Origin of the sequence: Shouchella lonarensis, assembly GCF_900096965.1 — a bacterium.
Lineage (GTDB): Bacteria > Bacillota > Bacilli > Bacillales > Bacillaceae_D > Shouchella > Shouchella lonarensis.
The window spans coordinates 192,876-250,546 of record NZ_FMYM01000003.1; the positions used below are offsets into that span (position 1 = coordinate 192,876).

At 44.6% G+C, this 57,671-nt stretch carries 44 protein-coding genes and 1 riboswitch (2 of these 45 cut by a window edge); of the genes, 14 read left to right on the forward strand and 30 right to left on the reverse strand.

Annotation, left to right across the window (positions count from 1 at the left end):
* From BLT29_RS04035 to BLT29_RS04055, 5 genes are all read right to left on the reverse strand, one after another.
* Positions 1–301 carry the 5' portion of a hypothetical protein gene (locus BLT29_RS04035; protein ID WP_090775033.1) on the reverse strand. Its footprint begins 107 nt before the window's first position, so only the first 301 of its 408 coding nucleotides appear in the window; it begins with the start codon at positions 299–301; its stop codon lies off the left edge, out of view.
* Positions 302–357: 56 nt separating this feature from the next.
* Positions 358–1,374 carry a hypothetical protein gene (locus tag BLT29_RS04040; protein ID WP_090775034.1) on the reverse strand — a complete coding sequence of 339 codons (1,017 nt, stop codon included), beginning with the start codon at positions 1,372–1,374 and terminating at the stop codon, positions 358–360.
* Positions 1,375–1,456: 82 nt separating this feature from the next.
* The gene (locus BLT29_RS04045) at positions 1,457–2,440 is read right to left on the reverse strand and encodes a F510_1955 family glycosylhydrolase (protein WP_090775035.1); all 984 of its coding nucleotides are present in this window, start codon (positions 2,438–2,440) and stop codon (positions 1,457–1,459) included.
* Positions 2,441–2,575: 135 nt separating this feature from the next.
* Positions 2,576–16,393 carry a non-ribosomal peptide synthetase gene (locus BLT29_RS04050; protein ID WP_090775036.1) on the reverse strand — a complete coding sequence of 4,606 codons (13,818 nt, stop codon included), beginning with the start codon at positions 16,391–16,393 and terminating at the stop codon, positions 2,576–2,578.
* Positions 16,386–18,989, reverse strand: coding sequence for a non-ribosomal peptide synthetase (locus BLT29_RS04055; RefSeq protein ID WP_090775037.1), 2,604 nt, complete (start codon positions 18,987–18,989; stop codon positions 16,386–16,388). The genes BLT29_RS04050 and BLT29_RS04055 overlap by 8 nt, the downstream gene beginning before the upstream one ends.
* A 330-nt stretch (positions 18,990–19,319) precedes the next feature.
* On the opposite strand from BLT29_RS04055, the gene ytvI reads away from it, so the two are divergent.
* From ytvI to kynA, 4 genes are read left to right on the forward strand one after another with little or no spacing between them, the layout of a single operon-like run.
* Entirely contained in the window at positions 19,320–20,447 is a 1,128-nt protein-coding gene (ytvI, locus tag BLT29_RS04060; protein WP_090775038.1) for a sporulation integral membrane protein YtvI, read from the forward strand.
* A gap of 13 nt (positions 20,448–20,460) precedes the next feature.
* Positions 20,461–21,747: a kynureninase gene (gene kynU / locus BLT29_RS04065; RefSeq protein ID WP_090775039.1), complete on the forward strand. Its 1,287-nt coding sequence runs from the start codon at positions 20,461–20,463 to the stop codon at positions 21,745–21,747.
* Positions 21,747–22,379: an arylformamidase gene (gene kynB / locus BLT29_RS04070; RefSeq protein ID WP_090775040.1), complete on the forward strand. Its 633-nt coding sequence runs from the start codon at positions 21,747–21,749 to the stop codon at positions 22,377–22,379. Before kynU ends, kynB begins: the two co-directional genes overlap by 1 nt.
* A gap of 5 nt (positions 22,380–22,384) precedes the next feature.
* Positions 22,385–23,200 carry a tryptophan 2,3-dioxygenase gene (gene kynA, locus BLT29_RS04075; RefSeq protein ID WP_090775041.1) on the forward strand — a complete coding sequence of 272 codons (816 nt, stop codon included), beginning with the start codon at positions 22,385–22,387 and terminating at the stop codon, positions 23,198–23,200.
* Between the two features lie 425 nt (positions 23,201–23,625).
* On the opposite strand, the gene BLT29_RS04080 is transcribed toward kynA, so the two are convergent.
* From BLT29_RS04080 to BLT29_RS04090, 3 genes are read right to left on the reverse strand one after another with little or no spacing between them, the layout of a single operon-like run.
* Positions 23,626–24,429 carry an energy-coupling factor transporter transmembrane component T family protein gene (locus tag BLT29_RS04080; RefSeq protein ID WP_090775042.1) on the reverse strand — a complete coding sequence of 268 codons (804 nt, stop codon included), beginning with the start codon at positions 24,427–24,429 and terminating at the stop codon, positions 23,626–23,628.
* Complete coding sequence (locus tag BLT29_RS04085; RefSeq protein ID WP_090775043.1) at positions 24,422–25,876, reverse strand: ABC transporter ATP-binding protein; 1,455 nt, start codon at positions 25,874–25,876, stop codon at positions 24,422–24,424. Before BLT29_RS04085 ends, BLT29_RS04080 begins: the two co-directional genes overlap by 8 nt.
* Entirely contained in the window at positions 25,873–26,472 is a 600-nt protein-coding gene (locus tag BLT29_RS04090) for an ECF transporter S component (RefSeq protein WP_090775044.1), read from the reverse strand. Before BLT29_RS04090 ends, BLT29_RS04085 begins: the two co-directional genes overlap by 4 nt.
* A gap of 127 nt (positions 26,473–26,599) precedes the next feature.
* Positions 26,600–26,705: riboswitch (TPP riboswitch) on the reverse strand.
* Between the two features lie 238 nt (positions 26,706–26,943).
* On the opposite strand from BLT29_RS04090, the gene BLT29_RS04095 reads away from it, so the two are divergent.
* Together BLT29_RS04095 and BLT29_RS13830 are read left to right on the forward strand one after the other, a co-directional pair.
* Positions 26,944–27,819, forward strand: a complete 876-nt coding sequence (locus BLT29_RS04095) for a cation diffusion facilitator family transporter (RefSeq protein WP_090775045.1) — start codon at positions 26,944–26,946, stop codon at positions 27,817–27,819.
* A gap of 161 nt (positions 27,820–27,980) precedes the next feature.
* Positions 27,981–29,975 (forward strand): alpha-helical endospore appendage domain-containing protein, encoded by a 1,995-nt coding sequence (locus BLT29_RS13830; RefSeq protein ID WP_090775046.1) that lies wholly within the window; start codon positions 27,981–27,983, stop codon positions 29,973–29,975.
* A 99-nt stretch (positions 29,976–30,074) separates the two neighbouring features.
* On the opposite strand, the gene BLT29_RS13835 is transcribed toward BLT29_RS13830, so the two are convergent.
* The 7 genes from BLT29_RS13835 to BLT29_RS04135 all read right to left on the reverse strand — a co-directional run bounded on the left by BLT29_RS13835 (position 30,075) and on the right by BLT29_RS04135 (position 38,957).
* Positions 30,075–31,028: a peptidoglycan-binding protein gene (locus tag BLT29_RS13835; RefSeq protein ID WP_090775047.1), complete on the reverse strand. Its 954-nt coding sequence runs from the start codon at positions 31,026–31,028 to the stop codon at positions 30,075–30,077.
* 289 nt (positions 31,029–31,317) lie between these two features.
* On the reverse strand, positions 31,318–32,082 hold the full coding sequence (locus tag BLT29_RS04110) for an ABC transporter permease (protein ID WP_090775048.1): 765 nt from the start codon (positions 32,080–32,082) through the stop codon (positions 31,318–31,320).
* Entirely contained in the window at positions 32,079–33,008 is a 930-nt protein-coding gene (locus BLT29_RS04115) for an ABC transporter ATP-binding protein (RefSeq protein ID WP_090775049.1), read from the reverse strand. Before BLT29_RS04115 ends, BLT29_RS04110 begins: the two co-directional genes overlap by 4 nt.
* Before the next feature lie 74 nt (positions 33,009–33,082).
* The gene (gene parC / locus BLT29_RS04120) at positions 33,083–35,515 is read right to left on the reverse strand and encodes a DNA topoisomerase IV subunit A (RefSeq protein ID WP_090775050.1); all 2,433 of its coding nucleotides are present in this window, start codon (positions 35,513–35,515) and stop codon (positions 33,083–33,085) included.
* Positions 35,516–37,486 carry a DNA topoisomerase IV subunit B gene (parE, locus tag BLT29_RS04125; RefSeq protein WP_090775051.1) on the reverse strand — a complete coding sequence of 657 codons (1,971 nt, stop codon included), beginning with the start codon at positions 37,484–37,486 and terminating at the stop codon, positions 35,516–35,518.
* A gap of 110 nt (positions 37,487–37,596) precedes the next feature.
* Positions 37,597–38,010: a CoA-binding protein gene (locus tag BLT29_RS04130; protein ID WP_090775052.1), complete on the reverse strand. Its 414-nt coding sequence runs from the start codon at positions 38,008–38,010 to the stop codon at positions 37,597–37,599.
* Positions 38,011–38,213: 203 nt separating this feature from the next.
* A complete protein-coding gene (locus tag BLT29_RS04135) occupies positions 38,214–38,957 on the reverse strand; it encodes a polysaccharide deacetylase family protein (protein WP_176763792.1) in 744 nt (247 codons plus the stop codon).
* A gap of 277 nt (positions 38,958–39,234) precedes the next feature.
* On the opposite strand from BLT29_RS04135, the gene BLT29_RS04140 reads away from it, so the two are divergent.
* The 4 genes from BLT29_RS04140 (at position 39,235) to BLT29_RS04155 (ending at position 41,834) form a co-directional block, all read left to right on the forward strand.
* Entirely contained in the window at positions 39,235–39,561 is a 327-nt protein-coding gene (locus tag BLT29_RS04140) for a PadR family transcriptional regulator (protein ID WP_090775054.1), read from the forward strand.
* Entirely contained in the window at positions 39,554–40,120 is a 567-nt protein-coding gene (locus BLT29_RS04145; protein ID WP_090775055.1) for a DUF1700 domain-containing protein, read from the forward strand. Before BLT29_RS04140 ends, BLT29_RS04145 begins: the two co-directional genes overlap by 8 nt.
* Positions 40,107–40,901 (forward strand): DUF4097 family beta strand repeat-containing protein, encoded by a 795-nt coding sequence (locus BLT29_RS04150; protein ID WP_090775056.1) that lies wholly within the window; start codon positions 40,107–40,109, stop codon positions 40,899–40,901. Before BLT29_RS04145 ends, BLT29_RS04150 begins: the two co-directional genes overlap by 14 nt.
* Before the next feature lie 183 nt (positions 40,902–41,084).
* Positions 41,085–41,834 (forward strand): polysaccharide deacetylase family protein, encoded by a 750-nt coding sequence (locus BLT29_RS04155; protein WP_090775057.1) that lies wholly within the window; start codon positions 41,085–41,087, stop codon positions 41,832–41,834.
* Between the two features lie 178 nt (positions 41,835–42,012).
* Here BLT29_RS04155 and BLT29_RS04160 read toward each other — a convergent pair whose 3' ends face one another.
* From BLT29_RS04160 to BLT29_RS04205, 12 genes are all read right to left on the reverse strand, one after another.
* On the reverse strand, positions 42,013–42,474 hold the full coding sequence (locus BLT29_RS04160; protein WP_176763793.1) for a cysteine dioxygenase: 462 nt from the start codon (positions 42,472–42,474) through the stop codon (positions 42,013–42,015).
* 14 nt (positions 42,475–42,488) lie between these two features.
* On the reverse strand, positions 42,489–42,689 hold the full coding sequence (locus BLT29_RS13055) for a hypothetical protein (protein ID WP_141769842.1): 201 nt from the start codon (positions 42,687–42,689) through the stop codon (positions 42,489–42,491).
* 59 nt (positions 42,690–42,748) lie between these two features.
* Positions 42,749–44,701 (reverse strand): FtsX-like permease family protein, encoded by a 1,953-nt coding sequence (locus BLT29_RS04165; RefSeq protein ID WP_090775059.1) that lies wholly within the window; start codon positions 44,699–44,701, stop codon positions 42,749–42,751.
* Positions 44,691–45,452 (reverse strand): ABC transporter ATP-binding protein, encoded by a 762-nt coding sequence (locus tag BLT29_RS04170; RefSeq protein ID WP_090775060.1) that lies wholly within the window; start codon positions 45,450–45,452, stop codon positions 44,691–44,693. Before BLT29_RS04170 ends, BLT29_RS04165 begins: the two co-directional genes overlap by 11 nt.
* 102 nt (positions 45,453–45,554) lie before the next feature.
* The gene (locus tag BLT29_RS04175; protein WP_090775061.1) at positions 45,555–46,559 is read right to left on the reverse strand and encodes a sensor histidine kinase; all 1,005 of its coding nucleotides are present in this window, start codon (positions 46,557–46,559) and stop codon (positions 45,555–45,557) included.
* A complete protein-coding gene (locus tag BLT29_RS04180) occupies positions 46,552–47,247 on the reverse strand; it encodes a response regulator transcription factor (RefSeq protein WP_090775062.1) in 696 nt (231 codons plus the stop codon). Before BLT29_RS04180 ends, BLT29_RS04175 begins: the two co-directional genes overlap by 8 nt.
* A gap of 17 nt (positions 47,248–47,264) precedes the next feature.
* Entirely contained in the window at positions 47,265–48,743 is a 1,479-nt protein-coding gene (locus tag BLT29_RS04185) for a protein adenylyltransferase SelO (protein WP_090775063.1), read from the reverse strand.
* 302 nt (positions 48,744–49,045) lie between these two features.
* Positions 49,046–49,132 carry a putative holin-like toxin gene (locus BLT29_RS14005; RefSeq protein ID WP_367576279.1) on the reverse strand — a complete coding sequence of 29 codons (87 nt, stop codon included), beginning with the start codon at positions 49,130–49,132 and terminating at the stop codon, positions 49,046–49,048.
* A gap of 139 nt (positions 49,133–49,271) precedes the next feature.
* On the reverse strand, positions 49,272–49,889 hold the full coding sequence (locus tag BLT29_RS04190) for an NUDIX domain-containing protein (protein WP_090775064.1): 618 nt from the start codon (positions 49,887–49,889) through the stop codon (positions 49,272–49,274).
* A 24-nt stretch (positions 49,890–49,913) separates the two neighbouring features.
* Positions 49,914–50,426 carry a GNAT family N-acetyltransferase gene (locus BLT29_RS04195; RefSeq protein ID WP_090775132.1) on the reverse strand — a complete coding sequence of 171 codons (513 nt, stop codon included), beginning with the start codon at positions 50,424–50,426 and terminating at the stop codon, positions 49,914–49,916.
* Positions 50,427–50,450: 24 nt separating this feature from the next.
* The gene (locus BLT29_RS04200; RefSeq protein ID WP_090775065.1) at positions 50,451–50,978 is read right to left on the reverse strand and encodes a GNAT family N-acetyltransferase; all 528 of its coding nucleotides are present in this window, start codon (positions 50,976–50,978) and stop codon (positions 50,451–50,453) included.
* Positions 50,979–51,043: 65 nt separating this feature from the next.
* Positions 51,044–51,394, reverse strand: a complete 351-nt coding sequence (locus BLT29_RS04205) for a hypothetical protein (RefSeq protein ID WP_090775066.1) — start codon at positions 51,392–51,394, stop codon at positions 51,044–51,046.
* Positions 51,395–51,535: 141 nt separating this feature from the next.
* On the opposite strand from BLT29_RS04205, the gene BLT29_RS04210 reads away from it, so the two are divergent.
* Positions 51,536–52,387 carry a polysaccharide deacetylase family protein gene (locus BLT29_RS04210; RefSeq protein WP_090775067.1) on the forward strand — a complete coding sequence of 284 codons (852 nt, stop codon included), beginning with the start codon at positions 51,536–51,538 and terminating at the stop codon, positions 52,385–52,387.
* 91 nt (positions 52,388–52,478) lie between these two features.
* Positions 52,479–53,297, forward strand: coding sequence for an MBL fold metallo-hydrolase (locus tag BLT29_RS04215; RefSeq protein WP_367576278.1), 819 nt, complete (start codon positions 52,479–52,481; stop codon positions 53,295–53,297).
* Between the two features lie 40 nt (positions 53,298–53,337).
* On the opposite strand, the gene BLT29_RS04220 is transcribed toward BLT29_RS04215, so the two are convergent.
* Together BLT29_RS04220 and fadH are read right to left on the reverse strand one after the other, a co-directional pair.
* A complete protein-coding gene (locus BLT29_RS04220) occupies positions 53,338–53,922 on the reverse strand; it encodes a hypothetical protein (RefSeq protein WP_090775068.1) in 585 nt (194 codons plus the stop codon).
* Between the two features lie 217 nt (positions 53,923–54,139).
* On the reverse strand, positions 54,140–54,931 hold the full coding sequence (gene fadH, locus BLT29_RS04225; RefSeq protein WP_090775069.1) for a 2,4-dienoyl-CoA reductase: 792 nt from the start codon (positions 54,929–54,931) through the stop codon (positions 54,140–54,142).
* Positions 54,932–55,214: 283 nt separating this feature from the next.
* On the opposite strand from fadH, the gene BLT29_RS04230 reads away from it, so the two are divergent.
* Together BLT29_RS04230 and BLT29_RS04235 are read left to right on the forward strand one after the other, a co-directional pair.
* The gene (locus BLT29_RS04230) at positions 55,215–55,862 is read left to right on the forward strand and encodes a MarC family protein (protein WP_176763794.1); all 648 of its coding nucleotides are present in this window, start codon (positions 55,215–55,217) and stop codon (positions 55,860–55,862) included.
* A gap of 120 nt (positions 55,863–55,982) precedes the next feature.
* Positions 55,983–57,329 carry a TrkH family potassium uptake protein gene (locus BLT29_RS04235; RefSeq protein ID WP_090775071.1) on the forward strand — a complete coding sequence of 449 codons (1,347 nt, stop codon included), beginning with the start codon at positions 55,983–55,985 and terminating at the stop codon, positions 57,327–57,329.
* Positions 57,330–57,450: 121 nt separating this feature from the next.
* Here BLT29_RS04235 and BLT29_RS04240 read toward each other — a convergent pair whose 3' ends face one another.
* On the reverse strand, positions 57,451–57,671 hold the end of the coding sequence (locus BLT29_RS04240; protein WP_090775072.1) for a THUMP domain-containing class I SAM-dependent RNA methyltransferase. The gene runs 913 nt beyond the window's last position; 221 of the gene's 1,134 nt are visible here — the last part of the coding sequence; the start codon falls outside the window, past its right edge; the stop codon is at positions 57,451–57,453.

Sequence of the window (57,671 nt, forward strand, 5' to 3'; positions counted from 1 at the left end):
GGGAAAAGTTATTCCAAATATATTCGCCAGTAAAAATCATTCCCACTATACGAACTAGCCATAGGACTACAGCACCAAGAAATAAAAACATGAGTGCTTTCAAAAAGGAAAAGTTTTTGTTTGGCAAGAGATGATAAATTAACTCTCCGATTAATGTACCGATCAAGCAAATAGGAATACTGGCTATGGCATATGAAATCAGAAATACTTCGGGAGATTGAAAGTTAAACAAGAATGCTATGAATAAAATTGTAGCAAATGATACTAAAATTGTTCCAACTGAACTAAGAAACCATTTCATTGCTTTCCCTCCTGCAACTTCTCACTTTGTCTAAATTCCCCAGCTCATACACACCCTCACTCTTCCTCTTCTTCTCCCTCATCCTCATCCAACCCCTCCAATTGCTCAAACAACCATGACGTTACAAACGATGTCCCTGCAAAACAGAAGGCAATGAGTGTTGCGCCGAGTACGGTGGCTTGTAGTTTTTCAGAAAACCACACAAATAGATTCATATAGACTGCTAATACAAGGATACACATCATATATTCCGCTGACGTGTTTGGTAGTAACGCTCTCAGACTATCAACTTCTTTACGTTTACTAAAGATGACGATGCCTTCTGCAAGGGCGAGGACGAGGCAGCCCAATAAGGTAAAGCCGCTAAAATACAAGACATTACCCCAGAAATCTGGCCCATAGTCCATCGTCACAAGGGATGTTTTGGCCCATAAATGGATGGTTATCCAGGAGACTGCAACAGGTACAGCCGAAAAAAGGAGAAACGCAACTACGGCGAGTGTGATCGCACACGTCATGCCAAAGATGTCACTCGGATCGAAGCGGTTAAAGGCGAGATTGCTTTTGTCATCATCTATATCGTCGTCTTCCTGTTCCTCTCTGTTCGCAAGAATCACCAAGCCGATCACTACACCGACAATGATGACAAAGACACATACCGCAAAAATCGTTCCACCAACGATGGTTGTTTGTAAACGATCGGATAGCAAGTGGAATATATGGATATATGCAGTGAATCCGATAAAGACACTCACCCATTCTCGCCATGTTTTCGGGCATAGCGCTGAGATGTGCACAATGTCGCGGTTGTGCAGTCGTGTATGTAAAACAACAATTGCCAACGCAACTCCGATTGTTAATCCAAAGAAGCCCGTGAAATAGAGCAGATTCAACCCTATACTTGTGAAGAACTGAAAATGAAAGAATGGCAGTAGATGGAGTCCATACATCACACCCCATAGCATCATACCTGGAACGGAAAATAACAATAACACGCAAAGGATCGACCCAATAACGGCATTAAATATTCGTAAACAATCAATTCCGTGTCGGACGATGCGACCTATATACATGTGGGATCACCTCTCAAAATAAAAATAAGCACGTATACAATGTGAATAGTATACGTGCAAACAGTCATGAATTCAACGATATTTACTTCGAATCTATGTTTCCTTCTGTGAACAGCTTCTCCCACGTCTTGCCACCATCTGTGCTGCGGTAACCGTCAAGTTCCATGGTCGTGATGACGATGGTGTTTGGATCTTTCGGGTTCACCGCAATGTAGCTAATTGCATCGTCTGATTCGATGGAAGGCAACGTTAGTTCATGTTGCGCGCCGTCGGCAGTGAGATGTACCAGTTTTGCGACTTGGTCATACGTCGCAACGTAAAGGTCGTCCTCTTGATAAGTAAGGGCGGTGACTTGTGGCGTGATGTCCGCTTGTGTAAATGTGTCGCCTGCATCCTCTGACAAGAATAAACCTTCCGCCGTTCCGACAGCGAGTATCGCTTCATCACGTGGATGGACAGCAATTGCACCCATGACGTGACCTTGCTCATTTTCTAAGCTCGGCAAGCCTTTTGACGCTGCCTTTGTCCATGTGTTTGCATCGTCATTTGTCATGTAAAGCCCTGTTTCTGACAGGCGATCAGTCGGGGCCGGGTTGTAGGCGTAAACGGTGTTTGTGTAATAGCCAACACCCTTCACATGAAAATCAGTGACCCCGAGCAAGTCGAGTGATTCTAGTGTTTTCCCGCCATCCGTACTTTTCACAAGTCCAATTGGATCGACTTCAAAAGATGATTCCATACCAGGGTGTCCACTTGTGTAAAAACCGCTTTCGACCGCATTAAACCCCATATAGTCATTGCGTTCTTTTGCGGTTTCATACCAATCGTCTTCAACTAATATTGCAACGCCGTTATGTGTCGCAAAATAGACCGCGTCGTCATTCCCAGCATATCCTAACCCGTGGATATGCGTCATGACAAGGGAATCTGTTTTAAGGTAAAAATCGTCTCCAGCAAACGGTCCGCTTTCTGAAACTTCACCGCTTTCTTCCGTCTTATTCCCACAACCAACGATAACCACACTTGCTAGTGCACCGATCATAAATAGTGATACTTTCTTCTTCATACCCTCTACCCCCTGTACGTATATAACCCCATTTTAGCGGTTGGGCCTACGGGAAGCAATTGAAGAAAGTGTGACAGAATGTGGGCAAAAAAGGACACCCGACTGCAATCGCACGCGCAGTCGGGTGTATCCTCGTTACATCGTCGTTGTTTTTGCTTTGAGTATGCCTGTTTTGTAGAAATGGGCAATCGTTTTTGCGACCATATCAGCGGTGAGGATTGGGAAATCAACGCCATATTGGTCGAGTTTGACGACCGTTTTGTCATTCGAAAAAGCGGTGCGCGCTTCCGAGAAGCCGCCTTCTTTCAACAAATGAATGAGCGGGGCCATTGCATTTGTTTCATGCTGGCGCGCATCTTGTTCAAGCGCTGCTAACCACGCCTCGGTTGACACTTCCGCAAACGTTTCGTGAAATGCTTTCATCGCTTCGACGATCGTGGCAAATTTGATTTTGTGTCGGTTAAATAGATGGTACGTCCCACCGACAGTCTCTTTTTGCGACAAGCAGACGATGGCTTGACTCATTTTATCGACCGGGGTCATTTCAATTTTTTCGTCCATCCGTGGTGCCATGCCTAACTCTAGACAACCACGGACGAGGCGCCATAAAAAGTCACTTTCATTGACAATCCCAGTGACACTATCGCCTGACACCCTACCTGGGCGGTAAATAGAAATCGGTACTCCTTGTGCACGGGCATGCGCGACGACATGTTCAGCGACCCATTTGCTTTGCGTGTAGCCGATGTGCAAGCCATCAGGTGAGCCGAGGTCACTCGTTTCGGTGAAAAGCGTCTCATCGTTACTTGGCTCAGAGAAGACAGACAACGTTGACACATAATGAAGTGGTTTCACTTTGTTACTGACGGCAAGGCGAATGATCTCCTTTGTCCCATATACATTCGGGTAACGCGATTGCTCGTAAGGCATCATGAAGTTCACATCAGCCCCATTGTGATAAATGACATCGACTTGGGCTGCCAACTCGGCCCATTCTGTATCGTTTAAACCAAGGCGCGATTTCGCCAAATCACTCACGACAGGTTTAATACGTGTGGCAAAAGCTGGTTGCCATAAGTCATAACGGCGCAAATTTTTCTCGATGCGCTCAAGTGGCGCAGCACCCTCTTTATGGCGGACAACACAGTGGATCACCGCTTGCGTTGTTTGCAGCAAGTCTCGCAACATATAAGCGCCTAAGAAACCTGTCGCACCGGTTAAAAGAATCGTTTTGACTTGTTCGCTTGGCGGTGCAGCGTCTTGCAATGGTGCGGTAATGTCTGGCTCCAGCACACAATCTTGTTCAAACTGCGCTTGAAGCGTTTCTCCTTCTGCATCGAAGCGCGACGGTTCTTCCAAGATGTGCGCCATGCCGGCAATCGTTGGGTGATCGAACAAATGACGCAACGTAAGATCAATGCCTAGCTCTTCACTCATGATGAAGACAAGCTTCGTCGCAAGCAGGGAGTGTCCACCTAATTCAAAGAAGTTGTCATGAATACCGATCTGTTGGCGCTTTAATATACGTTGCCAAATCGCCAGTAATTGGTGTTCTGTCTCGCTTTGTGGGCGCGCAATTTCTTCGCGCTCCTCTTGACAAAGGGTTGGCAATGCTTTCCGATCGACTTTGCCACTTGTCGTGAGCGGGAATGCTTCCAGCGTGAAAATATGTGTTGGAACCATATAATGTGGCAAATGCGCTTTGGCATGGGCACGAACCGTTGTTGCATCCATCCCCTTTTCTGCCGCTACATACGCGGTCAACGTTTTATCGCCGACGGTATTTTCAGAGACGATGACGATCGCGCCGTCAATGTCCTCATGCTGTTGTAACACGGCTTCAATCTCTCCAAGCTCGATGCGGAAGCCGCGAATTTTTACTTGATGGTCGGTTCGACCAATGAACAGTAATTTGCCATCAGGTAAATAGCGGACAAGGTCACCCGTACGGTACAACTTTTCGCTTGATCCTTGTTTAAACGGATGCGGAATAAAACGCTCCGCCGTTAAGTCAGGTCGGTTCAAATAACCGAGGGATACCCCATCACCACCAACGTATAGTTCACCGACAACACCGATTGGTGCGAGCTGCTCATTTTGATCGAGCACATACGCCGTCGTGTTAGCAATCGGACGACCGATCGGAATCGACGGGCGCGTCATATCTTCTGCCTCAATCCAGTGACAAGCCGTGCATGCTGTATTTTCAGACGGGCCATAGCCATTGATAATTTGTGTGTCATGTAAAGCAGCGTGTGCTTTTTCGATATGCGGAACAGAGAGTGCTTCCCCACCAACGAGCAAATATTTCACGCCTTGAAGGGCCTCAATATGGTGATCGATAATGACATTGAACAACCCAGCTGTTAGCCACAACGTACTGACATTGTACGTTTGAATCATATGGGCGTAATCTTGCAAACGAGGATTGCTCGCTGTCATGAGGGCGAGGCGCGCACCGTTAAGCAAGCTACTCCAAATTTCGAATGTCGATGCATCAAAAGAAATGCTTGATGCATATAAAAACACATCATTGGACGAGATCGGCACCCACGTTTTTCCTTTCACAAGCCGCGCAATTCCGCGGTGCGCAATTAACACCCCTTTTGGTTTACCGGTTGAACCGGACGTATAAATGACATTCGCCAAAGCGGTTGCTTCATTTGGCACCGTGACGTTTGTCTCGACCGTTGGCATCTCTTGTTCGTTCAAGCAAACGATCGAAACATGCGCGACGCTCACCGGCTGATCGGTTAGAAGTAGCGGCATGGCGGTTTCATCAACAATGAATTGCAAGCGCTCGACTGGATGTTCTGGGTCTAATCCGACATAAGCGCCTCCTGCTTTCAACACGGCGAGCATGCTTGCGACTTGGTCGAAGGAACGGTTCATACAAATGCCAACACAATCACCCGGTTGTACCCCTTGTGCGAGGAGGAAATGGGCGATGCGATTTGCCCGCGCATTTAATGCCCGATACGTCATCGTCTCATCTACCGATTGCAGTGCAATCGCTTCCGGTGAGGTTGCGACTTGTTCTTCAAACAATGTGTGAACACAGTGATTTCGCGGATACGGATGGGCCGTGTCATTCCACTCAACTAGTAACTGCTCTTGTTCTGCTGCAGGAATGAGCGACAACGTCCCGACTTCCTTGTCTGGTTGCGCGACAATCGCGGTCAATAATGTTTCGAAGTGGGCGATCATCCGAGCGACTCGTTCTTCTGTAAATAACGCTGTATTGTAGACAAAACCGCCTGTCAGTTGGTCATCATGTGCAGTCATGACGAGTGACAGATCAAATAGCGCTGTCTTGTTGTCAAGCGGGACAGACTGGAGCGTGACGTCGCCCATCTTGACACGATCTGTTGGATCGTTTTGCAACGTAAACAACACTTGGAATAACGGGGTAAAGCTCGTATCTCGGCTTGTGCACAACGTTTCTACTAACTTTTCAAATGGCACATCTTGATGTGCATAGGCCGCAAGTGTCGTTTCTTTTACTTGTTGCAACAACGTCCGGAACGTACGTTCACTTTTGACTTGCGTTCGCATGACGAGCGTGTTGACGAAAAAGCCAATGACCCCTTCAATTTCACCGTGATGGCGATTGGCTACTGGTGTGCCAACGGCGATGTCATCCTGCTGGCTATAGCGATGCAAGAACGTGTAAAAAGCGGCTAACAACGTCATGTACATTGTTGTACCTGTTTCGCGACTAAGCTGTCTCAAGGCTGCTGTTAATTCTGGTGATAACGTGAACATTTTTGTCTCACCATGAAACGTTTGCACGGCCGGACGTGGAAAATCAGTCGGCAATTGTAGCTCGGAAACGCCGTTTAATTGTTGTTGCCAATACGCCAATTGCTCACGCATGACTGCCCCTTCTAACCAGTCTCGTTGCCACACAGAGAAATCTGCATACTGGACTGGCAACGGCAAAAGTGGCGATGATTGCCCCGCTGAAAATGCCTCATACAAGCTACATAGCTCGCGGATGAAAATTCCCATCGACCAACCGTCTGAAATAATATGGTGCATGTTGACCAACAGTTCGTGACGATCAGGCGCACATTTAATTAACATCGCGCGCATGAGCGGTCCGGTGCCGATATTAAACGGCTGCGTACGCTCACGGTCAATGATCGCCGCGACGTCTTCTTCACAACTTGCTTCAATCACTTGCAACGAAAATGATTCCGGTGCATGAATAAGTTGGACAGCTTCTCCGTCCGCGGATACAAATGTTGTCCGCAGTGATTCGTGACGACGAATCATTTCTGTAAAGCATTGTTCAAGAATTGCCGTGTTCACTGTGCCTGTTAGCCGCCATTGTGATGGCATATGGTAGTGACAGCTATGTTGATACATTTGTTCAAAGAACCATAACCGCTGTTGTGAGAACGATAACGGCAATTTTTCATCGCGGCGTACAGACAAGAAGGTTTTCTCAGCTACCGTTGTGCCCATCTGCGCTTGAATCTCGCGCGCCATATCCGCAAGTCGCGGCACTTGGAATAAGCGCGATAACGGGAAGTCAACGTGAAGCAGCTGACGAATCCGTGAGACAACTTGCGTAGCAAGAAGCGAGTGTCCTCCGAGCTCAAAAAAGTGGTCATTTTTACGAATCGACGTGACTCCTAAAACATCGCCCCAAATCGTCGCCAATATTTCTTCTACCGGCGTTTGTGGGCTCACATCATCTTGCGCATCAAGACGCGCGTCCCAATCGGGTTGCGGCAATGCTTTCCGGTCAACTTTGCCACTTGCCGATAATGGCAATGCAGACAAGATGACGATTGCTGTTGGTACCATAAATGACGGCAGCTTTGCCTTTAAATCTTCTTGCAATGTTGCTACGTTAAACGTAGCTTGGTTCTTTGGTACAACATACGCAACGAGCTGCTTGCCCCGCGACGTATCTTCATGTACGTGCGCGACAGCTGTTTGGACATCGGCATGGTCGAGCAGTGCGCCTGTCACTTCCCCAAGTTCAATGCGGAAACCACGGATTTTTACTTGATCATCAGTTCGACCGACAAACAACAACGTACCGTCTGGCAAATAACGGACAAGGTCACCGGTTCGGTATACTTTTTCATGCGCGCCGTCTTTAAATGGATGCGGAATGAACCGTTCTTTTGTTAACTCAGGGCGGTTTAAATAGCCGGCCGCGAGGCGAATCCCGCCAACATACAATTCACCGACGACACCGGCTGGCACCGGTCGCTTCTCTTCATCTAACACATACACATCCGTGTGCGGAACGGGACGGCCAATTGGAATGGACGGACGTGCCATATCAGCTGCCTCGACCCAGTGAATGGTCGTACATACGGTGTTTTCTGATGGGCCATACCCATTGAGTACGCGCGTGCCCGGCAGTGCTTCAAGTGCTTTCTTAATGTGCGGAACAGAGACCGCTTCGCCTCCAGTGACTAAATGCTTCACACCTTGGAGCGCTTTGACATTGTGATCGACCATGACATTGAACAAACCGGCCGTTAGCCATAGCGTGCTGATGCGATCCTTTTGGATGACACGCTCATAGTCATGTAAACTCGCTTTCGCTTCGCTCATCAATACGAGGCGCGCACCGTTAAGTAGACTTCCCCACACTTCAAACGTCGTTACATCAAATGAAGGGCTAGATGCGTAGAGTAGCACGTCCGATGAAGTAATCGGAATATACGTATCACCCGTCAGCAAGGCGACAATTCCGCGGTGGGTAATACAGACGCCTTTTGGTTTCCCAGTTGATCCCGAAGTGTAAATGACGTTCGCTAAAGATGTATTGTCCGACAGCGCTGTTGCGATGTTTGTCATTTTCGGTTCGATTCCCAGTTTATCTAAGCAAACGAGTTGCACATGACGTAAGCGCCGTTTGGCGACGACATCACTTTCCGTAAGCAAAAGCGGCATATGTGTATCGTCAATCATATATTGCAACCGTTCTTCTGGATATTCACGATCGAGCCCAATGTATACCGCGCCTGCTTTTAAAACAGCAAGCATGCTTGCGACTTGATCGAACGAGCGGCTCATACAAATGCCGACTTTGTCACCTACTTTCACCCCTTGCTCCTGTAATAACATCGCGATTCCGTTGGCGCGGTCATTTAAGGCAGCGTAGGTCATCGTGTCATTTTCTCGTTGCAATGCAATTGCTTCTGGCGTTGTCGCAGCGCGTTTTTCAAAGACCGTATGGACAAAATCAGCACTTGAAACGGGCTCGTCTTTGGTGGCCTCGTTCCATGTGACGAGCAATTCGTGCTGCTCTGCCGCACATGTAAGGACGATATCGGCAACCGATGTCTCATTGTTTTCAACAACCGCGGCAAGTAATGCTTGAAAATGAGCGATCATGCGGTCGATCCGGGCTTCTTCAAATAAAGCGGTATTGTATACGAATAAACCGTCCAACGCTTCTCCTGTTTCTTCTAACACAAGTGAGAGATCAAACAATGCGGTCTCATTCTCAAGCGTAATCGCGTCCATGTCAACATCGCCAAGTTGACTCGTTTCATTTGGTGTGTTTTGTAACGCAAACAACACTTGGAACAGCGGCGTATGACCGGCATCACGGTCGACGACGAGCGCTTGCACGAGTTGATCGAATGGGACATCTTGATGCGCATATGCTGCGAGTGTCGTTTCTTTCACACGGGTTAGTAAGTCACTAAAACGAAGTGATGGTGCCACATGTGTCCGCATGACCAAGGTATTGACGAAGAAACCAATTAATCCTTCTACTTCGGTACGGTTACGTCCAGCCACCGGTGTGCCAATAGCAATATCTTCCTGGCCGCTATAACGATGCAATAGCGCTTGAAAAGCGGCAAGCAATGTCATATAGAGTGTCGTCCCCGTTTCGTTGCTAAGCTGCCGTAATGATGTCGTGAGTGCAAGCGGCAGTTGAAACCTTTTTGTTTTCCCGGTAAATGTTTGCGCCGACGGACGAGCATAATCGGTCGGCAATTGTAAGACGCTGACGCCGTCTAACTGTTTTTGCCAATAAGCCATTTGCGCTTCGAGCACACCTTGTGCCAACCATTCTCGTTGTCGGACAGCAAAATCAGCATATTGAACCGGTAATGCCGGGAGTGGTGATGGTTTGTCAGTAACGAATGCCGCGTATAGCTCGCTTAATTCACGCACGAAAAGCTGGAGCGACCAACCATCAGAAATGATGTGATGCATATTCACATATAGTCGATAGTCGTCTTCCCCAAGTTTTAATAAACTTGCGCGCACAAGTGGACCCGTCGCCAGGTTGAACGGCGCGCTCAAATCATCCGCAACAAATGCTTCGACTCCATGTTCACTGTTTACTTCCATCACTGGTAGTGTAAAAGTAGTTGGCATAATGTGTTGGCTCACTGTATCTTGTCCATCGGCAGCGACAAAACATGTCCGTAATGACTCATGGCGTTCAATCAGCGCTTGAAAACTTTTTTCGAGACACGCAACGTCAATGGCACCACGAAGTCGCCAGAGCGAAGGCATGTGATAATGACAAGTACCTTCATGCATTTGGTCAAAAAACCACATCCGTTGTTGCGCAAAAGACAATGGTAATGCCGCCGCGTCTCGTGACACCGGGGTAAACGCCTCGTCGCGCACGGTCGTTCCGCCGGATCGCTCAATTTCCCGCGCCATCTCTGAAAGTACTGGCACACGGAACAGCTCCGCTAATGGAAAGTCGATCGCTAACATTTTCCGAATACGAGATACGACTTGTGTCGCTAGGAGAGAGTGCCCGCCGCGCGCGAAGAAGTCGTCATGTCGACTGACGTGCGGCACCCGTAACACGTCTTTCCAAATATCCACCAACACGTGTTCAGTATGCGTGATCGGCGCACCGGTGCCTTCCTCATTGGCTGCTGTTTCCCAATTAGGTGCTGGCAAAGCCTTGCGATTGACTTTGCCATTGTTTGTGAGCGGCAATGATTGCAACACGACAATCGCTGCTGGCACCATAAACGGTGGTAATTGTTGTTTTAAATCGGCACGCAATTGGTGTCGATCAAGGTCGGCATTTTCTGGCACGACGTGCGCGACGAGTTGCTTCCCGTGCCCTTCTTGCTCATGCACGCTAACTACAGCTGCTTGAATGCGCGCGTCATTTAGTAAAATTGCTTCTACCTCACCCAGTTCAATCCGAAAGCCGCGGATTTTTACTTGGTCGTCACGACGTCCAACAAAAGTGAGTGTCCCATCTGGCAAATAACGGACCAAATCGCCGGTACGGTACAATTTTTCATTCGTTCCCTCTTTAAACGGATGCGAAACAAATCGGTCTGCCGTTAACTCAGGTTGATTTAAATAACCTGCCGCAAGTCCGGCGCCGCCTGTATACAGCTCACCAACGACACCAATTGGTACAGGGGTTTGCTGTTCATCAAGCACATACACATCCGTCCCAGCAATCGGTCGACCAATTGGAATGGCCGGACGCGCCAAATCTTCCTCTTTAATTTGGTGACACGTTGTGAACACGGTGTTTTCCGTTGGCCCGTAGCCATTAATGATTTGTGTACCGCGTAATGTGTGCATCGCCTTTTTCACATGTGGTGTCGACAATGCCTCTCCACCAATTAATAAATACTTCACACCTTGGAGTGCTTCCGCATCATCATCGACAATGACATTAAACAATCCAGCCGTGAGCCAGAGCACGCTTACTCGTTCCGTTTGGATCAGGTGCGCATAATCTTGCAAGCTTGGTCGTGCCGTTGACATGATGACTAGGCGCGCACCATTGAGTAAGCTCCGCCAAATTTCAAATGTGGCCGCGTCAAATGACATGCTTGACGCATACAAATATACATCCTCAGACGAACGTGGCACGACCGTTTCATCTTTTGCCAAACGGACAATCCCTTGATGTGTTACTTGCACACCTTTTGGTGCCCCGGTTGAACCAGACGTATAAATGATGTTGGCAGTCGCTTTTGATTGCACCTGTATTGTAAGGTCGTTTGTATCTTCAGCAGGTTGCACCCGCGTTGTGACACAAACCGTCTCGACGTTCCGGAAATGGAGCTGCTCGTCCCCGTTCACAAGAATCATCTTCATTGCTGTTTCGTCAATCATATATTGCAAACGCTCTTGCGGATACGCCGGGTCTAAACACACATACGCGCCGCCCGCTTTTAAAATTGCGAGCATACTTACAATCTGCTCAATCGAACGCCCCATGCAGATTCCTACAGCCTCTCCTGCCTTTACCCCTTCCGTGACTAACCGATGCGCGAGCGCATTGGCGCGGGCATTTAACGTTCCGTACGTAAGTGCGTGTTCTTCGTCGACTAAAGCAATCGCACTCGGTGTGCGCCCAGCTTGCGCTTCAAATAGTGTGTGCACACAACCATTGACATCACTTGGCGTGACGGTTTCGTGCCACTCGGTTAGTAATTGCTCGCGCTCTTGTGCGGACACGAGTGTCAATGTCCCAATTGCTGCTGTTGGCTGTTCCACAATTTCCATTAACAACACTTGAAAATGGTGGGCCATGAGTGCAATCCGTTCGCTTGAGAACAAATCTGTGTTGTATACAAGTTCACCCACAACGCCATTTTCTATTTCTGTCATCATTAATGACAGATCAAATAGCGCGGTTTCTTCTGTTTCATTCACCTGCTCCACGGTCACGTCTGGCAAAGTCAACGTATCTACTTGCATATTTTGCAACGCAAACAACACTTGAAACAGCGGTGAATAACTTGGATCGCGCGCCGCATCTAACTCGCTCACTAATTTTTCAAACGGCACGTCTTGGTGTACATACGCTTGTAGCGCCGTTTCTTTTACTTGCTGTAACAATGACAAGAAGCTGGAAGAGCCATCGACGCGCGCCCGAATGACAAGCGTGTTGACAAAAAAGCCAATGACATTTTCTACTTCTGCTTCGTTGCGACCGGCAACAGGCGTTCCTACAGTGATGTCTTCTTGTCCACTATATCGTTGCAAAAGGATATGAAACGCCGCGAGCAACGTCATATATAACGTGGCCCCCGCTTGATCACTGACACGTTGTAATGAAGCAGTCATTTTTTGATCCAGTGTAAAGATGTGCGTCTTCCCAGTAAAAGTTTGCGTCGCTGGGCGCGGATAATCGGTCGCTAGTTGTAAGACCTCTACCCCATCCAGTTGTTCACGCCAGTAATCCATTTGCTTTTCTAACACACCACTTTCCAGCCACTCACGTTGCCACACCGCGTAATCAGTATATTGGAGTGGCAGTGCTCGTAATGGAGACGGCTTTCCAGCCAAAAAAGCTTCGTACAATGCCTGAAGTTCTCGAATGAAAATCCCCATCGACCAGCCGTCAGAAATGATGTGATGCATGTTTATGAAAAGCTCATAATCATCGGTCGCGCGTTGCACGAGTTGCGCTCGGAAAAGTGGGCCTGTCGTGAATGAAAAAGGTTGTTTACGTTCTGCCTGCAGGTGCACTTCCTTGTCTGGCTCATTGCGAACGTCAATGACAGCCAACGAGAAGGACGACGGGACGACTTGTTGTACGACCTCTTCATCATCTTGCTTTGTAAAAACAGTTCGGAACGATGCATGACGATCAACAAGCGCTTTTAAACTTTGTTCCAACACGGATACATTGAGTGACCCGCGAATACGCCACGACATTGGCATGTGATAATGACGGTTTCCGGGGTACATTTGCTCGAAAAACCACATGCTCGTTTGTGAAAACGAAAGCGGCATCCGTTCTTGATAAGGTTGGCGTGTCAATGGTTTTTTCTCTACTGCCATCCCGAACGATCGCTCAATTTCACGGGCTAGATCGGCAAAGATCGGCGTTTTGAACAGTTGGGGTACAGGTAAGTCGACATTGAACAATTTCCTGACCCGCGCGACAACTTTCGTCGCTAACAGCGAGTGTCCGCCGCAAGTAAAAAAGTGATCGTTACGCGCCACCCGTTCGACACCAAGCACTTCTGTCCAAATGCGGGCCAATATTTCTTCCACTGGTGTTTGTGGACCATTGTCATGCTTGTTGTCATGAGACGTACCCCATGTCGGTGCTGGTAATGCTTTGCGGTCAACTTTTCCGTTTGGTGACAATGGCAAGGCATGTAGCATGACGATGTGAGACGGTACCATGAAAGAGGGCAATGATTTTTGTAAATGTGTGCGTAATGTTGTTTCTTGAAGGTGGTCCTGATCGGTTGGGACGACATATGCAATGAGTTGTTTACCACGCACTGGATCTTCATGTACATGAGCAATCGCAGCTTGGACGTCTGGATGCTGTCCGAGAAGCGCACTCACCTCATCTAATTCAATTCGAAAACCACGGATTTTCACTTGGTGATCGGCTCGTCCAATAAAGGAAAGGGAACCATCAGGTAAATAGCGAACGAGATCGCCTGTCCGGTACAATTTTTCATCGGATCCTTTTTTGAATGGATGAGGAATGAAACGCTCCTTCGTTAAATCCGGCCGCTTCAAATAACCAGACGCGACACCGTCACCGCCTGTATAAAGCTCGCCAACGACGCCGATCGGCACCGGCTGTTGCTCGCTATCAAGTACATACACATTTGTATTGGCAATGGGGCGACCGATTGGAATCGACACACGGTCTAAGTCGCGCGCTTCCACCCAGTGACATGCTGTACATGCCGTATTTTCAGCAGGCCCATACCCATTAATGACTTGCGTTCCTTCCAATACGTTCATTGCTTTTTTCACATGTGGCACCGATAATGCCTCACCACCTGCGAGTAAGTACTTCACACCTTGTAACGCTTCTACTTGTTCGTCTACAATCGCGTTAAATAGTCCTGCGGTCAACCATAGGGTACTAATGCGGTGCTGCTTGATCACATCAGCGTAGTCTTGTACACCCGCCCGTTCTGCTTCCAAAAGTACGAGTTTTGCGCCGTTTAATAAACTACTCCAAATTTCAAACGTCGCTGCATCAAAAGCGATACTTGCGCCTTGTAAATAAACATCTTCAGGCGTAATCGGCACCCACGTTTCTCCTTTCACAAGTCGTACGATGCCGCGATGAGGGATCAACACGCCTTTTGGTGTGCCAGTGGAACCGGACGTGTAAATAACGTTAGCAATGGTTGTCGGTGTACACATAAGTTCAGGCAAGTTTGTTGCTTCTTCAGGTAACACCACTTGATCAAGCAACACCGCCTTCGTCGTTGATGCACAGCCAGTCGTGTCGAAATGACGGTCGGTGAAAAGAAGTGGCATCTCACTTTCTTCCATCATATAACGCAAGCGCTCTGGCGGATACGCCGGGTCTAAGCCAATGTACGCGCCGCCAACTTTTAAAATGGCCAGGATGCTTGCGATTTGATCAAATGAACGATGCATACAAACGCCGACAAAGTCTCCTTGCTCGACGCCTTCATTTGTTAAAAAGCGAGCAATTCGGTTCGCACGGGCATTCAACTCGCGATACGTCATCACCTCGTTGCTTTTGCTCGCAATGAGTGCAATCGCTTCCGGTCTCGTTGCTGCTTGTTCTTCGAATAAAGCCGGGACCGTTTTCTCGGCTGGATATGGGCACGCCGTGTCGTTCCACTGAACAAGCAACGTCTCTCGCTCTTGCTCAGACATGAGCGGTAACGCTTGCACCGCTTCAGACGGGCGCTGCACAATGCTTGCAAGCAATACTTGTAACTGCTGCCCCATCTGGTCAATGGTCTCTTCATTAAACAAGTCGACATTATACACAAGCCCGGCAACGAGATGGTCGCCGTGGTCTTCCATCATTAACGACAAATCAAATAAACTCGTTTTCCATGAAACATCAATCATGTCAATGTCAACATCTAATGCTGCTAGTGGAGTCGTTTTGGTTTCCAACGCAAAAGCAACTTGAAACAACGGTGTATGTTCGGCATTTCTCTCCGGTTGTACTGCTTGTACGACTTGCTCGAACGGCACATCTTGGTGGGCCTGCGCGGCGAGTGTCACTTCTTTGACGTGTTGTAACAGCGAATCGAAGCTCATATCCGCATCCATTTTGGCGCGTAAAACAACCATGTTGACGAAAGCCCCGATGATGCCTTCTAATTCTTCCCGGTTCCGGTTGGCTACAGCCGTCCCTACTGCGATGTCTTCTTGTCCACTATAACGGGCAAGCAACACATAATACGCGGCAAGCAACGTCATGTAAAGTGTCGTTCCTTCTTTCCGACTCAATGCTTTTAAATCACTGACGAGCGCTTTTGGTAATGGGAACTTTTTCGTCCGACCGTTGTACGTTTGCACGGGTGGTCGTGGTCGATCGGTCGGTAATTGCAATACGGGCACATCAGCTAATTGTTGTTGCCAATAATCAAGTTGCGCTTCAAAATCGCCATGCTGCCATTGATTTTTTTGCGTTAACACAAAGTCTGTATATTGTTGCGGGAGCGCTTGCAAATCTGGTGCTTCTCCAGCCGAAAATGCCTCGTAAAGACGCGCAAATTCTGCTTGTAATACATCAATGGACCAACCATCCGCAATGATATGATGCATGTTAACAAGAATAAAATGGTCTTCCTCGTCAAGCGTAAGCATCGTTACACGAAAAAGTGGGCCTTTTTCTAAATCGAAAAGGCGGTGCGCTTCCGTTTGCACGTATGCATACGCTTGTTGTTCCCGGTTTTGTGTATGTGCGAGATCTATTCGTTTGATGGCCACTTTCGCGTTTGGCTCGGTTACTTGTAATACTTGTCCATCGCGCGCTTGAAATGTCGTTCGTAACATCGCATGGCGAGAAACAAGCGTTTGGAAACATTTTTCGATCACCTTTACGCTAACTGCCCCGTGCATACGCCAGTTGAGCGAAATATGATCGACAGCATTCGTCTCGTCCATCTTTGAACTCAACCAGAACCGTTGTTGCGTGTAAGAAAGCGGGTGCACTTTTTTCTCACCTTGTTTTTTCAACAAAGCCTTCAACAAAGCTTTTTTATCACTCATGACGAGCGCCCTCCTCTAACAGCATATTTAACATCGCTTCAATCTCCTCTTCACTCATTGTATCTACCAAGTCAGTCGTGTGCTCGTCCGTCGCTGTGTCTACGTGCGCCGCTTGTTTTTCCGTAATAAACCGCGCGAGTTCGTATACACTTGGGTGAGCAAAAATGTCTTGCAACGTCACCGAGATGTTGTATTGCTTTTCAATTCGCGACGACAACTGCGTCATTTTCAACGAGTGCCCGCCAATATCAAGGAATTTGTCATGTAACCCAATATGACTTGATGCCAATAACGTCGCAAGTGCCTGAGAAAGGAATGTTTCTACTGGTGTTGATGGCGCTTGTGATGGCTTTTCGCCATGCGCACCATCCATATTTGGCGCAGGCAACGCTTTTCGGTCCACCTTACCGTTTGGCGTCAGTGGCATTTCCTCCAACTTAACCCACAACGTCGGAATCATGTACGTAGGAAGCTTCTTTTGCATAAATGTGCGCACCTCTTGGATCGAGACGTCCGTTCCTGGTGTAGGCACAATATAACCAACGAGCTGCTTCTCGAATGTCGCATCTTCGCGCGCGACGACAGCTGCAGACTGGACCGCACTGTGCGCACGCAACACATGTTCCACTTCATATAATTCAATACGGAAGCCCCGGATTTTTACTTGGGCGTCCTTTCTGCCTAAAAATTGTAACGTGCCATCCTCCAAATACCGCGCAACATCACCCGTTTTGTATAGACGCCGCCCTTGTTTAAAAGGGTGAGGGATGAATGCTTGCTCCGTTAAGGCTGGCTTGTTGACGTAACCTTGTGCCAGTCCGAGCCCACCGATATACAATTCACCGGCAAAACCAGTTGGCACCGGTGATAACGATGCATCGAGCACATATATTTCTGTATTGGCAAATGGTTGACCTAAATCAATCGGTGCCGTAGGATCAAGCAATTTTCCAGATGACCAAATTGTTGCCTCGGTCGGACCGTATAGGTGATAGATGTCGCCGGTAAATGATTGGTTCACCTTGTCTAGCAACGCCTGAGATAACGGTTCTGCCCCAACGAGCATCCCTTTCAATCGTGAAAAAGCAGACCCATCACCCCACATCATTTGTAAACGAGACGGGGTAAATTGCAGCCAATCAATCTCGTTTCTGCTAATAAATTGATGAAAGTGTGCTGGATTTGTTTGTTCAATTGTGTCGGCAATCGCCACTTGCATTCCGACTGTTAACGGCACAATCGTTTCCAATAAAGATAGGTCAAATGACATCGTTGCGACCGAAGCAATCCGCTCGCCCGGTTGAAAAGGAAGAAAGTCTGTGATTCCATAAACAAAATTTGTCACCGCACGATGAGAGATCATGACACCTTTTGGTTGCCCAGTCGAACCAGATGTATAGATGATGTACGCGTTGTCATTTTCATCGTGTGTGTACGTCCACGTTTCCTCATGTCCAGCAGCATGACAGGACAGTTCATCAACATTGATGCGTTTCAACCCATCTACCAAGGGTACATCCATTTGTGACGTGCTTAAGACAAACGTGACGCCGCTGTCGCGTAACACGTAAGAGATTCTTTCTGTTGGATGATCTGGGTCGATCGGTACATACGTCCCGCCGGCTTTTGACACACCAAGAAGCGCCACGACCATATGAATCGATCGAGGTAAAAGTAAACCAACAACGGTGCCTCTTTTCACTTCGGTCGCCCGTAAATATGCTGCAAGTTGCGTGATTCTTGCATCTAACGCTTCATAAGAAAGGCAAGTATCACCAAATGTAACAGCAACCTCTTTAGGTGTCTTTTTCACCTGTGCGCTAAATAGTTCGGGTAACGTCATATCAAAACGAAATGCTTGATTCGTTTCATTCTTCTCAACAAGTAAATGATGGCGCTCGGCGTCTGTCAACAATGGCAATGCCGCAATGGGTTTTGTTGGCTCATCGACAATGGCTCGTAACAATGTTAAAAAATGCTGCTCCATCCGTGTGATTGCTTCGGCTGTGAACAAACGCTTATTGTACGCCAGACGGCCAACAAAATGTGTCCCTTCTTCTTGGAACGTTAATGAAAGATCCGTCGATCGCGCGACCCCAGCAACACCGTTTTGTAGTGCGAAAAATACTTGATATGATGATGCCGCATCGGCTTCAACCGGCATCTCTTGATATGCATCAGCAGCAACCAACCCGTGTAATAGATCAAGAAAACGCCTATCGCCTTTGACACTAGCACGAATGATGCGTATATTGGCGCCTGGTTGATCCATGGCGGGTGTTGCAATTGCAATGTCTTCGTGGCTCGTATAACGGTATAATAAAGTATAAAAGGCAGCGAGTAATGCCGTATACAATGTGACATTTTCTTGCTTTGTGAAGCGACCTAGCGCAGCAGTTAACGCGGACGGGATCGTAAAAGAATGATGCCCGTAACCTTCCTTGATATCATCTTGTGCTACAAAAGGAATGGCCGTTATACCCGTAAAGTATTCCTGATCTCGCCCTAACTGAGCGTACGTTCGTTCTTGTTGCATGCGTTGCCCTAGCAGATCACTCGGCGCGTGCCGATTGTCTACAATGTTATTCATTTTCATCGTTCTCTCCCCTTAACAAGATCACGTATGTGATTTTTTCTACCTTACTCTTTGAACGCGTCTCGATAAGCTCATTTGCACTTCGTTGCGTGATTGCAAAGCGCCCTATCCACCTCCAATTTTTCCGCATAGTAGTTAATTCGACGAAAATAGCAATGTTCCTGCTGAAAAAGGAGATATTTTATTAATTTCTTGTAAAGATTTGTAGCAAAAATGTTTGTAGAATATTAAGGCACCTTCTAGGCTGTGGAATTGACATATTCCAAACTGCACTCTACAATGAAGTCCATAGTAATCGTTTTTCGTCGCTTAAAAGAGAGGGAGTCGATCATGTCAAAAAATATCATATGGATGACTGTGCGTACGGCAGTCGTTATACTCTTCTGTATTATTTTTATGTGGTTATTTGCGCGTGTCTTTTCTCTCACGTACCCTTTTTGGATTGCCGCTTTGTTTGCTTGGATGTTGCAACCACTTGTTCGTTTTTTGCAAGAAAAATTGCGTTTTAATTCAGGTTCAGCAAGTTTATTTGGTTTGCTTGGTGGGATCCTTACAATTAGTGCTTTTTTGAGTGGTCTAGCGTTTCTTATTTATTACAATTTAAGTCAATTTTTTAGACAAGTCCCCACTTGGATTGAAGAAGGAACAACAAAGGCACAATTATTTTTTAATGAAACGATTTGGCCGCATTGGCGCGAAGTTCTCGGTTTATTTGATACGTTTGATGAAAACTCTCAACACGTCGTTATTCAAGGAATCGATCAGTTAGGAACTGTCATTGTGAAAACATTAGGCGATATCGGACAAGCAGCACTTGATTCTGTCACCCATTTGTTGCTCGGGGTTCCAAGCTTTCTTGTGGCATTTTTCTTTATTATGCTAAGTATTTATTTCATGGGAAAGAGTTGGGGATTTTATGAATCGATATATGAACGTCATACGCCCCATACCGTTCGAGTCAAGTCAAAAGCATTTGTCCAGGCGATGCGGCTACGTTTATTCGGTTTCATACGTGCACAAATTGTCGTCATGATTGTGACTGCAACCATTGTTTTTCTTGCCTTACTCATCTTACGAGTTGAGAATGCATGGATGCTTGCCATCGTTGTCGGAATTGCCGAGCTCCTGCCATACGTGGGGACAGGAACGATTTTGATTCCGTGGTTTCTTTATTTATTTATTACAGGCGATGTCTCAGGTGGGGTCGGTTTGCTCATCCTCTATACGATTGTCGTCATTGTGCGGCAGTTGCTTGAACCAAAACTACTGTCCGCACACATGAATTTAAACCCGATTGCTTTGCTCATTTCGCTATTTGTTGGTTTACAACTATTTGGTGCCGCCGGTTTATTTATCGGTCCCATTATACTGGTGCTCATCGTCATTTTGTATGACATTGGCATCATTCAAAGTGTATTTACCTTTGTTCGTGAAGGGTTTACCCCTGAAAAAAAATGATGCTGTAAAGGAGATGAATGAGATGTCCCAATTACAAACCCTCGCACACGCCCAAGCACTTGACGAAAAAGACCCACTCCGTCCTTATGCAACTGAGTTTTATAAAAAAGACGGCATCACATATGTCGATGGAAACTCGCTTGGTCTATGTAGCAAGCGGGCCGAGCAAGCTGTCTTATCGGTGTTTGCCATGTGGAAACAGCACGGTATTGATGGTTGGGGGGAAGGCACGTATCCTTGGTTTACTTTATCAGAACGGATTGGGCAAGCACTCGCATCACTCGTTGGCGCACATCCTGATGAAGTGATCGCAACCGGTTCCACAACATCAAACTTGCACCAACTATTAGCCACATTTTACCGTCCCGAAGGAAAACGGACCAAAATCGTCACGGATGCACTGAATTTCCCAACTGATTTTTATGTAATCAAGTCTCATCTCCGTTTGCACCATGACGATGGACAAACACATTTGCGGGTCGTTGAGAGCCAGGATGGGCACACGTTATGTGAAGACGACATCATCGCTGCGATGGATGAAGAAGTCGCTGTCGTCCTTTTGTCGTCCGTTCTTTACCGAAGTGCGCAACGTTTATCGTTGAAAAAGCTCACCGACGCTGCCCACGCTCGAGGGATCATCATTGGTTTTGACTTATGCCACTCCATTGGTTCCATCCCGCATACGTTAAGTGCGGATGGCGTTGACTTTGCGGTCTGGTGCACATATAAACATCTTAATGGTGGCCCTGGTAGTGTCGCTGGTCTCTACGTTCATCGTCGCCACCACGACCGGATGCCTGGATTAGCGGGTTGGTTCGGTTCTAACAAAGAAAAGCAATTTGATATGTCACCGACATTCACCCAAGGAGACGGAGCGGGTGCGTTCCAAATGGGCACGCCCCACCTCCTCTCGCTCGCACCACTTATCGGCGCACTTGAACTTTTTGCAGAAGTCGGCCTTGAAGCAGTTCGGGAAAAGTCACTGAAACTGACAGATTACTTTCTCGCACTACTTGCTGCATTCCCAGAAACACAAGTGTTCACTGTTCGCACACCGATCGCCCACGAGCAACGGGGCGGGCACATTTATTTGGAGCATAAAGAAGCCGCGCGCATTTGTAAAGCGCTGAAACAAGCAGGTGTAATCCCTGATTACCGCGCACCGAGCGGCATTCGCATTGCACCCGTTGCATTGTATAATTCATTTACAGATGTATACACTGTCGTCATTACACTACGACAAATTATGAAAGATAAAACGTATGAGCGATTTAGTAACACGCGCGAGGTGATTGCGTAGTGACTTGGATTGATATTAGCCAACCGCTGTCCGCAAGTATTGCCCATTGGCCAGGAGATACACCTTTTTCCTATCGGCTCGTTGCCACAAAAGAAACGACTGGCTCTGTTAATGTCGGTTCAATTCAGATGAGCGCGCATACCGGCACACACGTCGATGCGCCTTTCCATTTTGATGATAACGGGGATCGCATTGACGAGCTGCCGTTATCGACATATATCGGCGACGCCTATGTCATTGAAGCGATCGGGGTCAAAGAAATTTCACAATCGTTGCTTGAGGGAATCGTCCCGAAAAACACGAAACGACTGTTAGTGAAAACGAAGACACAAACAAATGAACATATTTTCCCAGACACGCTCCCTGCCGTTACGCCGGAAGCTGCCGCTTATTTACAAACCATGGGTGTCATTTTACTCGGTGTCGACGTCCCTAGTGTCGATGAGCCAACAAGTAAAGAGCTCGCCGGGCATCATGCATTAGCAAAATCAGGCATCGCCATTTTGGAAAATATTCAGTTGGCGCACGTCACTTCTGGGTATTATGAGCTCATCGCTTTACCGCTTCGTCTTGTCGGTGCAGATGGTAGCCCTGTCCGCGCTGTGCTTCGACCTATTCAATCAAAGGAGTGAAATCAATGTCTGAAAACATGCATACCGACTTCAAAAAAGATATGAGCTACAGTGATTATTTAGGGCTCGATACACTGCTCGCAAGTCAAAAACGGTTATCAAATCAGCATGATGAAATGCTCTTTATTATCATCCATCAAGTGAGTGAATTATGGATGAAACTTATGTTGCATGAAATAGACGGCGCGACAAAAGCCATTCAGCAAGATCATTATCAACCAGCTTTCAAGCAACTCGCACGCGTCTCCAAAATTCAATCGCAAATTATTCAAGCATGGGACGTGCTCGCGACGATGACACCAGCGGAATATAAACAATTTCGCGATTCCCTCGGACATGCGTCTGGCTTTCAATCATTCCAACATCGCCAGCTCGAATTTGCGCTTGGGAAAAAGACAGACCATATTTTAAAGATTTATGCACATGACGAAGCACTCGTAAAAACATTGCGCACTGCTTACGAAGCACCGAGCTTGTATGATGAAGCGATTCGCGCCCTTTCTCGTGCGGGACTCGCGATTGACGAAGAAGTGCTAACGCGCGACGTTCGGAACACGCATGAAGAAAACGAATCGGTATTGTATGCTTGGCAACAAGTATACGAAGACATCGATCGTTATTGGGATCTATACCAACTCGCTGAGAAGTTGATTGACTTAGAAGACTGGCACCAACAATGGCGCTTCCGCCACATGAAAACCGTTGAGCGCATTATCGGCATGAAAAAAGGCACCGGCGGCTCGAGCGGTGTTGGTTATTTGAAAGCTGTATTGGATGAGCAATTTTTCCCTGAGCTTTGGAAAGTACGGACAACGTTGTGAAAAATTAGACCGTAGACACCAGAGCACTTGGGAGAGCTTTTCTATGGCTAGATGTGTAAGAAGATCATTGTCCCTTCGGAATTTACTCAACAGAAGACCCATTTTTTATTCATAGCTGACACATCGGACCTCAGTGCTGCATAATGTATCCTAGAAGAATGAGACACTCATTCCTTCGCTGCTTTCATTTTTGATTCAAGAAAGGTTTCTTTCTTGAAAATGGTATCAAGCATACCGGCACTTTCGTTCAAAGCTAAGATTTCTTGTACAGAAACACCCAAAGTGTGCATTCAACACTTTGGGTGTTTCTGTTGATCCATTAAAAAGGATGGCTAATGTTTATTAACACTAGCATGTCACATATTAAAAACGCTGTCTGTTTTCATACCCACTAGCACAAATAATGCTGCGAAGTGTAATTTATACTAAACGCCCACATACCTCACATCATGAACAGGAATCCACCACTCCACTGTGGAAAAATAAATAGCCGATACTACCGCAAGTATACACCCTCCGACAAATATAATATCTTCGCGTTGAAAATGCAGTTTATAAAAATACGTCCGCTTTTGTTTTAAGAAAAATTGTTTCGCCGTCATCGCCACCGACAAACGCTGGGCTCGTCTAATCGCTTGAGCGAGTAAAGGTACACTATAAAAGCGCAGCATGTCATACATTCCGCCCACCCCACGCCGAGCCGCGATCCCTCTAATTTGATACGCGTAGCGCAATGTTTGAAACTCCGTCACCATCATCGGGATCATCCGAATCGAAGCCATAAAGCCGTACGCAAAATGGGGTGGCAAGCGTAACTGCTGCATTAATGAATAAAATAAATAGACGGGTTTTGTTGTTAACGCGAATAATAACCCAAACGTTGCAAATGTGAGTGCACGTAAACCTAAATGAATTCCGCGATAGAAACTCTCCTCAGTAATATGAACAATGCCCATATGAAACCACGTCGTCTCACCTTTACCAAAGAAAACCATCGCCGTCGATGCTGACACAAACACAAGTATAAATGGCAAACAGTACAACAATACAAACAAGCGCGGATGGCCAGAGAAAGTAAATAAAGTAAATAACGCTATGACTACAACAAGTATTAATACATTGGGATTATGGACGAAAATAACGCCCACTAGTAGTACCATCGTCACAATAAGTTTTAAGCTCGGATTAATCCGACTTAGCCACGTTTCTTCCCATTTATATTCAGTCATGAGCGCCCTCCTTAGTCATCCGCCGCTCATTTGGATACTGCTTGACCACTTTCCCTTTAGAAATCTCCCATACGTGGGTTGCATAATGGGTCACAATCTCCTCATCATGCGTGACCATCACAACCGTTCCCCCATTCGCACGAAATGACTCGAGTTGGGTAAGTAACGCAAAGGTATGATAGGCATCTTGACCAAATGTCGGTTCATCAAGTAGCAATATGTCACGCGTATGCATGAGTGCCGTTGCGACACTTAAGCGCCGCTTTTGACCAATTGATAACCGATAGGGGTGAGACGCTTTGAATGCTGTCAAACCAAATGTGTCAAGCAGCGCTGTCGCACGTTCTTTATATTTCTCGTCACTTTTTCCAGGTGTACCTGCATATAGCTCTTGTTCCACTTCATCAGTAATAAATTGAAATTCTGGGTTTTGAAATACAAAGCCAATCTCTCGTGCGAGGATACGCTTTTTGTCCACTTGCTTCCCATTTACTTCATACGTCCCACTCGTTTTGAGCAAGTTCATGAGCGCATACAACAGCGTTGTTTTCCCGGCCCCATTTTCTCCAGTAATGACGATCCATTGTCCTGCCTTTGCATCGGCACACGCGACACGGCTGACCACTTTTTTCCGACGATAAGCATGGAACTCGTGCACATACAAACGTTGTGGCCCCTTCTCCACTGCTACTCGTGGCAAATGCGTCGCAGCTAAGTGGTGCTTCCACGAATGCGGATGCCAAATCCCGTATTCGTCAAACGCCTCTTCATACGTTTGCCAAATATGGTCCGGCGCACCATCAGCAATGATCTCTCCGGCTGCGTTAAATAAAATGATGCGTGTAATGAAGTTGAGGATATGCGTAATTTTATGTTCCACAATCACGATCGTTTGCGCTTCCGTGCATTGCTTAACCGTTTCCCATACAGCAACGGTCCCTTCAGGATCAAGCAATGCCGTTGGTTCATCTAAAAATAGGACATCAGCTTCCAATGCAAGTGCTGACGCAATCGCGAGTCGTTGTTTCATGCCTTGTGACAACGTGGAAATCGCTGTATGTGGCGCCACATCTAACCCAACTCGCTTCAATAAGGACGCAATGTAAGCAGGCATGTCTTCGCGAGCGACTTGACGGTTCTCTAACACAAACGCTAACTCTTCATCCACATAGGGCATACAAAATTGGCTGTCAGGATCTTGAAACACAATTCCTGCTTCTGCAGGAATTGTGGCCACATCACTTTTAAAAGGCACTTCAACTGCCCGCGGAATCAACCCCGCCATCACTTGGAGAAGCGTCGATTTTCCGCATCCGCTTGGACCGAGCAAGAGCACTTTCTCCCCTTTTTGCACGGTTACACTGAGTTCATCAAACAACAAGTTATCACTTTGCGGATAAGTCAAGACAACATTTTCTAACTGAATCACAGGATCGGACACAATCATTGCTTCCTTTTCGCGTCTAGCCGTGCGTAATCTGCTTGTGAAACGGGCCGAATGAGCTGAACGACACCTGTCTTTTCAAGCGCGCGAACAAGTGCTGTCGCAAACACACCGGCAATAAGAATGGCGCTGACCGTACGGAGGATCACTCGAATTGATAAGTTCCATGTCGTATAATCCAGTAAATAATCATTAAAATAGTCAACAGAAAATGATGCAATTGAAGCACCGATTGCGCCTAAAATGGCCACACCCATGTGATACAAACGGTAGCGGAACATCGCAAAAGCCAATTCTGCCCCAAGTCCTTGGAAGAAACCGTATAAGAGTAGGGAGAGCGGTCCATATGGAGACCCTGCTAAAAATGACCCGACCGACGCTGCTGTTTGAGCTAAAATGGCTATCCCTGGCTTGCGAATGATTAACATGGCAAGTGGTCCAGCAATAAACCACATTCCATAAATCAATTGGTGAAGTTGTAACCCCGTTACCGAAACAATATCATAGAGCGGTGTCCATAAACGATAGACGATCGCAAAAACAACGGCAATCATAATTGTGACAATAATATCAGTTAATGTTAATTGCTTTTTCTTCATTGATAAGACTCTCTCCTTTCAAATGACAAAAAACCCTTGCTGATGACATCAAGGGGTACTAAAAATTCTTGTGACATTGCGGTGTTATGTATGCATGAACAGAAAGAAAAACGTCACAATTTCATTCTTATGAACGGTTCCACTTCCTTGCGCTAGCATTACCTAGATCAAGTCACAAGGGTCAAGATGCGATAGACATCTTTCTCAGCCAAAAAGCCCCCCTAGCGGATACATATTTTATTAATTAATTATCGCATATCCATCATACCATAGGTATGTACAAATCTAAAGTGCATATCTCCTTTACTTCTAGATTATACTGATGAAGTCAAAATAAAAAAAGTTTCCCCTATGCAAAATTATTCTGCCTATGCCATATTCATGTAAGTGGAAAAACATGTTTCTATAGACCCACTCGATTTTCGTCTGATACGATACATATATGACAAGAATGAAACGAGGTCTTCTTCCATGAAAAGATATGAGGAGTTACGTCAAGGTGAGTCGGGCGCATGGTTAAGCATCATTGCCTACATCTTTTTGTCGGCATTAAAGCTTGTCATCGGTTATTTATTCTTTTCCCAAGCGCTCGTTGCCGACGGTTTTAATAACGCATCTGATATCATTATTTCTATTGCAGTTTTAATTGGTTTACGTATTTCACAAAAACCACCTGATCACGACCACCCATACGGTCATTTTCGCGCCGAGCATATTGCCGCATTATTCGCAGCAGTGCTCATGGCGGCCATTGGCATACAAGTATTAATAGAAGCCAGTTCTAGCTTACTAAATCCCGAAGCGATTGTTGCTCCAAGCTTAGTTGCCGCATGGGTCGCCATCTTCAGTAGCATCATTATGCTACTCGTCTACCGATACAACAAAAAGCTCGCGACACGGATCAATAGCCAAGCTCTAATGGCTGCCGCAAAGGACAACAAAGCCGATGCACTCGTCAGTTTGGGTGCTTGTATCGGTATCATCGCTGCCCACTTTCGGCTAGGGTGGATTGATTCTATTACTGCTTTTGTGATTGGTTTACTTATTTGTTATACCGCTTGGACAATTTTCCGTGATGCCACGCATGCACTCACTGATGGATTTGACGACAGCTCTTTATCAGCATACAAAAAAACAATTGCAGATTTGGAGCATGTACAATCATTAAAGACGATGAAAGCACGCCAAGTGGGTAGCGCGATTCACGCTGATGTAACCATTGAAGTGAAATCAACGTTGACTGTAAAAGATAGCCATGAAATTGCGGACGAAATTGAATCACTCCTCTCTCAAAAGCACGGCATTGATCATACGAGTGTGCATATTGAACCGCAAGAAGATGAATAAGAGCGCTAGGAGGAATTGCTAGCGCTGAAATAGTTCATTGAAAACCTCGGTTTGCTCCGTAATTCACGCAATAGAATGCAACTTATTTTTATGTATCACTAACAGTAATGTTGACATAAAATTAATAAAGATCTAACTCCTAAAGAAAGGAGGAAAGCATCATGTCTCAACCGAGCATGCCGAATTTCACGCCCAACATTAACCTTAATCGTGATGATGTTGTCAATCTATTGCTCACATCGATCGCGATGGAAGAGATGGGGTTGGCGCATATCATCAATGCAGAAGGAGAAAAAATCCAATATGCGCTAGGAACATTGAACGATGTAACTGGTCCTCCGACAACACTACAAGATATTTTAGCTGTCAATAAAAGCACAGCAACAATGCTTGACCAAATATTCAAGAAAGAAATCATCCTTGAATCAAAAATGAAAACCGCCGCAACGATTCCAACTTTAAGTGGACCGACCGGGACGACTGGACCTACTGGTCCTGCCAGTGGCGTTATCAGTGTTAATCATATTTTTCCTGATCCACTTGGGAATATCACACTAGCCATCAACGATATTCCTGGAGGGATTTCGAACATAAATGGGATTACAGCAGCACCAAGTGGACAATTGACGTTAGGAGCAGCAGATGTTGGGGCATTCCCTTACGAAGAAGTATCATCCGATACAGATTTAAACACATTAACAACACCAGGAGTATATAGCTCTGAAGGGAACGCCAGTGGGCCAAGCTCAATCCCGCCATTCCCTCAACCTGTTCCGCCCGTATGGACATTGTATGTCTCTGTCATTACGCCCGGACCAGCAACATCTATTTTACAGTTACTACTTACAAATCCAACCATTTATTTTCGTAGCGCAACGGATGATATCGGCACTTCATGGAACCCATGGGAAGAGATCGGCACAACCACCACTGGTCCTACTGGTACCACTGGCGCTACTGGTCCTACTGGTCCTACTGGCCCTACTGGTCCTACTGGTGCCACTGGTCCTACTGGCGCCACTGGTTCTACTGGCGCTACTGGTCCTACTGGCACCACTGGTCTTACTGGCGCTACTGGTCCTACTGGTGCCACTGGTTCTACTGGCGCTACTGGTCCTACTGGCCCTACTGGAGCCACTGGCTCTACTGGAACCACTGGTCCTACTGGCGCTACTGGAACCACTGGTCCTACTGGCGCCACTGGCGCTACTGGGGCAAGTCCATTTATGAATACAATTGTTGTAACAAGTATTAATGCCAACACTGTCTCTGTGATCGATGGCGATTCTAGAACAGTCATGACATCTTTTAATGTTGGACTCGTCCCAACAGGGATAAGCATCAACCAAAAAACCAACAGAATTTATGTAGGAAATTCTTTTTCTGCCAACGTTTCTGTCATTAGTGGGGTCGATTATTCTATTATTGCCACAATTACCGCTGGAAACGGAGACTATGATGTTGTCGTTAATTCATTTACAAATCTTTTATACGCAGCAAATGCTAATTTCAACACAGTGTCTGTTATTAATGGACAAGAAAATACCGTTATCGCGACAATTTCCGTTGGGCAGACACCACTCGGAGGGGTCGCTGTGCCCAATTACGTGTATATTGCTAATTCAGAAGGATCCAATATATCTGTCATCGATAGTTTTACACAGCAAGTCGTCAATACAATCACTGTAGGTGACGCCCCTGACAACATGGCTGTAAACTTTCAAACTAATCGTTTATACGTAACCAATTTAGAGGGCGACAACGTTTCTGTTCTCAATCATGCAGATGATGGTATGAATAGTACAGTAATTGCCACCATTTCTGTAGGGGAAGAACCACGAGGCATCGCAGTAAATGAAAACACTAATCTTATTTATGTAGCAAACATAAGAGGGAACTCAATTTCTGTTATTTTTGGGAGTACAAATGAAGTGATTGCGACAATCTCTACAGGTGTTCATCAACCTCAGCATGTCGCGATAAATCCTAACCAGAACTTAATCTACACTGGATATCCTGACACAATTGCAGCACCGAATTTAGCCATTATTGATGGCATTAATCAAGTGATCATTGAAACTATTACGGTGGGAGAAGGTGTTTATAGCATCGCTGTGATGTCTGGTTTACGACTAACAGGACCGTTGTATAGTTAGCACATAATGTAATATGAAGTTTGCAGAAACATTTTAAGGACAATGATAAAAAAGAAAGCGTCAGAGATCAGATTATCTGATCTCTGACAACGATACTTTCTATTCCAACACTGTCACACTTACGGTCCGTCGCCCGAAGGCATATGCTTCATCTTTTGTTTGCATATATAAATCAATTTTGTGACCTTTAATTGCTCCGCCTGTATCGCCTGCAATCGCTTCCCCGTATCCTTCCACATATACACGACTCCCAAGTGGAATCACATTCGGATCAACAGCCACCACTTTTTGGTTTGGATTTGCCCGCAAATCAATACCCGTACTCGTCACACCAGAACATCCATTGCAATACGCTGTGTAGGCAGTCGCTTCCATCTGAATAGATGTTGTCTCCTCGGTTGGCTCGCTCTCCCTCGTTTCTTCTACAGCCGTGTTCGTAGCGGGTTCAATGGTCTCACTTGCCTCTGCCGCCTTTGATTGTGAGTGATCATTGCGCTGTTGTTCCGTAATAACAGGGACTGATGCCGCCGCGATGACTTGCGGTCCGTATAAATGACGATACGTTTCTGGTCCTGCAATCCCATCCACTTGAATTTGTTCCGCCTGCTGGAAAGAGGACACTGCCGATTTGGTTAGTGGACCATATATACCATCGAGCATACCCTGGTAATAATTCAACATGCTTAATTTCTCTTGAAGCATGTAAACAAGTTCTCCTTCACTTCCTTCACGTAAAACCGTCATGGCACCAAGTGTTTGTGGGCCGACAATCCCATCCACCATTAACCCGTGGTCCTCTTGATAAGCAATGACTGCTTCTTCCATTGTTTCTGTAAATAAACGAGACGTCTCTTCTCCGTCTAAATACCCTTGCGCAATTAATTCTTCCTGTAACGCCTCTACTCGTTCATCTTCTTCTCCTTGAGTGAGCGGTATAGCAGCGTGCACTTCTTGCATTACAATCATCACTACGAAAGCCACAACAGCAATGAAACCACTTACCAGCCATTTCACAAAAAAGGCGTCAAACCTTTTTAATATCAATTTCCCCAAAGACCTTCACTCCTTTTAAAAAAATTGTTCGCGCACCCCACTGCGCAAACGTATTTAAAGAGCTCCCTGTTGTTCAAATGATCTCTCAAATGAACAGATGCCATGTTTCTAATCTGTTAGGAGTTGCTATGATACCTACTCGCTTTCGTGAAATAATAAAACACATTACGACGTTCTTAATCTTATTGTCATCTGCCTGTAATAAGACGATGTTGAAAAATAGGCAGAAACCACAAAAAAGGTACGCCACGAGGGCATACCTGTCGTTATTTGATATCGTTGTCGGTTCTTATAATACATCTCTTTTCTTGAAAATGAGGTGAGAGATGAGTAAAAGAATCAAGATATGAGCGCCGATATACGCGGCCGAATGCCAGACGGAATCAAAAAGATCCGATGAAAAAATTAGGTCAACAGGTTTTTCATAAGAGTTATATAGCTCAAAATGCATAAATACAATCCATTTTGACCAGTCATACTGCATAAGCAACACCATCAATATCCCTTTAAAGAACATCGGAATAAACGCGACAACGATAGTTAGTGCGGTACTACGCATCCAGACACCGATCAGCGTCGCCAGCGCGATATAAAAGAGCAAGGTTGGAGTATGATGCAGCACCATGCTCCACATCGTCTTAAAACCGATCATCCATGTTGTATTCTCTGTAAAAAAGAGCATCTCTACGAGGAATAAAACAAACCCTGCCCCCAATAAAAGGAGAAACGACAACAACATGATGGAAATCCATTTGGATAGCAATATGCGCGTGCGCGACACAGGGCGAATAAATAATTGTTTAATCGTTCCTGAAGAGAACTCTTTTGCGAGCGCTCCACTGACTAAGATCACCGCATAAAGAGAAACGAACCCTGCAAATATAGGAAACACCGTTTCAAAGAAAAGAAGGTCTATATAAGCATCGGCATAGTTTTTCATCATCACACCTACAACTGTGCCTAAAATCGTACACGCAGCAAGCACAATAAGAAAAACCCATACTTTTCGTCCATACCATGCCTTAATCCATTCATTCTTCATTAAATCAATCATGTCGCGTCACCTCTTTTCTCTTCTGTTAGTGAGAAGTAGGCATCTTCTAGTCGTTTTTGATAAGAGATGGCATAAATAGAGACATCATTTTCAGTGAGTGTCCTTACAAGTTGCGGGATCGCATCATACAATTGTCCCTCAATTTCAAGTCCACGCTCCGTTTGTTTCGTTGCACCTAACGGTTGTAGTAACGTAGCTGCTTTCTCGACCGGCTCTGCTTCAATTGTAATCGTCATCTGTTCATGACTCTGTTTATTCGTACCCATATGAAGTTCATCCACAACTGTACCATCATTGATAACGATCGCACGATCACATAAGACTTCAATTTCATTCAACTGGTGACTAGACACAAGCAATGTCACGCCTTCATCACGGGCTAGCTTACGCAAATAATCACGCAAATCACGAATCCCTTTCGGATCAAGACCGTTTGTTGGCTCGTCCAAAATTAGTACACTTGGACGATGCAAAATGGACACCGCGATGCCTAGCCGTTGCTTCATGCCCAGGGAGTACTTCTTCACCTTCTTATGAATCGCATGCTCAAGCTCGACAAGACGAATGACTTCCTCAAATCGCTCTTCGGAAATTGGTTCTGCACTCATTTGTGCGAACTGACGCAAGTTTTGCATCCCTGTTAAGTACAAATACAAGTCAGGGTTTTCAACAATCGCCCCAATATGTTTCAATGCTTTCTCACGTTCAGTTTTAATACTACTGCCTTCAATATACACTTCCCCACTGTTTGGCGCGATTAAAGACACGATCATGCGAATTGTCGTCGTTTTACCGGAACCGTTTGGACCGAGAAAACCATAAATCATGCCTCGCTCTAGGGAAAAAGACATATCTTTAATGACATGCGTTGACCCGAGATGCTTGTTCACTTTTTCAACTACTAAAGGGAACGTTTCAGTTGCCATATACTCATCTCCTCTCTATATTTGCGAATCTTTTTAAGTATAACAGCCTTGTTTTTATTGCGCAAAACATTTTACTAATCGACTGTAGGGACAACGCGTTTTAAAGTTTGTGCGACGCCTTTTTCTTGATCATCATATACATATGAACCATTCGTGTGACGGTCTGTACGCCGGTACGCGGCAGGGTAAACCTCAACGAATTCCCCTCGCTCTGTTTCAATGACAAATACGTCATCACTCGCCATGACTCGTTTACAACCAATCACACGGTGAGGGTTATGTTTTAATGTGCGTAACATTGGCGTTCCTCGCCCCGCACGGCTCATCTTTTTAAATTCGGTAATTGCCATCCGCTTCACCGCACCACGATGTGTCGCCAAAAAGAATTCCACTTTGTCATCAAGACTAAACGTAGATGCATCCACAACCACATCATCACCCTGCAAATTAATTGCTTTCACACCTGCGGCCCGCTGACCAACCGGGGAAACGTCTTGTTCAGAAAACCATAGACCATAACCATTTTTTGTCGCGATGAATAACTCTTCTTTCCCAGTCGTTTCAAGCACAGCAATAACCTCATCATCTTCTTTCAAGTTTAAAGCAATCCGTGGCTTTGTGTAGCGTTGCGATTCATACAATGCCAAGGCAGATCGTTTAATCATCCCACCACGTGTGACAAATATTAAGAAAGTCTCTTTTTCAAAATCATCTACCGCCCAAGCATCAATCACTTCATCCTCTGATTCAAGTGGTACCAAATTAGCAATATGTTGCCCGTCTTCCTTCCAACGAATATCTGGGAGTTGATGAATAGGCACATACAGGTAAAACCCTTTTTTTGTAAATAACAGCAATGTGTCGGTCGTATTTGCCTCCCTACAGAAAAGGACGCGGTCGCCCTCTTTCATCCCCGGTGCATCTTTACTACCAGCCGAGTAAGAACGTAGTCCTGTTCGCTTCACATATCCTGCTTCTGTCACAGTAACCCGCACGTTTTCAGATGCAATGAGCATGTCCATATTTACTTGGAGCGTTTCCACCTCGGCTTTAATTTCTGTCCGGCGTGGTGTGACGAATTTTTTCTTTAGTGCTTTCATTTCTTTTGTAATGAGGGCGATCAATTGTTGCTCACTCGCTAAAATTGCTTCAAGCTCGGCAATTTGTGCTGACAACTGTGCCGCTTCCTCTTGTAAAGTGGCAATATCTGTGTTCGTTAAGCGATAAAGTTGCAAATTGACAATCGCTTCTGCTTGCATATCGGTAAAGCCAAATGCCATCATCAAGTTGTCTTTGGCATCTTTCTTATCGCGAGAAGCACGGATCGTGCGGATCACATCATCTAACACGGAAACCGCTTTTATGAGCCCCTCCACAATATGTGCGCGTTTTTTTGCTTTTTCTAGCTCAAACTGGGACCGGCGTGTGAACACTTCTTTTTGATGGGCAATATACACACGCATTAGTGGCAGTAAGCCCATTAACTGTGGTTTCTGGTTATAAATGGCGACCATATTAAAATGGTACGTCATTTGCAAATCTGTATGTTTGAGTAAGTAATGCAAAATCGCTTCACTGTCAGCGTCTCTTTTCAATTCGACCACGATCCGCAAACCCGCGCGGTCCGTTTCATCACGTACTTCGGCGATGCCATCGACCTTTTTGTCAAAACGAATTTCATCCATTTTTTTTACGAGTGACGCTTTGACAATTTCATATGGCAGCTCGGTGATGACAATTTGCTCGCGCCCGCCGCGAACGGTCTCAATCGCTGTTTTCGCTCGGACAACTACTTTTCCTTTGCCTGTCTCATACGCTTGTTTAATACCGTCAGCGCCTTGAACGATACCGCCTGTTGGAAAGTCAGGTCCTTTTACGATCGTTAACATGTCATCCAGTGTCGCGTTCGGCTTCTTCATCAGGAATATGATTCCATCAATGATTTCACCTAAATGGTGGGGTGGGATGTCTGTCGCATAACCAGCTGAAATGCCCGTTGCCCCATTGACGAGTAAATTAGGGAACATCGCCGGCAACACCACAGGTTCAGACGTCGAGTCATCAAAATTCGGTATGTAATCAACGGTTTCTTTCTCTAAATCTCGCATCAACTCCGCGCTAATCGCAGATAAACGTGCTTCCGTATAACGCATCGCGGCCGGGGGGTCTCCATCAATTGAACCGTTGTTGCCGTGCATATCAATGAGTAGTTGCCGCACTTTCCAATCTTGGCTCATCCGTACCATTGCTTCATACACCGGGCTATCACCGTGTGGATGATAATTACCGATCACATTTCCGACTGTTTTTGCGGATTTACGGTACGGCTTATCCGCCGTATTTCCTTCATGGTACATCGCATACAAAATACGACGCTGTACCGGTTTTAAGCCGTCCCGTGCATCTGGCAAAGCGCGCTCTTGAATAATGTATTTGCTATAGCGACTAAAACGATCGCCCATTACATCTTCAAGCGGTAAGTCAAGATACCGATCTGCTTGACCCATCTATTCTTCCTCCCTTACGTGCAAATTCTCGTTTTCTAAAATGTTCATATCGTCAGCTAAGTCAAAAGCAACATGTGATTCAATCCATTTTCGGCGTGGCTCTACTTTGTCACCCATCAATGTTGTCACGTGTTTTTCCGCGCGTGCGATATCTTCTATACGGACGCGAATTAACGTTCTTTCACTCGGATCCATCGTTGTTTCCCATAGTTGGGTCGCATCCATTTCACCAAGTCCTTTGTAGCGTTGCACCGTTGCCCCTTTGCCGACCTTTTTTAATGCTTGTTGCAACTCTTGCTCATCCCACGCATACAACAGTTGCGCCTTTTTGCCGCTGCCTTTACTTACTTTATATAAAGGGGGTAAGGCAATGTACACTTTACCTGCTTCAAACAACGGCTTCATATAACGATAGAAAAATGTGAGTAACAACACTTGAATGTGCGCACCATCTGTATCCGCATCCGTCATAATGACGATTTTGTCATAATTGCAGTCGGCAATATCAAAGTCGGCGCCAACACCGGCACCAATTGTATGAATCATCGTCCGAATTTCTTCGTTCTTCATGATGTCATCAAGTTTCGCCCGCTCCGTATTAATGACTTTTCCTCTAAGCGGCAACACCGCCTGGAACGTCCGGTCACGCCCTTGCTTCGCCGAGCCTCCCGCAGAATCCCCCTCCACAAGGTACAACTCATTTCGCGCGGGGTTGCGCGACTGTGCCGGCGTCAGTTTGCCGCTCAATAACACGTCGCGGCGCTTATTTTTTTTGCCATTACGGGCATCTTCGCGGGCTTTTCTCGCTGCTTCCCGCGCACCTGCTGCTTTCACTGCTTTTTTAATTAATGTTTGTGCGACTGCTGGGTTTTCTTCGAGAAAATAAGACATTTTCTCAGACACAAGCGTCTCTGCCGCTGATCGTGCCTCTGGGGTGCCAAGCTTGCTTTTCGTTTGACCTTCGAATTGCAGCTTCGATTCAGGCACACGAATGGATAAAATGGCCGTCAGCCCTTCGCGAATGTCTGCACCGTCTAAATTTTTATCCTTTTCCTTCAATAATTTAAGCTTTCGCGCATGTTCATTGATGGCGCGTGTCATCGCCGATTTTGTACCAAGCTCATGCGTGCCGCCATCTTTTGTCCGAACATTATTCACAAAGGATAAAACGTTCTCTGTATAAGCATCATGAAACTGAAACGATAAGGACAATTCAATTTCATTGACCACCCCTTCAAATGATACAACTGGATGCAGCGCTTCTTTCCCTTCATTTAAATATTGCACAAACGCTTCTAAGCCCGTTTCATACTGATACGTTTCTTCATATGTTTTACCGACCCGTTCATCTCGTAACGTAATAATGACGCCTTTTAATAAAAAAGCAGCCTCCCTTAAACGTTCCGATAAAGTTTCTATGTTAAAATGAGCGCCTTTAAACATCGCAGTGTCAGGTTTAAAATGGACCGTCGTCCCCGTTTGTCGCGTCGGTCCTTTTTTCTCCAGCGTTGTCACTGGTTTTCCACCTGATTCAAATCGCTGCACATATCGGTGGCCATCACGCTTAATTTCGACTTCTAGCCATTCCGAAAGTGCGTTCACAACAGATGCCCCGACCCCATGAAGACCGCCACTCGTTGCATACCCACCTTGACCAAACTTTCCACCAGCATGCAAAACAGTAAAAATGACTTCTGGTGTTGGTTTGCCAAGTCGATGCATCCCAACAGGCACCCCGCGCCCTTCGTCTTGAACAGACACACTTTCATCTTTATGAATGGTCACTTTAATGGTCGATCCGTAGCCCCCAAGCGCTTCATCCACCGCATTATCCACAATTTCGTAAACAAGATGATGCAAGCCGCGTGCATCGGTAGAACCTATGTACATACCCGGTCGTTTTCTGACGGCTTCCAGGCCTTCTAACACTTGAATCGCGTCTTCATTATACGCGATATTCGTTTTTGTCATCTTCATACCTCCTCTACTCTTTCATAGTGTAACATACTTTGAACGATTAAAAGTCTGTAAAACGCAAGACAGAAAGGAAGACTTCCTACGGTGAGAAAGCCTTCAACTGCTCATTTAAATTTTGCATGCTCCACTTTGATGCAGCGATCCATAATGACTTCAACGCCGTTTTCTTGCAAATAACGATACGCTTCTTCATTTGCGACGCCAAGTTGTGCCCAAAATGTGTCAATGCCCGCTTCGACCGTTTCTTTGGCAATCTCAGGCAAAAACTCGCTTCTTCGAAAAACATTTACCATGTCAACTGGCACATCAATCGCTGTTAAAGACGGGTACGCACGCGCCCCTAGCACTTCGCCTACTTTCGGGTTGACAGGAATGATCGTATAACCGTTTTTTTGCATCGCTTCTGAAACCATATAAGATGTACGTTCAGGATTATCGGAAAGACCGACAACCGCAATTCGTTTTTTCGTCGCTAAAATCTCTTTGATTCGTGTATCTGACGGATTTTGTATCATGATACGTGCCCCTCTCTACCATCTTTTTCTTGTGTTTCAGTGTAGCGAATACACGTAGGCACTGTCAAGAAGGAGATATGAACACAAAACTGACGACAAAAAAAGGTGGTTTTAAAGTCAAATGTCAACTTTAAAACCACCTTTACTTCAATTTTATTCATAACATTAAAATTATTCATTCATTAATTTGTCTGTTTTTCACAACCTTATTGCATATAGTATGGTCCCACATCAGCACCTGTTTTTAAAGACAGCAACTCAGATACCGTCACAAACTCATAGTCCTCCTCTTTTAACTTTGTAAGTAACCGAGGCAATGCATTTGCTGTTGACTCATGAATATCATGCATGAGGACAATTGAGCCATCATGGATTTGTTTCATTACTTCTTTTTTCACCGTTTCTGCATTGCTTTTCCAATCAAATGAATCGACAGACCAAAGTATCGCTGGCATTTCCATATCTTGAAAAAGATTCAGGACATCTTCATTATGTGCACCATATGGGGGGCGTATCGTTTTTGGCTCTTTTCCCGTTGCCTCTTTTATAGAGGTATTTGTCTGTTCAATCTCTTGTCTGGCGTCCGCAAGTGACATTTTTGTCATATTTGGATGATTGACTGTATGATTTCCTACCTCATGTCCATCTTCAGTCACTGCTTTTGCTAGGTCAGGATGTTGTGAAACTTGGGATCCAACCATATAAAATGTTGCTGGTACCTCATGATCTTTTAATGTTTCCAAGACAGACGGTGTCACTGTTGGATGTGGTCCGTCATCAAATGTCAGTGCGACATATTTGCCGTTCGGATCTAGTTCGTCTCTTATCTCTAAGTCCTCTCCCTCTCCTTCTTTCATCACCTCTGTTGCATTCTCTGAAAGAAAGTTACAGGCGGAAACCGTCGCCATGACTATAACGATGATGAACATCATTAGTAATTTTTTTTGCAATTTAATCCCCCTCTGTATTTCTTGTAAAAACCATTGCACAAACATAAGTGTATTGTATGCATAATACATAATCTATTGTATCATGCATTTAATACATTTCAAGAGAAAAATTGTATAAAAATGTCTAAAGTTATGGTTTGTAACATCCTCCCCCATCCATAGTGTGCACACTATATACTACCTTGCATAATATAGAACTATGCGTTATAATAATCCATAGCAAGGTATCATACAATAAACAGTAGTTACCTTCCGTATGAAAGGAGTGTTTTAAACCGTGAATGTACAATTCAAAAAAGGCGTGCTAGAACTATGCGTCCTCGTTTTATTAAACAAACAAGATCATTACGGATACGAACTTGTGCAAAAGATCTCTGCTCAAATTCACATTTCGGAAGGGTCTGTGTATCCATTATTAAGACGACTCACAAAGGACGGTTACTTTACAACGTACTTGAAAGAGTCATCAGAAGGACCTTCCCGTAAATACTATGCACTAACCGATAGCGGGAAAGACCAGTTGCATAAACTCCTATGTGAATGGGAAGCATTCACGACGGGTGTGAATCAATTACTCATGAATGAAGGTGATCAAATTGACTAAGAAGGAATTTCTCCAACAACTAAATATCTCTTTAAAACGACTGCCTGCAGACGAACGTGAAGACATGTTACAAGACTTTGAAGAACATTTTGCGATTGGCTTAGCCGAAGGAAAAAAAGAAGCGGAAATTGCAGCAGCACTCGGCTCACCAAGACAAATCGCCAAAGACGCAGTGGCCTCTTATCATTTACAACAAGCAGGAACAAAAGCGACACCAGGAAACGTGTTTCGTGCGATGTGGGCAATTATTGGTTTAGGCTTTTTTAACCTTGTCATCGTCCTTGGTCCTTTTATTGGCCTAGTCTCGATGATATTCGCAGGTTGGGTTGTTGCTGCATCGTTTATTGCTTCACCGTTCCTTTGGCTCATACAAACCATCCTTTATGCATCTTCTTTTACGATGTTTGAACTGTTCGTTTCCATTGGCCTTTGTGGGCTCGGCATCTTTATCGCACTTGGCATGTTTTATGTAACACGAATATTGAGCAAGTGGTTCGTTCGTTACTTAAAATTTAATGCACGGCTTGTAAAAGGAGGGCTTATCCATGACAATCATTAAAAAGCTAACACTTATCGCTAGTCTTCTGCTCGTTATCGGGCTTATCGGCGGTGTAGTCACTCTTAGCAAAGTCAACAATGCTTGGACAACAGAAGAAACCGTTATTGATGATACATCTTTTCACGCAATTGATCTGACAACGGACAACGCCAAAATTGATGTCCTGCCGACCACAGAGGAGCAAGCGAAGATTGTGATATCAGGTAACGAGCAAAACTATACGCTTTCCTCTCAAGTCCGTCATGACATTTTAGAAATGAAAGTAACCGATCAAAACCGCAAGTGGTTCAACTTATTTCCGACTTCTTATGCCATCACCATCTATTTGCCCGAAAAGCAATATGAATCAATAAAAGTCAACAGCAACAATGGCACCGTTCATGTTCAAGACCTCGATGCCAACATTTTTAGCGCGCAAACAAAAAACGGAGATGTTGTCGTCACAAACATGAAGAGCGCGTCGATTGCCGCTACATCTACAAACGAGGACATTCTCATAGAAAACATTCATGATGCGACCGAAAACATTACAGGCAAAACAACGAATGGAGACATTCTTCTGACAGCGAGTCATGTAGATCGCAACGTTGATCTCTCCACCGTCAATGGGGATATTACTGTAACGGTAGATACAGAACCAACCAGTGCAAACATCACCACTTCTGTCACACATGGGGACGTGACACTTTTTAATCTTGATACGTCAGCAAGAATATTTGGTGGTGGAGAACACACGATTCAACTAGACACCGTCAATGGTGACATTATGGTAGGAAAATAGTCCCCACCTCCAACAAAAAAAGAGATGACTGCATATCCCTCCCTGTGCAGTCATCTTTTTTGTGGTTTCTATATTTTGGAAAGGTTTTTTGCTTGAACTGTATTATGAGCATGATACAATAGGGATCTCTACAATATACGTATTGTAGAAAAAGAGATTCATATCCGAGGGGGAACCAAAAAGATGAGGAAGAAAAAATTATTCATCGTACTAACAATCATGATCACCTTGTTTGCAACAAGTGCGTGGGCCCTGAAGCTTTTTGCAGGCGATACGACGGCGAGTAATATGATAGACAATATCACTCACTCAACTAAGCCCGATTCAGATGAAAAATATATCGCACTAACATTTGATGACGGTCCGCATCCACAATTGACATCATCCATCCTTGACACATTAGCTGAATTTAATATTCCAGCGACATTTTATATGCTCGGAGATAACGTGTCAAAACACCCTGACCTAGCGAAAGCCGTTGCTGATGCTGGACATGAAGTCGGCAATCATTCCGCAAGCCACACAAATATGACCAAAATAGAACTGAAAGAAACGAAAAAAGAGATTGAACAAACAAATGATGCGATTATAGAAGCCACAGGAAAACAACCTGAAACGATTCGTCCACCTTATGGTGCATATAACGACGCGATGTTAAATGTCTTTCAAGATATGAACATGCCCTCAATCCTATGGTCTGTCGATTCGTATGATTGGAAAGGTGATGCTAAAACTGTGAAAAAAGAAGTGTTAAAACAAGTCCATGACGGCGCCATTGTTCTCATGCATGACATTCAATCGGCAACCGCGGAAGCGTTGCCTGACTTGCTCGTAGCATTGAAAGAAAAAGGATATAAATTTGTGACGGTATCTGAGCTGCTCTCTTTAGAAACAGGTGCTGATGTGGGACCATATTATATGAAGAAATCATAAGTAAAAATAACTGCAAATATGTAATATTTCATTTTTTATGGGCGATTGTCTTCTTATTTGAAAAAATATATAAAGATGATGAGAAATTACGGGAACTTTTAAAGGAGAGAAATGACTACGCACAGTCATTTCTCTCCTTGTTTTATTACCAACCAATTGTATCATTGCAAGGCTCTACCTACATATCAGGAGAATAAACCCTCCCTTCCTCAAGGGGCGGCGAATAAATATGGAACGTCGTCACCGGTGACATCGTCACATTTTGCATCATATGAATCATGTCGTTGTGCACGGGAACCATCTCTCCTTGCCTAAAATCTTCTGTCCGATCATACATCAGGGATGCATCGCAACAATCAGAGCGGTACAACACATTTTGCAACTGCCCTTCAACAATATAAACACACCCACTCGATCGTCCATGATCATGAACAGGCGTCTTTGTTAACGGGGGAAAATGCAGGACGAGCACTTCTAGCTCATCCGTCTTGTAAATGACATTTCTACCATATTCCATTTCATCTGGACTTTTCCTATAATGCGCGATCTTTTCGACTGACAAATCGAGTGTCTTTATAATACGAATGAGATCTTGGTGAGACGACACTTGTAAAGATTGAAGCGTTTGCAAAAGAGCCATCATCAAACATCCTTTCATGAATCGATAATTGGAAAGACGTGTTTGCTTGCCGACAGTTGCACTTCCTCTAACTTTACACGCTCATGCTTTCCAGCAATATCTTCTAGTGTAAACGCTCTTTCATTCACCGTCAATGAAAACGCTTCCAAATTATGAACTGGACCCTCAAACAGCTTCTGAAATGACGTTCGATACCTGTAAACCACTGCTTGCAAATAAATTCATCACAATATAAAAAACTGATGAACCCATGAAAGGCTCATCAGACACTATGTTAAAGTGCTTCTTTTATCACTTTCTTACAGTACATCACTGCTAAAATCGCAAATACTGAATAAAGGATGGCGTAAATACCCATGACAACAATCATTGGTGTCCATAGCTCTGTCCCAAAAAAGAACCATCCAGATTTCACCGCAAAATAGCTATGGCTTAGTCCTAAAAGTAAAGGAATACCGAAACAAAACGCTTGCTTCACTTTAATCCCTTTAAGCAAATCACCTTGCGTAAATCCTAGTTTGCGTAAAATCGTGTAACTTCCTTTTTCATCCTCACTTTCATCCATTTGTTTAAAGTAAAGGATACAGCCTGATGTCATGAGGAAGGTGAGACCGAGGAAACCAACGACAAACAATATAAGCCCAGATGATTGTTTTCTCATCTTCTCTACTTCCACTTGGACGTCAGGAGGATAAGTGTCAGCATCACTTTCACTCATAAAAGGCATCTCATGGAGTAAAACGGTTGCTTCTTCTAACTGTTTTTCATCTTTTATATCAATCCCTACATAAGTGGACGATTCAGACTGTAATTCAGGATCAATGTCGTGCATTAATTTCTCAAATATCGTATCGTCGACAATGACCGTCGGACTATTTCTTGTGAAATAAGCAGAAATGATATACTCTTTTCGCAACCCGGTATAATTTAAAGCAAACGTCTCTTCTTTTCCGTGCAATTTAATTGAACCTTTGTCTTGAAGTGGTAGCGTCAACTGAACCATGTCATCATAACCTGTCAAGATCGCTTCTTCTGCACCTATGTCCATATCATCTATCACTGCATCACTGACCACGGACAAAAATTGGGTGTCTGAAACGTCTCCCAAACTTGGGGCAGACCCATCGAGAATATCGGCTACATTCACTTCTAACCGAACAATATCATAGTTTACATCATCATAGCCAATCGCATGAGCGTTTAATGTCTCTTTAAATTTGTCTGCATCCGCCACGTCCACAAACGAAAAATCATTCGGGACAAATTTCTGAGCATCTTTTTCTGCTGAATAATAAGAGATATAGCTTAGCGACAGCAACCCGATGGCAAGGCCTGAAATCGTCGTAATAATTGTGAGCATGAGTGCATTTGACTTCATCCGGAACATAATAGATGATAAGGACATCACGTCCTGAATTCCTAGATGACCATTTTTCTTTTTACGAACGAGGTTAAAAAGAAACGTCACAGACCCTTTATAAAACAAGTATGTTCCAGTAATAACCGATCCAAGAATGAAGAGCATCACGAGAAATAATAGACTCGACAACGTATCTTCAAACATGACTGATGACACAGCGTATCCAACAAGAATGAATATGATTCCTAGAATACCGATGACGATTTCTAGCCACGAAACTCTTTTCACGCGCGCTTCTGATGATGAAATGACGCGAAAGAGCGACAAAATCGTTTGCCGTTTCACAAAGAAATAATTTACAAACAATACGAGCACATAAATGAATGAAAAGACAATGATCGTCTGAGTAAGCGCTGAAAATGAGAATGAAAGTGTGGCAACGGCGTCGATCGCGGTCACTTTAAACAAAATCATCATCATCAGTTTAGAAACTGCAAAGCCGAGGAAGACACCAATTGCCAGTGATCCGAAATAAAGCATACAGTTTTCCGCGCTCAATATCCGGAACACTTTCCCCTTCGTCATCCCAACTAACTGGAATAAACCAATTTCTTTACTACGTCGTTTAATAAAAATGTTATTGGCATACAGCAGAAACGTTGCAACAATAATTACGAGCAATACAGAGGCAGCTTTCATTCCAGCTGAACCTTTCGCCCCTTCTTGAAGTGATTCCATCGCCGGGTCATATTGTAATGTCACAAAAGAGAAATAAAGCGCAACACTAAACATGAGGGTAAAAACGTACAAATAATAGTTCTTCAAGTTTTTCTTAAAGTTTTGTATGATTAGCTCGTTAACGGTCATGAGACACCCCGCCTAACACCGCTTGCGTCTTCATAATATCTTTGAAAAACGTTTGTCTTGTTTCCTCTCCCTTATGAAGCTGTGTGTATATTTGCCCGTCCTGGATAAAGACGATGCGACTGCAATAGCTAGCAGCAACTGGATCGTGTGTCACCATGACGATGGTTGATGCCAATTTCTCATTTAGTTGCTCTAGTTTCCCTAATAAGTCTGAAGCAGATTTTGAATCGAGCGCGCCTGTAGGCTCATCGGCAAAAATAATGCTTGGCTCATGGATGAACGCGCGTGCAGCCGAGGAGCGCTGCTTTTGTCCACCGGAAATTTCGTTTGGGTATTTGTCTTTGATGTCATAAATGCCAAGCTCCTTTGCCACTTGTTCAAACCTTTCCGCGGCAACTTTTCTTGGTAACTTTGTAATGGACAGCGGAAGCAGAATATTCTCTTTCACTGTTAATGTATCAAGCAAGTTATAGTCTTGAAAGATAAATCCTAGATGTTTTTTCCGGAAAGTTGCTAATTCCTTTTCTTTCAGCTCCGTCATTTCCTGGCCTTCAATTTTAATTGAACCACTGCTGAGTGTGTCAATGGAGGACAACACGTTTAATAATGTCGTCTTTCCTGAGCCAGACGCCCCCATAATACTGACGAATTCGCCCTTTTCCACTCGAATGTCAATACCTTTCAATACGTCTTGCTTGTTTAATTTTGTTCCATAACTTTTGAGAATGTTCGTTGCTTCTAATATTGCCATGTTGTTTCACTCCTTTTATTAACTTACCTTTATGATAAAGTGATTTCTCTCCCTTTTCCTGCGAATCAACGAACAAACAGACAAAAACATGTGACATTGTTGTCACATGCCGAGCATACGGACAAATTCGTTCTCTTTTGGAAAGGTTAATGTCACAGTCGTGCCTTGATCGACTTGTGACGTCACATCCATGTGAATCAACAATGGTTTTGCGACACGCTCAGCTAAATATAGCCCCATTCCTGTCGCCGCATGCTCTTGGTGATTTTTTGTCGAAGTAAAACCTTTCTCAAAAATACGTGGGAGGTCTTTTGCATCAATCCCTCTGCCACAATCTATGATTTGAATGACCACCTTCTCAGCCACGATGTCACTTTTAATCATAATATCAGCACCATCACTATACTTGACTGCATTAGACAACAGCTGCCTTAAAATAAATGATAACCACTTTGCGTCCGTTACAACGTTTTTTACATGCAACTGTAAGTCAAAACCAACCTGCTTTTGAATACACCAAGACTGCAATGTTTTAATCTCTTGGTAAAGCACATCTTCTACATCGACTGACTCTACGTAAAGGTCGTTTTCAATAAAAGGAATCCGCTTTTGGTGTAGCTGTTGATCCAATAACAAGTGGATACGTAGCCATTCATAGGTAAGCTGACTTTTGATGGTTTCGTCTTCAACGCGGTCAATGATTAAGTGCATTGCAGTTAAAGGTGTTTTCATCTCATGTATCCACGCCAGAAGATCATCTTTTTCTTGTGTCAACAGTTCTCGATGATGACGCGCTTCGTCTTGGAGCAGGCCGGTTTGTTTGACAATCGTCTCTTCAATCACTTTTTCAAATGGACTCTCCGCCGCAGCAAGATTTGTCACATCTAACCCTTTGTCCCATTCCGCTATTTCCCGATAAAAATGCGTTTCTTTTTTGTAGCGTATCACTAAAAAAATGAGGAAAATGACTGTTGCTAAAAAAACACTATAGAAAATGGGTGCCAATGGAATGGCTTGATCTAAATAAGCAATAAAAACCGTGAAAAACTGCAAAAAGAAGATGGTGAGAATCCAACTACGCCGTTCTTTTAAATAGGTTTTAATCACCGCTAGTTCCTTCTTCCTTCGCCATATACCCTTGACCTACCTTCGTCTCAATGTATGACCCTAAATTAAGCTCGTCCAACCGTTTCCTTAGACGATTGACATTGACCGTCAATGTATTATCGCTAATAAAACGCTCGTCCTCCCATAAACTTTTAATCAATTGTTCACGGGAGACAATTTTATTTTTCCGTTCGATCAACCGTTTTAATATAAAAAATTCGTTTTTAGACAACGCAATCATGCCGTGCTCATTACTGACCGTGTTATTCTCGTAATCAATGGTTGCACCGCACCACGTTTTTAATTGCGTTTGTTCAGTGCTGTAATTATAGACACGGCGAAGGATTGCTTGAATCTTAGCAATGAGGACATCAAAATAAAACGGTTTCTGGACAAAATCGTCCGCCCCAAGTTGCATCGACATAACCATGTCTGTCGGATGGTCACGAGAAGAGAGAAAAATAATTGGTACATTTGAGTGTTGACGAATCATGCGGCACCAATGGAATCCATCAAACTTCGGCAACTGAATATCAATAATGACTAAGTCTGGTCGAATCGCTGTATACTCCTCGATCACTTTTTCAAAATCGGTTACGCCATATACTTCATAAGACCATTGCAAAAGGCGTTCTTTTATTTCACTAAACAACGTTGCGTCGTCTTCAACTAGAAAAATTTTAAACATTTGCTTTCCCCTACCCTTTACGTTCCACAAAATGTTCGATACGGTGGTGCGGTAGCCAGCGGTGGTGCGGTATATACAGTTTTTTCACACGTGTGCGCAAAAGGCGTATCAAGCGCGGCTAGTAACTGCGTCATCACTTGCGTATCGTCCTCTTCAACCGCTGCTTTGAGCGCGGCTTCAACTTGGTGATTACGCGGAATGACCGCGGGGTTGCTTTGCTTCATTAAGCGTTCAATGTCAGCGGCAGACGCTTGTTCTCTCTCTAACCGTGTTTGCCAACGCGCGTACCATTCTTTGAATGCCGGCTGGTTATCCAAGTTTGCTTCGTTTACGTCGTCTAATGTTAAAGCACGAAATGTATTTGTAAAGTCGGCTTCATGTTTTTGCATAAGCGTAAGCAACTCGTTGATCAGTGCCCGATCTTCTTTTTCTTCACGTAATAAACCAAGCTTCGCCCTCATTCCAGTGAGCCACTGCGCTTCAAACGCTTCGGCATAACGGGAAATCTCAGCTTCAGCGCGCTTGACTGCTTCATCCTGATCTTCATGTAACAATGGCAACAGCGCCTCCGCAAAACGAGCAAGGTTCCACGCGCCAATTTGCGGTTGATTCCCATATGCATAACGCCCATGCACATCAATCGAACTAAACACCGTTGCTGAGTCATACGTGTCCATGAACGCGCACGGTCCATAGTCAATGGTCTCGCCACTAATTGTCATGTTATCAGTGTTCATGACACCATGAATAAAGCCTACGAGCTGCCATTTCGCAATGAGCGCTGCTTGGCGCTTGCACACCGCTTGTAATAAAGCGAGATAGCGTTGTTCATCCGCTGCTTCAATTTCAGGAAAATGCCGCGTCAATGCGTAATCTGCAAGTGTGCGTAAGTCGTCGATTGTGCCAACTTGTGCGACAAACTGAAACGTCCCGACCCGTAAATGACTTTGCGCCACCCGGGTGAGCACCGCCCCTGGTAACATCGCTTCCCGCACGACATCCTCACCCGTTGTCACGACAGCTAAACTCCGCGTCGTCGGAATGCCAAGCGCGTGCATCGCCTCACTAATAATATATTCGCGTAACATCGGCCCAAGCGTTGCCCGTCCATCTCCTCTGCGAGAATAAGGCGTTCGCCCTGCTCCTTTCAGTTGAACATCCACCCGTTCTCCTGCCGACGTCATTTGCTCACCAAGTAAGATTGCGCGCCCATCACCTAGCATCGTCAAATGGCCAAATTGATGCCCGGCGTACGCTTGTGCAAGTGGCGCCGCACCTTGCGGAAGCGTATTGCCCGCAAAAATTTCGGCACCAGCCTGATGCTGTAAGGCTTCCTTGTTCAATCCAAGTGATGTCGCCAACGATTCATTGAACGCGACAAGTTTTGGCGCCTTTACAGGGGTCGGATCAACTTTTTCAAACAACAAATGTGGTAATCGTGCATAACTATTATCAAAATTCCAGCCTGCTTCCGTCATCTTCCTGCTTTCTGTCATATCAGTCTCCTTTTTCTGAGAAAATCCGTTTTCATGTATCGTTAGTATACCACTTGCACCCCACAAAATAACAGAAAACAGCCAAGAAGGATCTTATCCTGCTTGGCTCTCTTCAACTAGTATAGACTTGACGCACTTCACACACTGCATGTATACTTAAATTACATATAGCGTATGATGATAAAGACCGCAGGTGCTCGTAACACACCCACGGTCGCGAGTAACTGGATTCCCTTTAAGAGGGACAGCCAATGTAAGCAGATGCAAACCACCCTACCAAGCATGGCAGCGCTTAAGGGTGGTTATTTGTCTTTTGACAAATGGATGATCGATACAATCAAACCCGTGAATGCGATGAGTAGCATTAGCGCTTGAAATGTCGTCATCATGCAACACCTCCCTTCTACAGGAAGTGCTGTCCACCCTTAAAAATCCAATTACTGCATGACAATCATAACACACTGAAACATTTTTTGACAATACATAACAAGCAACCGCTTTCTCTCCTCTGTCACTTTCCTACACCGACTATGTAGACAAAAAGTCCGCAATCACTCGCAAAGATTCATCTTCATGCACCATCACTTGAAAATGCTCGTCTACATCCGCACGCGCAACAATACATACGCCCTTTTCTTGCAGGGCACGAATTGTCAATCCTTGCTCTAAGATGCTCCATTCTTCTCGTTTCACGTGTATAAGACCTTTTACTTCACTTGAAGGTGTGATACCCTCCAAGTCAGCGTCGGCTAAATAAAGCACATAATGCGTATATGCCCCACATGGCAACCCTTCCCGATACGGTTTGTGTGGATACTTATTTTTTCTAAACTGCACAAGAAATGGCGCAAGCTCATCCTCGCACTGTACTTGCATGAAATTATTCGTATCTAAATCATGCAAATATGTCGTTGATGAATGTTTCAGTCGAACAGCCACACCGACTTCCTCTAAAGCCTCGCGCATCGCACATTGGACGACCGTTTCTCCGACTTCTTGCCCACCGCCAACGCCACCAATCCGGTAATAACCTGCTCGATTTGTTGTGTTGATGGTAGCGATCAGGCGGTGCTCCGAGTCTTGGAGAATCACCCCTGCACAAAATGGCTGCTCCTCTGTAAGACTTGCGACATTGATTGTTTTCATTGCTCGCCCCCTATCAATACTTACTTAAAATTCCTCCCGCAAAATCGCATAGAAATATTCATCCCACCAGCCGCCTTCATGGGGAATACATTTCTTAAAAAACCCTTCCCGGCGCATTCCGATTTTTTCCATTATTTTATATGAAGGGTGATTTTCTGGTTGACAAGTTGCAATAATGCGGTGAGCTTTTAAATAGGTAAATACATAGTTAACAAATGCTTGTGCTGCTTCGGTCGCAAAACCTTGTCCGTAAAATTCCGGATGAAAAACCCAACCGATTTCATAGGTGTGTTCCCCGAAACATTTGAAAAAATCGATATGACCAATTAAACGTGGCTGTCCTTTTAAAAACACCGCAAATTTTGTTGCTTGTTTGGGGCAACTTTGCTTTTCAACAAATTCTTTCGCCATTTCTTTTGTGAAAACCCCTTCTGGAATGTATGTCATGACTTCAGACAAAGAGGTGTACTCGTATAATTGCACTGAATCATTGTAAGTAAAATTACGTATGGACAATCTATCTGTTTGTAAATTTATTTTCATCCGTTTTTCTTCCCCAATCTACGCGTCTCGAAGATCCCTTACATAAACGTCCAGCACCGTCACCTTGCCGTTTTCCTCTTCTCTTACCTCGCGTTCATAAACAAAGTTCAACTTTTGTAACACTTTGATTGAATTGATATTTTCTCGTTCTACTTTTGCTTCCACCCGTTTGACGTGCAAATGATCACGGGCATCGGTCATTAGTGCATCAATTGCCTCAGGTGCATACCCGTGTCCCCAATGTTCTTTTGCGAATTCATAACCAATTTCCACTTTCCCCTGCGCCACGTCGATCTCGTTGTACCCACAAGAACCAATCACTTCCTTTGTTGGGGCTTTCCATACCGTATAGCGCAAAGCTCGTTTTTGCTCCGACAAGCTCCTTAAAAAAGCAATCATTTCTTCGGCTTGAGACACATCAGCAAATGCATCCACATTCATAAATTTGGTCACATCTGGATCTGACCAAATTTCAAATAACGCCGGCGCATCTTCAAGTTGCATTTCTCTTAACTGTAATCGTTTTGTTTGGATATCTTGGTTCAATGGTCATACCTCCTCAAGCGCTTTCATTGCAATCATATCATAATACAACACCGAAACAAGCCCCCTTAACTTCCCTTTATTTTCATCACAAAAAAACCACCGACAATCATGGCCATCCCGACCGCTGTTCGCCAATTTGGGACTTCCTTTAAAAAGATCCATCCTAATAACACGCACACGGAAATTTCAATCGCTTTGGATAATGTTAAAGACAAAGTCAGTTGCTGCAACACATCATACGCTTTCTTTACGCCAAAGCCAATCATTAAGTTCGCCGCTAACATGAGCGGAACAAGTTTTACTTGGTACCATAATGTTGTTAGGAAAACCGGCTCGATATGCTTTGCTTGATAGGCAAAAATAGCATTGATGATGAAAAGCCCTCCAAACAATAACCCGATTGCAGCAAACATCATTGCTCTATCCCCCTCATATCTGTCTCACTGTTATTTTTCCATCAGGAAACTTTTTTATCCTAGGGCAAAAAAATGTGTACCCTTTGCGATATGAAAGGACTTACGGTATGATAAAGAAAATCATTGGCGAGGAGCGTTGTGATGAAGTTTCGCGCACTTACCCTTTTACTGTTAGGCAGCCTCATCGTTACAAGTTGCAACACGGATCATAAACAGTCCACACAACCTGAAGAGACTAAAGAAGTGAAGCATACAACGACTACAGGAAAAATAGAACACTTATTTTTACGCGCAGAAGATATTGACCTCACGCCTTTTAACGATGAACCAAGCGAATGGGGTGAAACCGTCACAGGTGTGAAAACCAAGCTTGCCACTACAGACCAAGTCATTGCGCTGACATTTGATGCATGTGGCGGGGAGTACGGGAGCGATGTAGACGAAGTACTCCTTGATTTTTTACTGGACGAACAAATCCCAGCTACTTTATTTGTGAATGAACGATGGATCGACCACAATTATGAACGTTTTTTGGCGCTTGCTGCGGACCCACTGTTTCAAATCGAAAACCACGGCACCGCCCACAAACCGCTATCTGTCACAGGACAATCAGAATGGGGTATCACCGGGACGGCTTCTATTACGGAAGCTTTTTTCGAAGTAGCACAAAACCATAATCGGATTGTATCAGAAACCGGTCGTGCGCCAACCGCCTTTCGCTCAGGTACCGCTTATTATGATGACGTTTCTGTGAAGATGGTGACTTCACTCGGATTAAACGTCGTCAACTACAATGTGCTCGGTGACGCTGGTGCCACTTATTCGGCAGCGCAAGTCCAAGAGGCATTGCGCGATGCTACACCCGGTTCCATTGCGCTTCTTCACATGAACCAACCAAAAAGCGGTACGGCCGAGGGCGTAAAAGCCGCTGTTTCGTTATTGAAAGAACGCGGATTTTCTTTCGTCTTATTAGCAGACTACCCGTTGGAATGAAATACAGCTGTACATCCAGACGGGCGTCTTTATTTACTCACACAAAATGAATGATGACTCATTCATATCATGCTCACTTTTTCAATCGGAGGTGCTCACGTTGTTTTTACATAAAAAGATGGTTCAAGGTCAAATTGGCGATGTACAATACGCTAACGGCATCATTCAGTTCCAAGCAGTCAAGCTCAACGTCCATGCTTTCGTCATAGACGGAATTGCGATTGATACAGGTGCTCACTCACTCGTTAAGCAGTTCCTACAGTTTTTCTCCACACAATCAGTGAACGCCGTTTATTGTACACATGTGCACGAAGACCATACCGGTTGTGCCGCAGCGCTGCAAAAGCAATATGACCTGCCCATTTATTTAGACGGTTTGTCGGTTGGTGAAGCGCGTAAAAAAGGGAAATATCCTTTATACCGACAACTTTTCTGGGGCAGAAGAAAAGCTTTCATTGCTAGCCCACTACCTGAAACATTTCAATCACGCACATTCGAGTGGAGGAGTATCTTCACACCCGGCCATGCGGCTGACCATACTGCATTTTTAAATACATCAACGGGGCAACTCTTTTCCGGTGACTTGTTTATTCAAGCACGCACAAAAGTCATCATGGACACAGAATCCATCCCGCAAATTATTCGCTCACTAGAACATGTCCTAAGTTATGATTTTGAAGAAGTATTTTGTAGTCACGCAGGACATCTCCCGAATGGGAAAGAACAACTACGTGCTAAGCGAGATTATTTGTGTAGTTTGACAGAAGAAGTGACGGATTTACATGAAAAAGGGCTAACAAACAAAGAAATCGAGCACAAACTGTTCCCCCGCGTATACCCGATTACACGTTTCTCTTCCGGTCAATGGCATACAAAGCATATTATTACGTCGATTTTAGGGGAGAAATAACAGCGTGAACACCGGCAGCACTCGGTGTTCACGCTCCTTTTCATTCGTGTATCCATTCAATCCCAATCACAACAAATGTCTCTTTTGTCTCTCGTAATGCGTTTATTCCTTCATCTGTATACCAACCTGAGTGTATGCCTTCGTATGAAGACCACAAAAACAATGGGGATTTTTCCGCATCCGGATCCAGCCCTCCCGCAGTTGCATAAGTGACAAATATCTCGTTACTGTAAGGAAGTGTTTCAAGAGATTCAAAGCCAGCTGTGCCATCATTATCTACTGTATGCGTAAAAAAAGAAAAAGAAAGATCTTCGCCCGCAGGTACTTTCGCAAATTTATACGCAAAATGGCGCTCTGTTGCCGGATCCACACTTTCATATAAACTTCTTGATTCATTTTCGTTTAATTCACCATTCTCGTATATATCGAGATACACATTTATGCCCTTCACTGTTTCTTTCAAATGAGCTGTCTTAAAAGCAACTGCGCCATCTAAACCGATCATCAACAAACGTTGTTCTTTCTCACTCCAGTTAATCGGCTCAAGCACTGACTTGCTTTGTAAACACCCACTAACGAACAAAAGACTTGCGACAAACATTGAATATACTGCGATCCGTTTCATAATAAACCCCTTTAATATTCAGTTTTGCATGTATTTTACCATAGTAGACCTATAAGAGTATAAAAGTAAGAGGGTTTTTAGGTGACCGAAGTGCTAGGGGAGGAAAATAAAACGCTTCTTCCGACGCAGCGCTAAACCTCGATGTACTCGAGTAAATACAACTTTGCAGCAGACCGGTAGCTTATCAAACCACGATCTACTGCAAGTTGTATTTCACTTAGCTCGTAAAAGCAGCTGCACCTGTTTGGAAGCCCGATTGACCAATGGACTGTCCACCATCAATTGTAATACATGTGCCATTAATATAAGATCCTTGCTCGGACATTAAGTAAGAGGTTAAGTTAGCGACTTCCTCACCTTTTCCAAAACGGTGCATTGGGATGCTCTTTAACGCCATTTTGTGTGCTTTCTCGCTTTGGATAAGTTTTTCTACGCCACCCGTCTCTTCAATTGGACCGGGTGCAATGGCGTTAAAACGAATACCATAGCGACTGCCCCATTCGACCGCAAGCGTTTTTGTCATTGCAAGCACGCCTGCTTTTGCACTAGCAGAGTGGACAACACCAGGTCCGCCTGTCCATGCATACGTCGCGACAATGTTGACGATAGAGCCTGGTTGTTTTGTTTCAATCCAATGTTGTCCAACCGCTTGTGTCATGTGCCATGTACCGTTCAAGACGATGTCAACAACTGCATTCCAACCATTCAGACTCAAATCCTCAGCTGGACAGAGGAAGTTGCCCGCTGCATTATTGACGACACCTGTAATGCCACCAAATTTACTCACGACGTCGGCAATCATGTTTTTAACACCTTCGTCATCACGTACATCGACAGAATATGTCGCAATTTGCCCCTCGAATGTTTCTAATTCCTGCTTTGTTTTTAATAATTTTTCCTCGTCTCGCGCACAAACAACAACGTAAGCGCCTTCATTCGCAAATTGCTTCACCATTGATTTCCCCATACCACTGCTGCCACCAGTAACAATTATAACTTTTTTATCCATGATATATATCCACCCTTCTCCAATGTTTCCTCTCGCATATGACTCCTCCTCCCCATTATGCATAATTTTTGCCATAAATGAAAGGGGTTTCATTTATTTTGTTTAGAAAACTTTTTTCTGGTCACTTTTTTGTACTTACTACATTGAAACGATGTGACTATTAGAAACTTTTCTTGGGATTTTTTATGCATATTTACTACATGACTGGTCAAACTACCTGTGAGCGCTAGAGAGATTAGCCCTGAAATTCACCTTAAGAATAATGAGAAGGAGCGATCGTCACATGGTGTCGTTTTTTATTCACGCCTTCGTTTCTATCTTTGCAATTATGAATCCAATTGGGAACATTCCTGTTTTTCTTGGCTTAGCAGGAGATCAGACTAATATGGAACGACGGAAAACGGTTCTGAAAGCGGTCCTCGTTGCTTTTGTCATTTTGACTATTTTTTTGTTGCTTGGACAATTCGTTTTTAAACTATTTGGTATTACAATTGATGCGCTAAGAATAGCCGGTGGCATCATCTTATTTGGCATTGGCTATCATCTCGTTTTAGCAAAGAGGACATCAAGTCACTCATTGCACGACAAGGAGCAATCTGAAGGAGAAGACAAAGGTGATATTTCCATCTCTCCACTTGGTACCCCATTGATCGCTGGACCTGGCACAATTGCAGCGGTCATGAGCTTGACATCTAGTCAGAATAACCGTTGGATGCATGTCGGTGTAACATTCTTTGCGTTTACTGCTGTCTTATTTATCACGTTTATCGTTCTCATGTTGGCCAATTGGATTCAAGGGAAAATCGGGCATACTGGACTGGCAGTCATCACACGCCTCATGGGACTCATTTTAACAGCCATTGCCATCGAAATGATTGTCCTTGGCGTTGTCGAAGCCTTCCCGATTGTACATAGACGGATGGCTGCTTAATCTCTCGCAAAAAATGGTTGCCTATTGCCTTCCTTTCATTTAGAATATATCCATCGTATGAGCGATACCTTTCATTCATACGATGGCATCCAAAACATCATTGAAAGAAGGCATGTAATGATGGGAAAGTTTCTACGGAAATCTCTTTCTAAAGAAAAGACACTTCATTTTAATCCGCCTCAAATCCTCGCACTGAGCTTTTTTGCTTTTATCGTTATTGGAACGTTCTTATTAAAACTACCGTTTGCCGCTACAACACACATCTCATGGATAGATGCTTTTTTCACCGCAACCTCTGCCATTACGGTAACGGGACTTGCTGTTGTTGATACTGGACTTGATTATACTGTATTTGGACAAGTTGTCATCATGATTTTAATCCAACTTGGCGGATTAGGGCTGATGACTTTTGCTGTATTAATCGTCATGATGTTAGGAAAAAAAGTTGGCTTACACCAGCGCCTGCTCATTCAAGAGGCAATGAATCAAACGTCACTTGGAGGATTAATCCGGCTTGTTCGGGTTTTACTCATTTTTACAATTGCAATGGAAACAATCTCAGTTCTTTTATTATCCATTCGATGGGTACCTGAATTTGGTTGGCAGGAAGGTATATACCAAAGTTTATTTCATACAATCTCTGCGTTTAACAATGCCGGGTTTTCCCTTTGGTCTGACGGACTCTCTGCTTATGTCGGTGATCCGATTGTCAATCTTGTTATTACCATTCTTTTTATTACTGGTGGGATTGGATTTACTGTTTTGGCCGATCTTTGGTATAAACGAACGTTTCACGCACTCTCTTTACATACAAAGATCATGCTCATCGGGACGTTTGCCCTCAATGTGATTGCATTCCTTGTTATTTTCATATTGGAATATACAAACCCAAATACACTTGGGCATCTGTCAAGTGTAGAAAAAGTTTGGGGCGCTTATTTTCAAGCGGTCACCCCTCGAACAGCGGGGTTCAATACATTGGACATCGCAAGTATGACAACACCATCTATTCTATTCATTTTGCTGCTCATGTTTATTGGTGCTGGTAGCGCGTCGACAGCAAGTGGCGTGAAATTAACTACTTTCTTCGTAATCATCTTAGCAGCATGGTCTTTCCTAAGAAGAAGAGCTGAGCCCGTTATTTTTTCACGAACGATTAAACTGAACACCATTTTAAGAGCATTTGCGATCATCGTCATTAGTATGATCGTTATTGTTGTCACACTGTTTATTCTCACCATTACTGAAGATGCACCGTTTATGATGATTGTCTTTGAAGTCTTCTCTGCCTTTGGCACAGTCGGTTTGTCCATGGGGCTTACAGACCAACTTTCAATTATAGGTAAGTGTGTCATCATTGTCGTCATGTTTATTGGCAGAATCGGACCACTGACAATCGCCTTTACGCTAGCAACACCTAAAAGATCTAATGTGCGTTACCCTGAAGAAGACGTTTTTACTGGGTAACCGATTGCTTTTATAAAAAGTGTTCGATCCTCTTCAAGAGAGGTCGAACACTTCAACAAGTTTACATAATAATAATATCGTTAACTCGATCACTAAAAGTATAGTGCTTTAACAACCCTAATCACCGCGGCGGGCGTGGTCCAAAGAACTGGTAATAATCGGTTTTAATGTTGCCATTATATAATTTCCGCTTTTTACTTGCTTGCTTACCATATAACGCTTCAAAACCTTCGTGTGAAGTAAGAATATACACCGACCATGTGTCGTGGTGTCGTATGGCTTCCCCCATGTCTTGATACATCTTCTCAACCGTTGCGCGTTCACCAATTCTTTCACCATACG

Bases quoted from the DNA above. Each gene is read 5' to 3' on its own strand.
- BLT29_RS04040 (WP_090775034.1), bottom strand. From the start codon at position 1,374: ATGTATATAGGTCGCATCGTCCGACACGGAATTGATTGTTTACGAATA.
- BLT29_RS04045 (WP_090775035.1), bottom strand. From the start codon at position 2,440: ATGAAGAAGAAAGTATCACTATTTATGATCGGTGCACTAGCAAGTGTG.
- BLT29_RS04050 (WP_090775036.1), bottom strand. From the start codon at position 16,393: ATGAGTGATAAAAAAGCTTTGTTGAAGGCTTTGTTGAAAAAACAAGGT.
- BLT29_RS04055 (WP_090775037.1), bottom strand. From the start codon at position 18,989: ATGAAAATGAATAACATTGTAGACAATCGGCACGCGCCGAGTGATCTG.
- ytvI (WP_090775038.1), top strand. From the start codon at position 19,320: ATGTCAAAAAATATCATATGGATGACTGTGCGTACGGCAGTCGTTATA.
- kynU (WP_090775039.1), top strand. From the start codon at position 20,461: ATGAATGAGATGTCCCAATTACAAACCCTCGCACACGCCCAAGCACTT.
- kynA (WP_090775041.1), top strand. From the start codon at position 22,385: ATGTCTGAAAACATGCATACCGACTTCAAAAAAGATATGAGCTACAGT.
- BLT29_RS04080 (WP_090775042.1), bottom strand. From the start codon at position 24,429: ATGACTGAATATAAATGGGAAGAAACGTGGCTAAGTCGGATTAATCCG.
- BLT29_RS04085 (WP_090775043.1), bottom strand. From the start codon at position 25,876: ATGATTGTGTCCGATCCTGTGATTCAGTTAGAAAATGTTGTCTTGACT.
- BLT29_RS04090 (WP_090775044.1), bottom strand. From the start codon at position 26,472: ATGAAGAAAAAGCAATTAACATTAACTGATATTATTGTCACAATTATG.
- BLT29_RS04095 (WP_090775045.1), top strand. From the start codon at position 26,944: ATGAAAAGATATGAGGAGTTACGTCAAGGTGAGTCGGGCGCATGGTTA.
- BLT29_RS13830 (WP_090775046.1), top strand. From the start codon at position 27,981: ATGTCTCAACCGAGCATGCCGAATTTCACGCCCAACATTAACCTTAAT.
- BLT29_RS04110 (WP_090775048.1), bottom strand. From the start codon at position 32,082: ATGATTGATTTAATGAAGAATGAATGGATTAAGGCATGGTATGGACGA.
- BLT29_RS04115 (WP_090775049.1), bottom strand. From the start codon at position 33,008: ATGGCAACTGAAACGTTCCCTTTAGTAGTTGAAAAAGTGAACAAGCAT.
- parC (WP_090775050.1), bottom strand. From the start codon at position 35,515: ATGGGTCAAGCAGATCGGTATCTTGACTTACCGCTTGAAGATGTAATG.
- parE (WP_090775051.1), bottom strand. From the start codon at position 37,486: ATGACAAAAACGAATATCGCGTATAATGAAGACGCGATTCAAGTGTTA.
- BLT29_RS04150 (WP_090775056.1), top strand. From the start codon at position 40,107: ATGACAATCATTAAAAAGCTAACACTTATCGCTAGTCTTCTGCTCGTT.
- BLT29_RS04155 (WP_090775057.1), top strand. From the start codon at position 41,085: ATGAGGAAGAAAAAATTATTCATCGTACTAACAATCATGATCACCTTG.
- BLT29_RS04160 (WP_176763793.1), bottom strand. From the start codon at position 42,474: ATGGCTCTTTTGCAAACGCTTCAATCTTTACAAGTGTCGTCTCACCAA.
- BLT29_RS04165 (WP_090775059.1), bottom strand. From the start codon at position 44,701: ATGACCGTTAACGAGCTAATCATACAAAACTTTAAGAAAAACTTGAAG.
- BLT29_RS04170 (WP_090775060.1), bottom strand. From the start codon at position 45,452: ATGGCAATATTAGAAGCAACGAACATTCTCAAAAGTTATGGAACAAAA.
- BLT29_RS04180 (WP_090775062.1), bottom strand. From the start codon at position 47,247: ATGTTTAAAATTTTTCTAGTTGAAGACGACGCAACGTTGTTTAGTGAA.
- BLT29_RS04185 (WP_090775063.1), bottom strand. From the start codon at position 48,743: ATGACAGAAAGCAGGAAGATGACGGAAGCAGGCTGGAATTTTGATAAT.
- BLT29_RS14005 (WP_367576279.1), bottom strand. From the start codon at position 49,132: ATGATGACGACATTTCAAGCGCTAATGCTACTCATCGCATTCACGGGT.
- BLT29_RS04190 (WP_090775064.1), bottom strand. From the start codon at position 49,889: ATGAAAACAATCAATGTCGCAAGTCTTACAGAGGAGCAGCCATTTTGT.
- BLT29_RS04205 (WP_090775066.1), bottom strand. From the start codon at position 51,394: ATGATGTTTGCTGCAATCGGGTTATTGTTTGGAGGGCTTTTCATCATC.
- BLT29_RS04210 (WP_090775067.1), top strand. From the start codon at position 51,536: ATGAAGTTTCGCGCACTTACCCTTTTACTGTTAGGCAGCCTCATCGTT.
- BLT29_RS04220 (WP_090775068.1), bottom strand. From the start codon at position 53,922: ATGAAACGGATCGCAGTATATTCAATGTTTGTCGCAAGTCTTTTGTTC.
- fadH (WP_090775069.1), bottom strand. From the start codon at position 54,931: ATGGATAAAAAAGTTATAATTGTTACTGGTGGCAGCAGTGGTATGGGG.
- BLT29_RS04230 (WP_176763794.1), top strand. From the start codon at position 55,215: ATGGTGTCGTTTTTTATTCACGCCTTCGTTTCTATCTTTGCAATTATG.
- BLT29_RS04235 (WP_090775071.1), top strand. From the start codon at position 55,983: ATGGGAAAGTTTCTACGGAAATCTCTTTCTAAAGAAAAGACACTTCAT.